The organism is Alphaproteobacteria bacterium, assembly GCA_016699305.1.
Classification (GTDB): Bacteria; Pseudomonadota; Alphaproteobacteria.
Genome location: CP064970.1, coordinates 1495448 through 1553118 on the forward strand (window position 1 = coordinate 1495448; position 57671 = coordinate 1553118).

58 protein-coding genes (1 of these 58 cut by a window edge) are annotated in these 57671 nt (G+C 58.8%); 27 read left to right on the forward strand and 31 right to left on the reverse strand.

All coding sequences use genetic code 11. The annotated features are described in order from the left end of the window. The 4 genes from IPI58_07060 to IPI58_07075 form a co-directional block, all read right to left on the reverse strand. Positions 1-828 carry the 5' end (the start) of an AsmA family protein gene (locus tag IPI58_07060; protein QQR68601.1) on the reverse strand. The gene continues 1083 nt to the left of window position 1, outside the view, so the window shows 828 of its 1911 coding nt (coding positions 1-828); the start codon lies at positions 826-828; its stop codon lies beyond the left edge, outside the window. 82 nt (positions 829-910) lie between these two features. Continuing rightward, positions 911-2230 (reverse strand): HlyC/CorC family transporter, encoded by a 1320-nt coding sequence (locus tag IPI58_07065; protein QQR68602.1) that lies wholly within the window; start codon positions 2228-2230, stop codon positions 911-913. 92 nt (positions 2231-2322) lie between these two features. Then, positions 2323-2649, reverse strand: a complete 327-nt coding sequence (locus IPI58_07070; GenBank protein QQR68603.1) for a hypothetical protein — start codon at positions 2647-2649, stop codon at positions 2323-2325. A 268-nt stretch (positions 2650-2917) separates the two neighbouring features. Next, positions 2918-3382: a hypothetical protein gene (locus tag IPI58_07075; protein ID QQR68604.1), complete on the reverse strand. Its 465-nt coding sequence runs from the start codon at positions 3380-3382 to the stop codon at positions 2918-2920. Between the two features lie 97 nt (positions 3383-3479). Here IPI58_07075 and IPI58_07080 point away from each other — a divergent pair, with 97 nt between their 5' ends. Then, on the forward strand, positions 3480-4091 hold the full coding sequence (locus IPI58_07080) for a hypothetical protein (protein ID QQR68605.1): 612 nt from the start codon (positions 3480-3482) through the stop codon (positions 4089-4091). Next, a complete protein-coding gene (locus IPI58_07085; GenBank protein ID QQR68606.1) occupies positions 4091-4588 on the forward strand; it encodes a hypothetical protein in 498 nt (165 codons plus the stop codon). The genes IPI58_07080 and IPI58_07085 overlap by 1 nt, the downstream gene beginning before the upstream one ends. A gap of 410 nt (positions 4589-4998) precedes the next feature. On the opposite strand, the gene IPI58_07090 is transcribed toward IPI58_07085, so the two are convergent. After that, positions 4999-5970, reverse strand: coding sequence for a hypothetical protein (locus IPI58_07090; protein QQR68607.1), 972 nt, complete (start codon positions 5968-5970; stop codon positions 4999-5001). Between the two features lie 124 nt (positions 5971-6094). Here IPI58_07090 and kdsA point away from each other — a divergent pair, with 124 nt between their 5' ends. Further along, positions 6095-6952 (forward strand): 3-deoxy-8-phosphooctulonate synthase, encoded by an 858-nt coding sequence (gene kdsA, locus IPI58_07095; GenBank protein QQR68608.1) that lies wholly within the window; start codon positions 6095-6097, stop codon positions 6950-6952. Between the two features lie 123 nt (positions 6953-7075). After that, positions 7076-7375, forward strand: a complete 300-nt coding sequence (locus IPI58_07100) for a hypothetical protein (protein ID QQR68609.1) — start codon at positions 7076-7078, stop codon at positions 7373-7375. Positions 7376-7566: 191 nt separating this feature from the next. Here the strand turns inward: IPI58_07100 and gyrA are convergent, their stop codons facing one another. Next, on the reverse strand, positions 7567-10371 hold the full coding sequence (gene gyrA / locus IPI58_07105) for a DNA gyrase subunit A (GenBank protein ID QQR68610.1): 2805 nt from the start codon (positions 10369-10371) through the stop codon (positions 7567-7569). A gap of 325 nt (positions 10372-10696) precedes the next feature. Between gyrA and IPI58_07110 the strand changes: the two genes are divergently transcribed. Continuing rightward, positions 10697-11335, forward strand: a complete 639-nt coding sequence (locus IPI58_07110; GenBank protein ID QQR68611.1) for a hypothetical protein — start codon at positions 10697-10699, stop codon at positions 11333-11335. A 5-nt stretch (positions 11336-11340) separates the two neighbouring features. On the opposite strand, the gene IPI58_07115 is transcribed toward IPI58_07110, so the two are convergent. The 4 genes from IPI58_07115 to IPI58_07130 are packed head-to-tail and all read right to left on the reverse strand — an operon-like array spanning position 11341 to position 14954. Then, the gene (locus IPI58_07115; GenBank protein QQR70071.1) at positions 11341-12105 is read right to left on the reverse strand and encodes a phosphate ABC transporter ATP-binding protein; all 765 of its coding nucleotides are present in this window, start codon (positions 12103-12105) and stop codon (positions 11341-11343) included. Positions 12106-12161: 56 nt separating this feature from the next. After that, positions 12162-13088 carry a phosphate ABC transporter permease PstA gene (pstA, locus tag IPI58_07120; GenBank protein ID QQR68612.1) on the reverse strand — a complete coding sequence of 309 codons (927 nt, stop codon included), beginning with the start codon at positions 13086-13088 and terminating at the stop codon, positions 12162-12164. Beyond that, positions 13088-13984, reverse strand: coding sequence for a phosphate ABC transporter permease subunit PstC (pstC, locus tag IPI58_07125; protein ID QQR68613.1), 897 nt, complete (start codon positions 13982-13984; stop codon positions 13088-13090). The genes pstA and pstC overlap by 1 nt, the downstream gene beginning before the upstream one ends. A 4-nt stretch (positions 13985-13988) precedes the next feature. After that, on the reverse strand, positions 13989-14954 hold the full coding sequence (locus IPI58_07130) for a PstS family phosphate ABC transporter substrate-binding protein (GenBank protein QQR68614.1): 966 nt from the start codon (positions 14952-14954) through the stop codon (positions 13989-13991). Between the two features lie 267 nt (positions 14955-15221). Between IPI58_07130 and IPI58_07135 the strand changes: the two genes are divergently transcribed. The 9 genes from IPI58_07135 to recR all read left to right on the forward strand — a co-directional run bounded on the left by IPI58_07135 (position 15222) and on the right by recR (position 23512). Beyond that, a complete protein-coding gene (locus IPI58_07135; GenBank protein ID QQR68615.1) occupies positions 15222-15710 on the forward strand; it encodes a hypothetical protein in 489 nt (162 codons plus the stop codon). A gap of 23 nt (positions 15711-15733) precedes the next feature. Continuing rightward, the gene (locus IPI58_07140) at positions 15734-15958 is read left to right on the forward strand and encodes a ribbon-helix-helix domain-containing protein (GenBank protein QQR70072.1); all 225 of its coding nucleotides are present in this window, start codon (positions 15734-15736) and stop codon (positions 15956-15958) included. Beyond that, positions 15955-17388: a hypothetical protein gene (locus IPI58_07145; protein QQR68616.1), complete on the forward strand. Its 1434-nt coding sequence runs from the start codon at positions 15955-15957 to the stop codon at positions 17386-17388. Before IPI58_07140 ends, IPI58_07145 begins: the two co-directional genes overlap by 4 nt. Before the next feature lie 19 nt (positions 17389-17407). After that, positions 17408-17983, forward strand: coding sequence for a hypothetical protein (locus IPI58_07150; GenBank protein QQR68617.1), 576 nt, complete (start codon positions 17408-17410; stop codon positions 17981-17983). 48 nt (positions 17984-18031) lie between these two features. Further along, positions 18032-18574 (forward strand): NADH-quinone oxidoreductase subunit B, encoded by a 543-nt coding sequence (locus IPI58_07155; GenBank protein QQR68618.1) that lies wholly within the window; start codon positions 18032-18034, stop codon positions 18572-18574. A gap of 326 nt (positions 18575-18900) precedes the next feature. Continuing rightward, positions 18901-21186: a formate C-acetyltransferase gene (gene pflB, locus IPI58_07160; protein QQR68619.1), complete on the forward strand. Its 2286-nt coding sequence runs from the start codon at positions 18901-18903 to the stop codon at positions 21184-21186. A 73-nt stretch (positions 21187-21259) separates the two neighbouring features. Next, a complete protein-coding gene (gene pflA / locus IPI58_07165; GenBank protein ID QQR70073.1) occupies positions 21260-22003 on the forward strand; it encodes a pyruvate formate lyase-activating protein in 744 nt (247 codons plus the stop codon). 53 nt (positions 22004-22056) lie between these two features. Next, a complete protein-coding gene (locus IPI58_07170; GenBank protein ID QQR68620.1) occupies positions 22057-22782 on the forward strand; it encodes an SDR family oxidoreductase in 726 nt (241 codons plus the stop codon). Between the two features lie 112 nt (positions 22783-22894). Then, complete coding sequence (recR, locus tag IPI58_07175; GenBank protein QQR68621.1) at positions 22895-23512, forward strand: recombination protein RecR; 618 nt, start codon at positions 22895-22897, stop codon at positions 23510-23512. 29 nt (positions 23513-23541) lie between these two features. On the opposite strand, the gene IPI58_07180 is transcribed toward recR, so the two are convergent. Both IPI58_07180 and IPI58_07185 read right to left on the reverse strand, forming a co-directional pair. Beyond that, positions 23542-24216, reverse strand: coding sequence for an ABC transporter ATP-binding protein (locus tag IPI58_07180; GenBank protein QQR68622.1), 675 nt, complete (start codon positions 24214-24216; stop codon positions 23542-23544). Further along, positions 24209-25465 (reverse strand): lipoprotein-releasing ABC transporter permease subunit, encoded by a 1257-nt coding sequence (locus IPI58_07185; GenBank protein QQR68623.1) that lies wholly within the window; start codon positions 25463-25465, stop codon positions 24209-24211. The genes IPI58_07180 and IPI58_07185 overlap by 8 nt, the downstream gene beginning before the upstream one ends. Before the next feature lie 102 nt (positions 25466-25567). On the opposite strand from IPI58_07185, the gene IPI58_07190 reads away from it, so the two are divergent. From IPI58_07190 to IPI58_07200, 3 genes are all read left to right on the forward strand, one after another. After that, positions 25568-25924, forward strand: a complete 357-nt coding sequence (locus tag IPI58_07190) for a carboxymuconolactone decarboxylase family protein (GenBank protein QQR68624.1) — start codon at positions 25568-25570, stop codon at positions 25922-25924. A 119-nt stretch (positions 25925-26043) separates the two neighbouring features. After that, entirely contained in the window at positions 26044-26478 is a 435-nt protein-coding gene (locus IPI58_07195; GenBank protein QQR68625.1) for a hypothetical protein, read from the forward strand. A 243-nt stretch (positions 26479-26721) separates the two neighbouring features. Next, on the forward strand, positions 26722-27171 hold the full coding sequence (locus tag IPI58_07200; protein ID QQR68626.1) for a hypothetical protein: 450 nt from the start codon (positions 26722-26724) through the stop codon (positions 27169-27171). 262 nt (positions 27172-27433) lie between these two features. Here IPI58_07200 and IPI58_07205 read toward each other — a convergent pair whose 3' ends face one another. After that, positions 27434-27919 carry an ABC transporter permease gene (locus IPI58_07205; protein QQR68627.1) on the reverse strand — a complete coding sequence of 162 codons (486 nt, stop codon included), beginning with the start codon at positions 27917-27919 and terminating at the stop codon, positions 27434-27436. 102 nt (positions 27920-28021) lie between these two features. Here IPI58_07205 and IPI58_07210 point away from each other — a divergent pair, with 102 nt between their 5' ends. Both IPI58_07210 and IPI58_07215 read left to right on the forward strand, forming a co-directional pair. After that, complete coding sequence (locus IPI58_07210) at positions 28022-28378, forward strand: carboxymuconolactone decarboxylase family protein (protein QQR68628.1); 357 nt, start codon at positions 28022-28024, stop codon at positions 28376-28378. A 119-nt stretch (positions 28379-28497) separates the two neighbouring features. After that, positions 28498-28953 carry a hypothetical protein gene (locus IPI58_07215; protein QQR68629.1) on the forward strand — a complete coding sequence of 152 codons (456 nt, stop codon included), beginning with the start codon at positions 28498-28500 and terminating at the stop codon, positions 28951-28953. Between the two features lie 1086 nt (positions 28954-30039). Here IPI58_07215 and tgt read toward each other — a convergent pair. Continuing rightward, positions 30040-31272: a tRNA guanosine(34) transglycosylase Tgt gene (gene tgt / locus IPI58_07220; protein QQR68630.1), complete on the reverse strand. Its 1233-nt coding sequence runs from the start codon at positions 31270-31272 to the stop codon at positions 30040-30042. Between the two features lies 1 nt (position 31273). After that, positions 31274-31576, reverse strand: a complete 303-nt coding sequence (gene rpmB, locus IPI58_07225; protein ID QQR68631.1) for a 50S ribosomal protein L28 — start codon at positions 31574-31576, stop codon at positions 31274-31276. Between the two features lie 348 nt (positions 31577-31924). Between rpmB and IPI58_07230 the strand changes: the two genes are divergently transcribed. Both IPI58_07230 and IPI58_07235 read left to right on the forward strand, forming a co-directional pair. After that, positions 31925-33094, forward strand: a complete 1170-nt coding sequence (locus tag IPI58_07230) for a Fic family protein (protein ID QQR68632.1) — start codon at positions 31925-31927, stop codon at positions 33092-33094. Positions 33095-33387: 293 nt separating this feature from the next. After that, the gene (locus IPI58_07235; GenBank protein QQR68633.1) at positions 33388-33846 is read left to right on the forward strand and encodes a hypothetical protein; all 459 of its coding nucleotides are present in this window, start codon (positions 33388-33390) and stop codon (positions 33844-33846) included. 161 nt (positions 33847-34007) lie between these two features. Here the strand turns inward: IPI58_07235 and IPI58_07240 are convergent, their stop codons facing one another. Then, positions 34008-35021, reverse strand: a complete 1014-nt coding sequence (locus IPI58_07240) for an aspartate-semialdehyde dehydrogenase (GenBank protein QQR68634.1) — start codon at positions 35019-35021, stop codon at positions 34008-34010. Between the two features lie 194 nt (positions 35022-35215). Between IPI58_07240 and IPI58_07245 the strand changes: the two genes are divergently transcribed. Then, on the forward strand, positions 35216-36157 hold the full coding sequence (locus IPI58_07245; GenBank protein QQR68635.1) for a hypothetical protein: 942 nt from the start codon (positions 35216-35218) through the stop codon (positions 36155-36157). 174 nt (positions 36158-36331) lie between these two features. Then, complete coding sequence (locus IPI58_07250) at positions 36332-36592, forward strand: hypothetical protein (GenBank protein ID QQR68636.1); 261 nt, start codon at positions 36332-36334, stop codon at positions 36590-36592. Between the two features lie 36 nt (positions 36593-36628). Here the strand turns inward: IPI58_07250 and IPI58_07255 are convergent, their stop codons facing one another. The 6 genes from IPI58_07255 to IPI58_07280 all read right to left on the reverse strand — a co-directional run bounded on the left by IPI58_07255 (position 36629) and on the right by IPI58_07280 (position 44183). Then, positions 36629-37798, reverse strand: a complete 1170-nt coding sequence (locus IPI58_07255; GenBank protein ID QQR68637.1) for a coproporphyrinogen III oxidase — start codon at positions 37796-37798, stop codon at positions 36629-36631. Further along, positions 37795-38421: a non-canonical purine NTP pyrophosphatase gene (locus tag IPI58_07260; GenBank protein ID QQR70074.1), complete on the reverse strand. Its 627-nt coding sequence runs from the start codon at positions 38419-38421 to the stop codon at positions 37795-37797. The genes IPI58_07255 and IPI58_07260 overlap by 4 nt, the downstream gene beginning before the upstream one ends. A 54-nt stretch (positions 38422-38475) precedes the next feature. Further along, complete coding sequence (locus IPI58_07265) at positions 38476-40935, reverse strand: hypothetical protein (GenBank protein QQR68638.1); 2460 nt, start codon at positions 40933-40935, stop codon at positions 38476-38478. Between the two features lie 143 nt (positions 40936-41078). Then, positions 41079-42584, reverse strand: coding sequence for a proline--tRNA ligase (locus IPI58_07270; protein QQR68639.1), 1506 nt, complete (start codon positions 42582-42584; stop codon positions 41079-41081). 207 nt (positions 42585-42791) lie between these two features. Then, a complete protein-coding gene (locus tag IPI58_07275; GenBank protein ID QQR68640.1) occupies positions 42792-43577 on the reverse strand; it encodes a hypothetical protein in 786 nt (261 codons plus the stop codon). A gap of 57 nt (positions 43578-43634) precedes the next feature. After that, positions 43635-44183, reverse strand: a complete 549-nt coding sequence (locus tag IPI58_07280) for a hypothetical protein (protein QQR68641.1) — start codon at positions 44181-44183, stop codon at positions 43635-43637. Positions 44184-44400: 217 nt separating this feature from the next. Here IPI58_07280 and IPI58_07285 point away from each other — a divergent pair, with 217 nt between their 5' ends. From IPI58_07285 to IPI58_07300, 4 genes are all read left to right on the forward strand, one after another. Further along, positions 44401-45051: a helix-turn-helix domain-containing protein gene (locus IPI58_07285; protein ID QQR68642.1), complete on the forward strand. Its 651-nt coding sequence runs from the start codon at positions 44401-44403 to the stop codon at positions 45049-45051. Further along, complete coding sequence (locus IPI58_07290) at positions 45023-45916, forward strand: tRNA-dependent cyclodipeptide synthase (protein QQR68643.1); 894 nt, start codon at positions 45023-45025, stop codon at positions 45914-45916. The genes IPI58_07285 and IPI58_07290 overlap by 29 nt, the downstream gene beginning before the upstream one ends. A 71-nt stretch (positions 45917-45987) precedes the next feature. Further along, positions 45988-47838, forward strand: coding sequence for an excinuclease ABC subunit UvrC (gene uvrC / locus IPI58_07295; GenBank protein QQR68644.1), 1851 nt, complete (start codon positions 45988-45990; stop codon positions 47836-47838). A 97-nt stretch (positions 47839-47935) separates the two neighbouring features. After that, a complete protein-coding gene (locus IPI58_07300; protein ID QQR68645.1) occupies positions 47936-48421 on the forward strand; it encodes a cache domain-containing protein in 486 nt (161 codons plus the stop codon). Positions 48422-48447: 26 nt separating this feature from the next. Here IPI58_07300 and IPI58_07305 read toward each other — a convergent pair whose 3' ends face one another. The 9 genes from IPI58_07305 to IPI58_07345 all read right to left on the reverse strand — a co-directional run bounded on the left by IPI58_07305 (position 48448) and on the right by IPI58_07345 (position 57570). After that, a complete protein-coding gene (locus IPI58_07305) occupies positions 48448-49962 on the reverse strand; it encodes a hypothetical protein (GenBank protein ID QQR68646.1) in 1515 nt (504 codons plus the stop codon). Between the two features lie 7 nt (positions 49963-49969). Then, a complete protein-coding gene (locus IPI58_07310; protein QQR68647.1) occupies positions 49970-52057 on the reverse strand; it encodes an RNA degradosome polyphosphate kinase in 2088 nt (695 codons plus the stop codon). Positions 52058-52092: 35 nt separating this feature from the next. Beyond that, the gene (locus IPI58_07315) at positions 52093-52683 is read right to left on the reverse strand and encodes a hypothetical protein (protein ID QQR68648.1); all 591 of its coding nucleotides are present in this window, start codon (positions 52681-52683) and stop codon (positions 52093-52095) included. A gap of 54 nt (positions 52684-52737) precedes the next feature. Further along, positions 52738-53310: a hypothetical protein gene (locus IPI58_07320; protein QQR68649.1), complete on the reverse strand. Its 573-nt coding sequence runs from the start codon at positions 53308-53310 to the stop codon at positions 52738-52740. Next, positions 53288-54001 carry a flagellar hook assembly protein FlgD gene (locus IPI58_07325; protein ID QQR68650.1) on the reverse strand — a complete coding sequence of 238 codons (714 nt, stop codon included), beginning with the start codon at positions 53999-54001 and terminating at the stop codon, positions 53288-53290. Before IPI58_07325 ends, IPI58_07320 begins: the two co-directional genes overlap by 23 nt. A 17-nt stretch (positions 54002-54018) precedes the next feature. After that, the gene (locus IPI58_07330) at positions 54019-55539 is read right to left on the reverse strand and encodes a flagellar hook-length control protein FliK (protein ID QQR68651.1); all 1521 of its coding nucleotides are present in this window, start codon (positions 55537-55539) and stop codon (positions 54019-54021) included. 68 nt (positions 55540-55607) lie between these two features. Then, complete coding sequence (locus IPI58_07335; protein ID QQR68652.1) at positions 55608-56081, reverse strand: hypothetical protein; 474 nt, start codon at positions 56079-56081, stop codon at positions 55608-55610. A 1-nt stretch (position 56082) separates the two neighbouring features. Then, a complete protein-coding gene (locus IPI58_07340) occupies positions 56083-56424 on the reverse strand; it encodes a rod-binding protein (protein QQR68653.1) in 342 nt (113 codons plus the stop codon). A 15-nt stretch (positions 56425-56439) separates the two neighbouring features. Next, complete coding sequence (locus tag IPI58_07345) at positions 56440-57570, reverse strand: flagellar basal body P-ring protein FlgI (protein ID QQR68654.1); 1131 nt, start codon at positions 57568-57570, stop codon at positions 56440-56442. Positions 57571-57671: the final 101 nt, after the last annotated feature.

A 57671-nucleotide genomic window follows, 5' to 3' on the forward strand; every position in this document is an offset into this window, starting at 1 on the left:
CAGACTGGGTTTCTCGCCGCTCCAGGCTATATCCAAATCGCCTGTCAGCTTATTGCCCTTGCTGTCAATATTCAGGCCGACCAAATTCAGGGTCTGAGCCTTCAGGCTCAGTTTACCGGTTGCGGAAAGCGTGGTATCCGCGCCTACCACCGCGACCTTGGCCGAAATCGGCATGGGATCGGCCAGCGGCCCTTGCGGTATCTGCACCTCTATATCCAGCTTTCCCGTTCCCTCCACGGCCAAGATGGCCGATACCGAAGCGGCAACGCCCTCTTTTTGAATCCAATCGGCGGATTCGATCGTCACGTTGATCGGCTTCGTGCCAGGCTTGCCCTGATAGGTCACCGCGCTATCGCGCACCAAGATACGATGCAGCTGCAATTTGACCGCCTCCCCCGCAGGACCGGACGCGATTGAAGGCTTAGGCGAGGTGGCGGCCGCCGGAGCGGCGGCCAGAATCCCCGCCCCCTTACCGCCCGCCTTCAGATGGATTTGTGCGCCCGTCAGACGAATTTGGTCAATCTGCACCATGCCTTGAAACAACGGGGCAACGGCCATCCGCAACGAGATATCCTGTACGCGGATCAGGTCGTCGCCGCCTTCACCCGCCGTATTGGCGATGCGCGCATCCTGAATTTGCACGGCCAAGCCTTGATCGAAAGCCAAATGCAAAGGACCTGCCAAGGTGACCTTGCGCCCCATGGCCTGGCTGGCATATCGCGCCAATTCCTCGCGGTGGCTGTTGATATCGAAGGTCGCGACGAACAGGACAGCGCCGCCCGCCGCCAGTCCCAGAATTCCAAATGTCCACGCGATGATCTTGCCCATGATCTTGCTTCCCCTCTAACGATGTAACCGTGATGGCCCATTCTTGGCGACAAGGCAAGGTTCGGCCAGTTTTCGGGTTAGGTCAAGATTTGGCGACAGGAATGGGGCCGACCAGAATCTTATCGATGCGGCGACCATCCATATCCACGATCTCGAAGCGATGCTGATTCCATATCAGGCTCTCGCCGGTTTGCGGCACATGGCCTAGACGCGCCAGCATAAATCCCGCCAAAGTATGAAAATCCTCGTCCGGTTCGCGCAGCCCACGCAAAGATAATTGCGCCTCGATCGTCTCGATGGGTGCCAGACCCTCGACCAGCCATGTGCCATCCTCGCGGCGCACCACCATCGGCTCGTCGCCCTGGCCCGGCTCGGGCAGATCGCCGGCGATGGCCGTCAAGATATCTGTGGGCGTGACCAACCCTTCGACGCTGCCATATTCATCCACCAGCACCGCCACATGCTGGCCGGATTGGCGAAAGATATCCAGCAAACGCAAAACCGGCGTGCCGTCAGGAACGATCAAGGGTTCGCGCAAGGCGCGGCGAACCTCTAAGAGCCGGCCTGCGGCCAAATCTTGCATCAGATCGCGCGCATGAACGATGCCCAATATCTCGCGCAAATCTTGGCGTCCCACCGGCAGATGGCTGTGCGGGCTGGCCAGCAGCGCTTGACGTTGCGCTTCGGGGCTGGAATCGACATCGATCCACACCATGTCGGGGCGAGGCGTCATCAGACTTCGCGCGGTGCGATCGGTCAGACGCAACACCCCCTCTAACATCTGATGCTCGACGGGAAGGATCACGCCATGACGCGCGCCTTCGCGGATCAGGGCATGGACCTCTTCTTCCGTCACCGCCGGTCCCTTGCGCGTGCCGGTGCTCAGCAGGCGCAGGATCAACCGGCTGGGGGCCTCCAGCACCATGGCCAAGGGCGCGGCCAGGGTCACCAAAACGGTCATCGGCCAAGCGGCCCACATCGCCAGACGTTCGGGATGGGCCAGGGCGGCTTGTTTGGGGACCAGCTCGCCCAGAACCAGGGTCAGCCATGCAATTCCGCCGCCCACTAGGGCAAAGGCCAGGCCTTGGGCATGCTCGGCCACCCATGGCCACGGATAAGCGGTCAAGGCGTCGGCCACCGGCTGGGCCAGCTCGGCCGCGCCATAGGCCCCTGAAAACACGCTGATGAGGGTAATGCCCACCTGCACGGTGGACAAAAGCCGCGCCGGACGATCCATCAGGCGCAAGGCGGCACGGGCCGCAGCCACACCCGCGCCCTTGCCCGATTGGATCAATGTCTGTAAACGCACGCGCCGCGCCGAAACCAGCGCCAATTCCGCCATCGACAAAAAGCCGTTCAGCAGCGTCAAAACGAGAAGGACGGCGACCTGACCGAATTCCATGGCCTGATCACCGTCCTTATTTGAAAGCTATGTTCATCAAACGCCCCGCCCCCAGGCGGGGCAACCCATGCGTCCCGCCAACATCCGCGCGCTTAGCGCACTTCCATGCTGAGAGCGTTCGCCGTCGGCTTGCTGCCGGGATTGTGGCGGACGGCATGGCCACCGCGCATACCTATGGATCCGCGCGCGGTAGGCGATGTAAGATCGCCCTTATCAGCGAGTTCCACTACTGCTATTCTGCGCACATCGCTAAGGGCTGCAGACATTTCCTTGGCAGCCAACGGGCGGCCATTTCCAAACATCGCCGCATGAGCGCCTTGGCCTCTCAGCGCGGTCACCCGCACACCCCACGCAAACGGATCGCAGGCCGCAGGCAAATTCTCACCCAAGATTTTACGTGGCTGTTCACAGTTTGTCATGACACATGGCTCCTAGTCGTTCCATGCACCTATTTTAACACTAAAAGTTATCTTTTCGTCAACGCTTGATGATTTATTTCATCCATCATCTGGCGCTTTAGCGCCACAGTCGCGCCAGCTCATTAATAATAATGATTTAAATCAATTCGTTATATAAAATTAACTGTCAATGATACAGCCACTCAAATTCCTATCGACTCCGATGTCTTCTTTCGTGTCCTACATGTCAGATGGAGGAGAGGGCGCTGTTCGTCGCGTCCGTCTTTCCTCAACGCCCCTTGGCGGGTGCCGGTTGAGGCGGCGATGCGCCGGGCGTTTCGAAATTCAGGTGTTCGCTGCCGGCTTGGGGCTGTGGAACCTGAATTTTGTTGCTCGCGCCCATGTCACGAATAGCGCTTTGCAGCGCCGAGAGGATGGATTGATCCGTCTCCTCGGGCGAGGGCGCAGGCGGGGCGGGGGACGCCTTGGGCTGACTTGCCGCTATGGGAATGGGCGGCGCGGCCGGGGGCTTGGGCGCGGCCACCTTCACCGGGCGGCGCGCGTTACGATCGTCGCTGGTCGCGAAGCGGATATGTTCGCCTCTTGTACGCTCACCCACAAGGCGAACATATCTATTTATCGCCGTGTGCATGTTGCCGTTTTGACATTGACCAAGATCGGCCTTCAGCATCTCGAAGTATTGACGAAATACTGATAGCGCTTCAACATCTAGCCCATTATCATGCCAAGGCACGAGTGGGTCGCGTGACGCCCCGCGTAGCTCAAGAGAACGAAAGATCGGGTGGGATCAAACCATGGCAAAAGAGCTCGATGAATTTGTGTGCCAAGCCGTGTTGGCAGGGCTGTCCGAGGATAAAATCGCCGAAGCTCTGGCGGCAGCTGGATGGCCGCAGACCGCCATCAAGGAGACGATGGCAAGATACCATTTCCAGCCATCCTTCCCGCTCGCCGTGCCACGCCCCGGAACATTCTCTTCGCCGAGAATAAGCGTCTTGAATGTATTTTCCTTCGCGCTGCTCTACACGATCATCCACGCTTCTGTTAGCATACTGTTCACGATCCTTGACCGTTACCTACCCGATGGGCTTGGCCAATATGGCAGGGGATATTATTATTCGACCGACCTTGCTGCCGCGATACGCGATCAGTTTGCCATCCTCATCGTCGCCTTGCCCTCTTTCTTTGGCATCGAACGCGCGCGCCAAAAGAACGCCAAGCGGCTGCGTCAAGCCATGCCGCGCCTAAGGCTATGGCTCATCAACCTCACATCGCTTCTGGGCTGGAGCGTGCTGTTCTGCATGGCCTGTGGCACGGTATATTACTTTCTGGATGGCGAGTTGGGGGTGCGGTTCTTGCTCAAACTGGCGATACTCGCCATGATCGTCCTAGGTTCCAACCTCTATTATCGGCTTGAAGTTCGTAAAGCCGAGGAATCGGCCTGATGGGAATGGACCCGTCCAAACTGTTAAAAGGAGCGGTCGCTGTGGCACTCGCGTCCATCATTGTCTTCAGCGCAAGTGTGGTGGGATCGCCTTGGGAGCGGCGCAAGCAAATTCAGGATCAAGAAATTCGATACGGTATCGCGTTGATCGCGGAAAAACTCAATGAACACCGAGGCAGCCACCCAACCATCCCTGCGTCGCTGGAGGAACTGGGCTGCAAATCTTCTTCCGCTTGGCATAAACGAAAGACCCATCTAGGCCAAGCAGGATGCGCAACCCGAGAGATTTCATACGAAAGGCTTTCATCTGAAAGCGCGAAGATTTGCGCGACATTCCATAGGCCAGGGCCATCCGACCTTAACAAAGACACTACTGCATTGGGCTATTATGGCTACCAGTCGGATGAAGTCACCAAGACACTCGCCCCGCTCGCCGCTCACCCAGCAGGACGGTTCTGCTTTACGCTTGAGGTAGAGCCGAAACCAGAGAAAAAATAGTGTTCACGTCTCAAGCAGAACCTCGCCCACCATCTCCTTGGGCCGCTCAAGCCCGAGCAGCGCGAGGCGGGATTTGAAAGCCGCGAGGTGTTCCCGGACGATCAGAATCGCGTGTCCTTGCACTTGTTGCGGGCCATCTAGCCGACGGACGCAAAGGCCAAGAGCCGTGCGGGTGCTTATTCTAAACCGAAATGCCTTCGGCTAGGACAGGTGATGGACTCCCGCTTTCGTGTTTTATTCTTGCAGGTTATGTGGATAATGAAGGTGTCGAGAGAGGGATGAAATATCTAAAGGAGAAGGGACATGGCATCCGCTCGTTTACATGCTCGCGCATGCAGGCATCCATCACCCGCCCTTCACGCTGATGCTGAATCGCAGATTCTTCTCTGAAAAACGGATACCGCCTTTTCTCAATGCCTCTTGACGGGGGGCGATTGGAGCGCGGATGCGCCGGGCGTCTCGAAATTCAGATGCTCGCTGCCCGGCTGAGGTTGCGGCACCTGAAGCTGGCCGCCCACGCCCATGTCACGAATGGCTTTTTGCAGTGCCGAGAGGATGGATTGATCCGTCTCTTCAGGCAATGGCGCGGGTGGCGCGGGGGATGCTTTGGGCGGAGGTGCCTTCGTGGGAATAGGGGACGGCGGCGGAACCGGCTTGGCCACCTTCACCGGGCGGCGCGTGGTGGAAGACGGCAACAAAGTAGCCTGGATGTTATAGGAAGACACCGGCGGCTCGCCCGATGCCGCCGCGCTCCCTTCGCCCCAGCGGCCCGGCAACAGAATCGGACCTGGCGCAGCGTTTGTTCCTTGGGATGACTGGGCGGTGGATAGGCCCGATTCCGACTCGGCTTCTTCCGCCTCGGCGGGGGGGGCGGCGGCGCGGCGTACCCATGCGATGGGCGTTGCCACGTCCCGCACCTTTAAGGAAGGTCGGTCCGTCAATTCTCCTAACAAGGCCGCGACGCTCTGGCGCACGCTGTCGCGCACCAAATCGTCAAACCCCCAGGCCAGACAACGCCGCGCCACCACCGCGTTACGGGAAGGGGCCATCTCCTCGCGCGGCGTGACAGGGAGCGGATAGGGCGTCGCCCAGCCCAATCCGGCGGCGTCAAAAGGTTTGCCCGTGCCTTGCGGTGTGTCGTCGGTGGAAGGCTTTGACGTCATGCGCGAACGAGACTGGGCAGGCATCAAAGCGGGGCGCAGGCCCTGAACGACTGGCTCGATCACTTCTTTGGGCTGGGGCGGCGGTTCCGGCAGACCCGCTGGGGCGTCTTTGGCCGCCGCCTCGCCATGGCCAACGGATGATTCCGTATGCTCATTGGCCCAGGCCCTGCCCGTGGCCAGCCCCGTGCTGAGCACAAGGGCCAGCCAAAGCATTGCCATGATCCGGCCAAAATGTCGGTATGGGATCGGGTGCGCGGCTTTCATCACGCTTTCAGTGTACAAAGCCTTACCCTAAGAAAGGGTAACCGTTTCTTCATCATCCCCGTTTAGCAAAGGACGGATCATGACCACGCCTACCCCCCGTAATGTCCGCATCGGCTCACTTGAACTGGGCAATGATCGGCCTTTGACCCTGATCGCGGGGCCTTGCGCCCTGGAAAGCCGTGCGCATGCTCTAGAAATGGCCGAGGCCTTGACAAAATTGGCGGGGCGTTTGGGTATAGGATTGATTTATAAGACATCTTTTGACAAGGCCAATCGCACCTCATTGGGCACGGATCGGGGTCTGGGCATGGATAAGGGCCTGCCCATCCTGGCCGAATTGCGCGAGACATTCGGTTGCCCCGTCATCACCGATGTTCACGAGGCCGAGCAATGCGCTCCCACCGCCGAAGTGGTGGATGTGTTGCAAATCCCCGCTTTTTTGTGCCGTCAGACCGATCTGTTGCTGGCCGCCGGACGCACCGGAAAGGCCATCAACGTGAAAAAGGGCCAGTTTTTGGCTCCGTGGGACATGAAAAACGTGGCCGCCAAGATCGCCAGCACCGGCAATGACAACATCTTGCTGTGCGAGCGCGGCGTGACTTTTGGGTATAACCGTCTGATCAACGACATGCGCGCTTTGCCCATCATGGCCCAGACCGGCTATCCGGTGGTGTTCGACGCCACCCATTCGGTGCAAGAGCCGGGCGGTTTGGACGGGCGTTCGGGCGGTCAGCGCGAATTCGTCCCCGTTCTGGCCCGCGCCGCCGTAGCCGTGGGCGTGGCCGCCGTCTTTATGGAAACCCATCAGGATCCGGACAAAGCCCCCAGCGACGGCCCGAATATGGTGCCTTTGGCCGATATGCCGGCCTTGCTGGAAACCCTGATCGCCTTTGATCGTTTGGCCAAAACACGGCCTGTCATGGCGCAAACGGCATGAGGCCGGGGGAAGACACCGAGAATGAAGCTTGCGGCTTGGGCCTAGCAAGCTTAACCTTAGGCAAGACGGTGCGAATCGTCCTGTGGTCTGTCACGCAGGACAACAACGGGAGCTGCGTTCACGGTGAACATTGATCTGGTCGTCAATGCGCGAGGCAAGGTTTGCCTGATTCACGATGCGCCGTTCGCTGGAACGCCGCTGTGGGTCCGCTATCACACTGATATGCGCCGCATTGAAGTTCTCTTTGATAACGGCACCAGCGACACCATCGAGCATCCGGTGCCCGATGACGTGCATCCCTATCTGATGCGCATCAACAAGATCCTTATCATCCGCATTGACGGCGACGAGCCTGTCGAAGGCTATGACACCGCCTTTATCCGCAAGGACGAAAGCGATCTTGAGACCCACGCCACCGCGTGATGCGGCCTGACCTTTCGCCGAAGAAGTATCGCGCCACTGAACGAACGGACCCCACACCGCAGTAGCAGAGGCTAAGACGGCCGGAATCGCGCCACGAGTAGGCTATGCCCTATTCAGGCACCGATGCTCCCCCCACATATTCGATGGCTCCTGGCATCGCGCGTATACACTTTGAGTTTCGTATACGGTGTTTAAGCGGAAACGACGGGGGGCGGCGTCTGCTCAGAGGATTCGGCTTCGGACTCGGCATCGGGCTCTTGCGCTGGGACGGTGGCGACCGAGGCGACGGACTCGCCCTCTCCCAAACGGAAAAGGATCACGCCCTTGGCTTGTCTGCCGCATTGACGGACGGTGCTGGCCGCCAGGCGGATCACCTGGCCGCTTTGCGTGCCCAAGATCACGTCTTGGTCCTCGGTGACCGGCATGCAGGTGACCACCTCGCCCGCCTGGCCCGAACCGTCGCGGTTCAAGATGCCCTGACCGCCGCGCCGTGTGACGCGGTACTCATAGGCCGAGCTGCGGCGGCCATAGCCGCGCGCGAAGATGGTCAGCACCATTTCCTCTTGCGCGGTCAGAGCGGCCAAGCGTTCGGGCGATAGGGTGACCATCTCGGTCGGTTCGCCGTCTTCCTCGGCGGACTCGACGGAAGACGAATCCGGGATTTCCGCATCCTCCTCGCCTGGCGCGCGACGTCGCGCGATGGCGGCGCGTAAATAGGCGGCGCGTTCGGCCACGCTGGCCTCCACCGCATGCAGCACCGATAGGGTCACCACTTCGTCCCCTTCGGCCAGTCGCACGCCGCGCACGCCCACAGATGATCGTCCCGCAAACAGGCGAATCTCGCCCACAGGAAAGCGGATGCAGCGGCCAAGCCGCGTGGCCAAAAGGATATCGTCATGCTCTTGGCAGGGCTTGACGCCGATCAGGCTGTCGCCTTCCTCCAATTTCATGGCGATCAAGCCATTGGCGCGGATATTGCCAAAATCCGACAGGCGGTTGCGGCGCACCGTGCCTGCTTTCGTTGCGAACAGGACGTGCAGATTGCTCCAGGATTCTTCCTCTTCGGGGGCGGTCATCACGGCGGTGATGGTCTCGCCCTGTTGCAGGGGCAGCAGATTCACCAACGCCTTGCCCCGCGCCTGGGGCGTGGACAGTGGCAGACGATGGACCTTGAGCACATAGGCCATGCCGCGCGACGAGAAGAACAAAAGCGGCGTATGCGTACTGGCCACGAATAGATCGCTGACCCAATCTTCCTCGCGCGTGGCCATGCCGCTGCGGCCTTTGCCGCCGCGCTTTTGGGCACGATAGGCCGCCAGGGGCACACGCTTGGCATAGCCGCCATGGCTAAGGGTGACCACCATATCCTCACGCGTGATGAGGTCTTCATCGGTGAAGGCGTCGTCCTCGGCGTCTTCCAATTGCGTGCGACGGGGCGTGGCGAAACGCTGGCGGATTTCCAGCAATTCGGTGCGCAACACCTCCAACAATTTGCTGCGCGATCCCAAAATGGCCAGCAATTCGCCGATCAGGGTCGTTGTTTCGCGCAGTTCCTGTTCGATCTTGCCGCGCTCAAGGCCGGTCAAGCGGTTCAGCTTCAGGTCCAAGATGGCGCGGGCCTGGTTTTCGCTGAGGCGATAGACGCTGGTCACATGACCCTCGGGCCGCTCGTCCACCAAAGCGATCAGGGGGGATATAGCCTGCGCATCCCATGCCCGTTCCATCAAGGCGGTACGCGCCTCAGCCGGATCGCCAGAGGCGCGGATCAGGGCGATCACTTCGTCCAGATGGCTGACGGCCAAGGCCAGGCCCAGCAACACATGGGCGCGGCCGCGCGCCTCGGCCAAGTCATGCTCGGTGCGGCGCGTTAAGACCTGTTCGCGGAAACGCAAGAAGGCGACCAACACGTCTTTAAGCGACATCAGGCGCGGACGTCCGCCGTCCAAGGCCAGCATATGCACGGGGAAATTGGTTTGCAGCGGCGTTTGACGGTACAGCTGGTTCAGCACCACATCGGCCGAGGCGTCGCGCTTGAGGTCGATGACGATGCGCACGCCTTCGCGGTTGGATTCGTCGCGCAAGTCAGAGATGCCCTCGACCAATTTGGCGTTGGCGCATTCGGCGATGCGCGTCACCAGCTTTTCCTTGCTCAATTGCCAGGGAATCTCGGTGACGATGATGCTTTGGCGTCCGCCCTTACCCTCTTCGATCTCGGTGCGTCCGCGCATGACCATGCTGCCATGGCCCGTGGCAAAGGCCGCGCGGATTCCCGCCCGTCCGCGCACCAGGGCGCCGGTGGGAAAATCGGGGCCGGGAATGACGCGCATCAGCTCTTCCAGCCCCGCTTCGGGGTTGTCCAGCAGCAGACAGCAGGCGTCGATCACCTCGCCCAGATTATGGGTAGGAATATTGGTGGCCATGCCCACGGCGATGCCGCCCGCGCCATTGACCAAAAGATTGGGGAAACGCGCCGGCAGAACCAACGGCTCTTTGGTGGATTCGTCGTAATTGGGCTGGAAATCCACCGTGCTGCGGTCGATATCCTCCAACAAGGCCTCGGCCGAACGCGCCAAGCGCGCCTCGGTGTAACGCATGGCCGCCGGAGGATCGTCATCCAACGAGCCGAAATTTCCCTGGCCGTCCACCAAGGGCAAGCGCAAGGAAAAGTCCTGCGCCATGCGCACCATGGCCCCGTAAATCGCGGAGTCGCCATGGGGATGGTATTTACCCATCACGTCGCCCACGATGCGGGCGGATTTCTTATAGGGCTTGCCCGCGTCGTAGCCGCCTTCGCGCATGGCGTATAAAATGCGCCGATGCACGGGCTTTAACCCGTCGCGCACATCGGGCAAGGCGCGCGAGACGATCACACTCATGGCGTAGTCCAGATAGGACCGGCGCATCTCGGTCTCGATGGCCACCGGCTGAATATCGCCTTGGGGTCCTTGCGGCCCCTGCGGGTCTTGTGGCTTTTCTTCCGTGATCGTTTCGCTCATCGCGATTATCCCTGACTCAAGCAGTTTGTTACCTGGGAACCTAGCAGTTTGGGGCCGGTCAAACAATGCGCTTGGCAGGGAGCCACAGACGGTCCCGAGACCGGGTTTTTGTTGACGCAACTAATATAGATGCGTATCAGGATCGATCTCAACAGTGAAAGATCGATCCATTATGCCCCGTCAACGATACGCCAAGAAATACGTGACTGACCAGGGAAAGATCTGGTACGGAAGTCCCGCTGTCGCTCGTCCAAGCCCAGCGTTTATAAAAACCTTTCCCGCTCTTTACGACCTACGCGGCCAAGACACAGCCGTCGAGGGCATTATGAGCTATTTCGAGTATAGCTGCGGTCGGCGTCCTCATTTGGCTTGGACCCCAGTCGCCCAGGCCAACAAGACTAAGCTGGCAGGGGAAAGAAAAAGGACCCTACGTGACCTTGAGTCCGAATTCGCCCAGTCAGTCGAGTTCAACGGGTCAATAGGGTTTCCGCAAGATATTCTCGATATGCAAGGTGGCCATGGCGGAGATTGCCTCTACAAGGCTTTTCGCGTCTTATTTGTTGAGAATCTGATGGCGCTTTGCTCTCAAGGCGATAAAAGGGCGCGGCAGGTTGTGATCCCTATCGGTAAAATTGTGCCCGCAGTTAGCCCCCAGATCCGGATGCCCAGCGTGGATTTCACCATTACGCCGGAAATGGTTCGTAATGGCCGCGGACTATTTGGAAATGACTTTGCTATGTCGCCGGAAGAAGCCCTGCGGATGGATGGGGATAGTTTGCATGGATGCCTCAAAGGCATGCGAGCCGAGCGGGAGAAATTGGCGAGTAAGCTGATTTGGATGAGATCATGCGCATTGCCCCACGGCCATGTCTATGACAGGCGGGAGGAACCCTCAATCGCACGCCGACCTGAATATTATTCGGTCGGGAATTCCGTAGAAGGCTTGGTCTACAAACCGGCTTGATGCGATTAGCCAAACTGTCCCGCGATATAGCCGCGCGTGCGTTCGTCGCGGGGGGTGGTAAAGATATCGCGGGCGGGGCCGTATTCCACCAATTCGCCTTTGTAAAGAAACGCGGCGTGGTGGCACACGCGCCGCGCCTGATGCATGTTGTGGGTGACGATCAACACGCTGACATGCTGGGCCAGATCGCGGATCAAGGATTCGATGCGCAACGTGGCCTGAGGGTCCAGGGCCGAAGTCGGCTCGTCCAGCAGCAAGACATCGGGTTCGACCGCCAAGGCGCGGGCGATGCACAAACGCTGCTGTTGTCCGCCGGATAGCTCAAGCGCCGAATGGCGCAGGCGGTCGGATACCTCGTCCCATAATGCGGCGCGGCGCAAGGCCGCTTCGACCTTTCCGGCCAGCGAACGCCGTTCGTCGCGCAGTCGTAACCCATAGGCCACGTTGTCAAAGATGGATTGCGGAAAAGGGTTTGGCTTTTGAAACACCATGCCCACGCGCCGGCGCACAGTCAGCGGATCGGTGCCGGGCGCCAGAATGTCCAGATTATCCGGGTGCAAGAGCGCGCGCCCACCGTAACGCGCGCCCGGATGGGTGTCGTTCAGACGATTCAGGCAGCGCAATAAAGTGGACTTGCCGCAGCCCGAAGGCCTGATCAAAGCCGTCACCGCGCGTTCGGCCAGGGGAAAGCTGATATGGCTCAGCACCATCTTGTCGCCATAGGCAAATCCCAGATCGTCGATGGCGATCTTGGCTGCGGGTGCCGGCATATCCTGGGCAGCGGGCGGCTCGGGCAGCGGTAACTCGGCGGTGGCGGATAGTTCGCTCATGATCTCTTCCGACGTAAATGGGCGCGTAGGAAAATCGCGCCCGCGTTTAACAGGACCGTCACGGCCAGCAACACCAGACCCGCCGCTGCGGCGTTGGCGCGAAAGGCCTCGCCCGGGCGCGAGACCCAGTTGAACATCTGCATGGGTAGGACGGTGAAAGGCTCATGCAGCCAGGCCAAGGATAGATAAGGGGCGGCGTTTAAGATCGGCGGGCTGGGCGTAAAGCTGATAAACGCCACCGCCCCGACCAGAATAAGGGGCGCGGTTTCGCCCAAGGCGCGGGCCAGGGCCAGGATCACGCCCGTCAGGATGCCCGGCGCGGCGGCGGGCAGGATCACGCTGGTCACCGCATGGGTGGGCGACGCGCCCAGGGCCAAGGCGGCCTCGCGCAGGTCTTGATGCACGGCGCGCAAGGATTCGCGCGTGGTCAAGGTCACCATCGGCAGCACCAGAAGGGCCAGGGTCAATCCGCCGCTAAGGATGCTGCGGCCCAGATCCAATCCATTCACGAACAAAGCCAAGCCCAACAGGCCGAATACCACCGAAGGCACGCCCGCCAAGGTGGCGATCGTCACGTCCAGAATCCGTGTCAAGCCGCCTTGCGGCGCGTATTCCTCCATATACACGCCAGCCCCCACGCCCAGAGGCACGGCGACCAACATGCACACCGCCGCCAGCATCAGGCTGCCGATCCAGGCCGGCAAGATACCCGCGCGATCGGGTGCGGAGGACGGCAGATTCATCAAGAAATCCATATTCAGGCGGGGTGCTCCGGTCAGCGCCAATTGGACGATCACCGCCAGCAGAAAGCTCAGCACCACCGCGACCGAGCCAAAGCCGATCCAATCGGCCAGACGATCCCGCAGTTTTCGGCGGCGACGGTGCCGGTCGCGCGCATGGGGATGTGGATGCAAGCGCGGCATCAGACACTCCTATGGGCGCGTGTTGCCCGGCGGAGGACCTGGCCGGTGATATTGGTCAGCAAAATCAGCACGAACAAGGCCAGTCCGGCGGCAAATATCGAGCGATAGGCCATGCCGTCATGCGGCACATCGCCTTTCGCGACGCCCACGATATAGGTGGTGATGGTGGCGGCGGGCTGGGTAGGATCGAGCGTCAGATTGGGCTGTTGTCCGCCGGCCATGGCCACGATCATCGTCTCTCCCATGGCTCGGGCGAAAGCCAGCAAAAGGCCCGCGCCCACGCCGCCGATCGCGCTGGGCAATACCACCCTGCGTGCGGTTTCCCACGACGTGGCCCCAAGAGCCAGCGAAGCCGCGCGCGTATCACGCGGCACGGCCGACAAGGCGTCCTCGGACAGGGAAGCCACCAGCGGCACGATCATGATGCCGATGACGATTCCGGCGCTGAGCAGATTGAATCCGGGCAGGTCGGGCAAAAGGGTGGTCTGCAAGGCCGGCGTGACCGCCAAAAGGGCGAATTGACCAAAGATCACCGTGGGTACGCCCGCCAAGATTTCCATGACGGGCTTGATGACCTCGCGCAGGCGCGGCGGCGCGAATTCGCTGAGCCACACCGCTGCCGCGATCCCCAAAGGGGCGGCCACCAGCATGGCCAAAGCGGTGGTAATCATGGTTCCGGCCAGCAACGGCAAGATTCCATAATGCGGGAGATCGAACAAAGGGGCCCAGCGCACCCCGGTCAGGAATTCAAGGATCGGTGCTTCTTTGAAAAAATCCAAGGACTCGACGACCAGCATGGCCAGAATGCCCAACAATGCCGCCACGCCCGCCAAGGCGGCCATATGCACCAGAGCCTCGAAGAGATGTTCGGATAAGGGGCGACGGATCATGGCCATACGATCAGGAACCCATGCGGCGCGGCTTGATCATCTCATTCAGCGGACGAGACGCCGCATGACCGCCTTCATAGATTGAACCCGTCTGCCTCGATTGCATCCGCTCCCGCGCATAAGCGTAAAGGGCTTCTGGTAAAGGCATATACCCCAGTTTTTCGATCGAAAGAGGTGCCTGGTGAAGAAAGAATACGATGAAGTTGCGCACATCATGGCGTGCCGCCGCCTTGGCGTTCACATAGATGAACAAGGGCCGCGATAGGGGATAGCTGGCATCGGACGCCGCCGCGACCGAAGGCATGACGGCATGCGCGGCATCCGGGCCGATGGGCACGGCGCGCAGGCTCTTTTTATGCGCCAGGAAATAGGCGTATGGCACATAGCCCAGAGCCATGCGGTCGCCCGCGATTCCGGCCAGCAGCATGTTATAATCGTCGCTGGCGGTCACGTCGCTGCGGCTGGAACGGGCCTTGCCCATGACAACCTCGGTAAAGAAATCAAACGTCCCCGATTCCATGCCCGCTCCATAGAAATGGATCGGCTTATCCGGCCAGTCGGGGCGCATGTCGCGCCAGAACCGGATGGACGAATCCGGCGACCATAATTTTTTCAAATCGGCTAAAGACAGGCTGCCCACAAAATCATTGTTCGCGCTGACCGCCACCGTCAGGGCGTCGAAGGCCACGGGTAGCTCGATAAACTCGATGCCCGCCGCCGCGCATGCCTTGATTTCATCTTCCAGGATCGGGCGTGAGGCGTTGGCGATATCGATCTCGCCTCGGCAGAATTTCTTGAAGCCGCCGCCCGTGCCCGAAACGCCGATGACGATTCCAGGCTTGGGGGACGGATGCGATTCGCGAAAGGCCTCGGCGAGCATTTCGCTCAAGGGATAGACGGTATTCGACCCGTCCATGCGGATCATCTGGCCGTTTTGCGCCACGGCGCTGCCAACCGGTAAAAAAAGTGAAATCATGAACAAAAACAAAGGAAAGATGCGGAGTAACCGGAGCGCTGCACGACGGGTAAGTGCCGACTGATTCACAGGCCATTCTCCTGAACAAAGGCGCACTTTAAGGACGGTTGTGCTTTTAGCACAACCGCAAAGGGCAGGCAAAGGCTTGTGGCCCGGGCCGCGCAACAAGGCCCTTGCATCGGCGTGCAATCGCCTTATCCTAGACGCGTGCGGTGAGGGAGTGATTCCCGGACCGTGATCGGTGCAGCTATATCGGGACCTTTCTCCATGCCGTTTCTTGCGCGCCTTGCTTCCCTATTTGCCCTTGTCCTTTTGGTCACGGCATGCGAAACCCCGGGCTATCCGACGCAGTTCTGGCGTCCGATCAGCGAGCCGAACATCCAGTTGATCCTGGAAAAGCAGCAGGAAAAGCTGAATTTCGATCTCAGCCAGTGCGTCTGCGGCATCTTTCCGCGCAATATCCCGCGCCAAAACTTGATTCAATACATGCCTGACCAGCAGCGTCTGGCCGAAACCTCACATTTGGCCCCCACGCAAGGCGATGGTTGGTTGTGGTCCGGTGAAGGCTGGCTGACCACGCCTGCTACTTGCGAGATGCGTCCGTCTTGGATCGTCTCGGAATGCATGCGTGGCCGTGGTTGGGAAACCACCGAGTGCAGTGGTCGGATTCCCGTGGGTGCCAAGGGGGCCTCGGTCTGCTCCAACTGGATGCTGACCTCACCTGATGCCGCCGCTTCTGGGGCCGCGCGGCGTTGACCGCGCGGGCCGATGCCTGCGTCATGCGTAAGCGGTCGGTTCGTCTGGATGGTCATGCCACCAGCGTGGCTTTGGAGAATGTGTTCTGGAATGCTTTGGATGATCTGGCCCGCCGCCGTGGCTGTTCCACATCGGCACTCATCGCTCAGATCGACCGCGCACGCACGGCCCCGCTGGCCAGCACGTTGCGCGTGATGATCTTGTCCGAAGCTTTGCACGGCGCTCAAGAAGGAGGGCTTGCCTCATGAATGACATGGCCCCTCCCCCCGCCTCCCGTTCGCGCTTGGCTCAGGCCGGGATATCCCGCTTGTTGCCGGTACCAAATTGGCTGTTGATAGTGCCGGGCGTTTTGTTGCTGCCGCTGGCTTTTTTTGTCTTTTTGGCTCTGCCGCAGGGCGAGGATTTTTGCTTTTATGTCGCGGCGCATGTGCGTGCGCTGCCCCAGGTTCTGGCGCTGCAATATGATCATGTCGGGGCGCGCTTTGCGTCGATGACCTTGGCCCTTATTCCCGATTTGTTGGGACGGGCCATCAAGGTGCCGGTGTCATATCTGTATATCCTTATGTTGCTGGCATGCTTGTCGGCCTTGGCCGGCGCGGCCTGGGTGCTGGCCGATCGCCTGATGCCGCGCATCGCCCTGCGCACGCGGGTATTCCTGACTTTGATGTTGCTGGCGGTGCTGGCCGGTCATGCGCCATCGGTGCGCGGCCTGTTATTTTGGTTGCCGGGCGTGGTCAGCTTTACCTTGCCGGGATTGGCATTGGCGTTGTTCATGGCCACGCTGTATCGCTCTTTGGCCGATCATCGGTGGATCGAGCCGCCCACGGCTTGGGGCCTGGCGGCTCTGTTGGCTGTGGCAGGATTATGCAACGAATCCGCAGGCTTCATGATAGCAGCGCTGGCTGGAATATCTTTTTTCGTGCGTCGCTATTTGCGATTGGACGATCAGCCTTTGATGCATCTGGGTTTTGTGGCTTTGGGCCTGGCTTGCGCTTTGGTCATCGGGCTGGCTCCCGGGACATGGGATCGGTCCGAGGCGACTCGCGCCGTGTCGTCTCTGCTGTGGGGCGGTGCGGATCATGAGGGTATCGGGTGGCGCGCCGCCGCCCGTTGGCTGGGCGTGCTGGGTTGGTTGGGCATGCTGATGGTCCTGGTGGTGCAATTCCCACCTCCGCAGCGACAGCCCGATCCGCGCCATATCGGGGGGCTTGCCGGTTTCGGCTTGGCCGTTACCCTTGTCAGTATGATCGTGACATGGATCGCCGCGCATTGGGGCTTGGGGCATTGGAACCAGCATCATGTGTTGAGCATCGTCGCGCTGAGCCTGCCCGCCGTGCTGTTGGCGCGTTATTACGGACATTTATTGATGGAGCAACTGGCCGTTTGGCGTGTGCCGGCCCCGGCTGTGTTGATCGTGAGTTTGGTGCTGGTTCTGGCCTCGCCCGGTATCCTGGGCGCGATCGTCCAAATGCCGGACGCATGGACCTTCCAGCGTGAAAGCCGCGCCCGTTTTCAAGAGCTTGCCAAAGACCCCGGATCGATTGCCTATCTGCCCATGCTGAGCGTGCAGCCAGGATTGCTGTTCGATAGCGATTTGTCCACCAGCGGCAGAGTCGCCCCGAATGACTGCATGGCCACGCTTTTTGGTAAGCGCGCGGTGATTGGTCAAGAGCCGTGAGCGCCGAAAGAACCGGCTTGTGACGCTTGGTATGCATCCGCTACGCGCATTGACGGCCAAATACGGGGCCAATATCGCCTCTGGCTTTTGGCTCAGCGGCAATGCCCTGTCGGCGTCGATGGTCGGTTGGGGCGGCACTTGGGCCGAGTCCTCGGGCGGGGGCATCATGCTGGCCGCAACGGGTTTTTCCCTGCTGTGCGGTCATATGCGGTTTGGTTTTCCCATTTCGGTTAGCCTGGCTTGGCTGGGGCTGAGCGTGATTCAATCTTCGCAACTGATGGCCTTTGTTCCCTTGACCTGGCTGGGTTGGACGATGACGGCTCTGGCCACCTTGCCCGCCGCGACCGAGCCTTTGACCTCGCCTTGGGCCAAAACCCGCCACGGCAAGTCATGCTTTCTGCGCCTTCTGGCCAATCCCAGGCCGTTTTATGGGATCGTCAGCGGGGCCGGCCTTTTGCCTTTGATCGTGACCGACGCGGTGAACGGTCGATACCGCATGCTGCCGGTTTACGCCTTGCTGGTCATGGGCAGTTTAACCTCCATGCTCTCGATCCCGCCCCAAAAAAAGCCTGTGACGCGCTTGGCGGCTTCATAAGATTTGATCGGTTGGCGCAGGGCTTCCAAGTGATGTAGTCTGCCGATCATGGACATCATCCCATCTCCCGTCGTTCCCATCATTCCCGGCACATTGACGCCGGACGAGGGGGTGCGTCGCCTGGGCGAGGCCGTGGCGGGCGAGGGGTTTTTGCTGACAAAGCTGGATGAGCTGTTGGCCTGGGCGCGTACCGGCTCGATGTGGCCGATGACTTTCGGTTTGGCCTGCTGCGGGGTCGAGATGATCCACGCCTATATGAGCCGCTATGACCTGGATCGCTTTGGCATGTTCCCGCGTCCTTCGCCGCGCCAATCCGATGTCATGATCGTGGCGGGCACTTTGACCAACAAAATGGCCCCTGCCTTGCGCCGCGTCTATGACCAGATGGCCGAGCCGCGCTATGTGATTTCCATGGGTTCCTGCGCCAATGGCGGCGGTTATTATCATTATTCTTATTCGGTCGTGCGCGGTTGCGACCGCATCGTGCCCGTGGATGTCTATGTCCCCGGTTGTCCGCCCACGGCCGAGGCGCTGATTTACGGCATCTTGCATCTGCACCGAAAAATCCGTCGCACCGCCAGCGGTCGATAATCGCTTCCTGTCTCCACAACTCAGGGGGGAGAGGCCCGATCTTTTAGGGCAGATGTTTGTGGCTTAACCAAGGGCAATTCTTGATTAATTTGATAGGCCTCTCATCGTGTTTCAGAGCGTGTTTTGACGAGAGGCGAAGACGGGGGCATGCGTGCTAACGTATTTTGCTGCAATGCAAAATTGATGAATGTTTAGACTTGTTTAATCATTTCGTGGAAGATTAAATATCGCGCGTCCGAGCAAGAGTTTTTTCAGCGCGACCGGATAGAACCGGCCCGGTGATAGAAACAATCCGACGAAGAAAAATAAACGGGGGGAGAAGCATCATGAGCACACCGGCAGCAGTATTGGCATCTGGATCATCCCCTCAACCTCGCGCCGCCCTTGCCGCCAATCGAAGCCCGTTCGTGGGATCCGTCTGGCAGGACGAGATCAATGTGCGAGATTTTATTCAATCGAATGTGAAGCCGTATAGCGGCGATGAATCTTTCCTGGCTCCCGTCACCGATCGCACCGCCAAGCTGTGGGACAAAGTTTTGGATCTGGTGAGGGCCGAGATCGCCAAGGGCGGCACGTTGGATATGGACACGGATGTGGTTTCGTCCATCGTCTCTCACACGCCGGGCTATATCGATGCGGGACTTGAAAAGATCGTGGGGCTGCAGACTGAAGCGCCGCTCAAGCGCGCCTTGATGCCCTATGGCGGCATCCGCATGGCGCAAGATTCCCTCAAGGCCTATGGCTATGAAATCTCGCCGCGAGTCACCGAGATCTTCACCAAATACCGCAAGACCCACAACCAGGGTGTCTTTGACGCCTATACCGACGATATTCGCAAGGCGCGTGGTTCGGGCATCATCACCGGGCTTCCCGACGCCTATGGTCGTGGCCGTATCATCGGCGATTATCGCCGCGTGGCGCTGTACGGCACGGCGCGGTTGATCCGCGACAAGCAGGAACAGCATGCCTCTTTGGCCAAGCCCATCAACGACTACAGCATCCGCCTGCGCGAAGAAATCTCCGAGCAGATCCGCGCGTTGAAAGAGCTGGAGCAGATGGCGTCCGGTTATGGCTTTGACGTTTCTCGTCCCGCCGCGAATGCGCGTGAGGCCGTGCAGTGGCTGTATATGGCCTATTTGGCTGCGGTGAAGGAGCAAAACGGCGCGGCCATGTCGCTGGGCCGTGTGTCAACCTTCCTGGATATCTACTTTGAGCGCGATTTGGCCGATGGCACGTTGTCCGAGTCTGACGCGCAAGAGATCATCGATCACTTCGTGATGAAGCTGCGCATGGTGCGCTTTGCCCGCACGCCTGAATATAACGAATTGTTCTCGGGCGATCCCACATGGGTGACCGAGTCGATCGGCGGCGTGGGCGAAGACGGACGGTCCTTGGTCACCAAGACCAGCTATCGCTTTATGCACACCCTGACCAATATGGGCCCCGCGCCCGAGCCGAATCTGACCGTGCTGTGGTCCGAGGCTCTGCCCCCCGCCTTTAAGCGTTATTGCGCCAAGATGTCGCTGGCCACCAGCGCCATCCAGTACGAGAACGACGATCTGATGCGTCCTTATTGGGGCGATGATTACGGCATCGCTTGCTGCGTATCGGCGATGCGTATCGGCAAGCAGATGCAGTTCTTCGGCGCGCGCGCGAATTTGGCCAAGACGCTGCTTTACGCCTTGAACGGCGGGCGCGACGAGGTCAGCGGCGAGCAGGTGGCTCCCGTCTCCGAGGCCTTTGGCGGCGAGGTGCTGACTTATGACGACGTCATGAGGCGCCTGGACAAGATGATGGATTGGTTGGCCGACACCTATATGGACGCGCTGAACATCATCCACACCATGCATGATAAATATTGTTATGAGCGGCTTGAAATGGCCCTGCATGACCGCGATATTCTGCGCACCATGGCCTGCGGCATCGCGGGCATCTCGGTCACGGCGGATTCGCTCAGCGCCATCAAGCATGCCAAGGTCAAAGTGGTGCGCGACGAGCGCGGTCTGATCACCGATTTCGTCACCGAGGGCGGCTTCCCCTGTTACGGCAACAACGACGACCGCGTGGACGGCATCGCCGTGGCTCTGGTGGAAAGCTTTATGGACAAGCTGCGCCAGCGGCCCACATATCGCGACGCCGTTCCGACGCAATCGGTGCTGACCATCACCTCGAACGTCGTCTATGGCAAGAAGACCGGCAACACGCCCGATGGCCGCAAGGCGGGCGTGCCCTTCGCTCCGGGAGCGAACCCCATGCATGGCCGCGACAAGAAGGGTGCCTTGGCCTCGCTGGCCTCGGTGGCCAAGCTGCCTTATCAGCATTCGCAAGACGGCATCTCGAACACCTTCTCGGTGGTGCCGGGCGCTTTGGGCAAGACCGAGCGCGAGCGGGTCAGCAATCTGGTGGGAATGTTGGACAGCTATTTTGGCCGCAAGGCGCATCACCTGAACGTGAATACGCTGGACCGCGCCATGCTGCTGGACGCCATGGAGCATCCCGAAAACTATCCGCAACTGACCGTGCGGGTGTCGGGCTATGCTGTGCCCTTCATCAAGCTGACGCGCGAACAACAACAAGACGTGGTCAGCCGCACCTTCCACGAGTGTCTATGACGTGTCCACCATCGGATCGCCCGACTCCTCTCCCTCACCGCTGCCGATACTTGCGGCAGAGTGGGAAAAGGGTTTGGTCGTGGCCGAAGGCGCGCAAGGATACATCCACTCGGTAGAAACCGCCGGGGCCGTCGATGGGCCAGGGCTGCGCTTTGTGGTCTTTACCACAGGCTGCCCGTTACAATGCGCCTATTGCCATAACCCCGACTCGCGGCACATGAAGAATGGCTATATGGCGACGACGGCCGAGCTGCTGACCGAAATCGCCCAATACCGTGATTTCCTAACCAGCACCAATGGGGGCGTCACCATCAGCGGCGGCGAGCCTTTATGCCAGCCGCATTTCGTGCGCGCTTTGCTCGGTGGGTGCAAGGCTATGGGTCTGCATACCGCCATTGACACGTCCGGTTATCTGGGCGAGGCCGCCGATGACACGCTGCTGGATATGGCTGATCTGGTGCTTTTATGCGTTAAATCCTTTGATCCGCAAGCTCATGTGGATATCACCGGCGCGCCTTTGCATCCGACCTTGACCTTTGCCCAGCGCTTGGCGCGGCGGGGCCAGGATGTCTGGCTGCGCTATGTGCTGGTGCCGGGTTTGACGGATAACTGGGGCGCGATTGAGGGTTTGGCCGGCTACGCCGCCAAGCTTGGCAATATTCGCCGTGTCGAGATTCTGCCCTTTCATAAAATGGGCGAGTACAAATACGAGGAATTGGGTTTGCCCTATCGGCTCAAGGCCACGCCGCCGCCGCCGCCCGAAGATATCGCCCGCGCGCGCTCCATCTTTGCCCAGTATGGGTTGGACGCTGTTTGAAACTGTGATATACGTCTATCGAGTTACTTTCTTTGTTTTAGGGAGTATCAGACATGCCCAACGTCCTGATCACCGGCAGCAGTCGTGGCATTGGCTTAGAGCTGGTGCGGCAGTATGCGGCAGACGGGTGGGATGTGCAGGCTATGGCGCGTGCGCCTGACAAAGCCGTCGCCTTACAAGAAGCCGCCCGACAAAACGCCCATATTCGGATTCATGCGTTGGATGTTACGGATTTTGCTGCCGTGGACCGCTTGGCCATTGAGTTGCGCGGTCAACCGATTGACGTACTGATTAACTGCGCGGGAGTCTTCGGTGGAGGGGCCTTTATCCCTGACGCGCCCCAACCACATCAGGATTTTGGAGATTTGGACTATGCGGCATGGAGGCAGGTGCTGGAGGTGAACACTTTGGCGCCGACCAAGATGATCGAGGCTTTCACCGACCATATCGCCGCCAGTGACCAAAAGAAGATCGTGATGATCACGTCTTTTATGGGTTCAATTGGGGCTTTAATGGAAGAGGACGGTGGATTCTATCCCTACCGCACCAGCAAGGCTGCATTGAACATGGTGGCAAGACTGCTGTCGATGAGCCTTCGCAAGCATGGCATGACCGTGCTGACCTTGCATCCCGGTTGGGTGCAGACCGACATGGGTGGCCCCTCGGCCACTGTTCCTGTACCAGAAAGCGCCAAAGGACTACGCCGTGTCATTGACATGGCAACGCCTCAGCAATCCGGTAGTTTCTTGACTTATCAAGGCGAAACTCTGCCGTGGTAATAAGGAATTTTCCTGCATCTCGGGCTACGAACGGCCATAAATCTTGATATAGTGACGATGGTGTGGAAAGCGTTCCAGGCCGCAATCGCTGATTTCTCGCTATGGATAGGAAGTGACTGACACACCTGACTCCCCCGACCCCTTGGCCGATTTGATCCGACTGCTGGCGCGTCTGCCTGGCTTGGGGCCGCGTTCGGCGCGGCGGGCGGCTTTGGCCTTGCTGAAGAAGCGCGAAACACTGTTGCGGCCTCTGGGCGATGCGCTGCGCGTGGTGGATGCCCGACTGCGGTCCTGCACCGCCTGCGGCAATCTGGATACGCAAGACCCTTGCGGGTTGTGCCGCGATCCGAGCCGCGATGGCGGGTTGATCTGCGTGGTTGAGGATGTCGCCGATTTATGGGCCGTCGAGCGCAGCGGTGTTTTTCATGGCCATTATCATGTCTTGGGCGGCGCTCTTTCGGCCTTGGACGGCATCGGGCCTGACGACCTGCGCCTTGGATTATTGGAGCAAAGGGCGCATGCGACAGGCACGCGTGAGATTATCTTAGCCCTGAACGCCACGGTCGAGGGACAGACCACCGCGCATTATATCGCCCAGCGTCTGGCCGCCTCCGGAGCGACCTTAACCCTGACGCGGCTGGCCCTGGGCGTGCCGGTCGGCGGCGAGTTGGATTATCTGGACGATGGCACCCTGGCCACCGCCTTGCAGGCGCGCGGCAAATGGGGTTGATCGCCTGACATCAACATTGGGGAGTGGTATTAGACCGTCACGCCTTGTTCTAAACGCCAGGTGCGATCCATGCGGCGGGCCAGGTCGTGGTTATGTGTGGCCATCAAGATAGCCAGACCTCGGACGCGCGCCAGCTCCGTCAACATGTCAAAGACGCGATCGGCGGTTCCCGGATCCAGATTTCCGGTCGGCTCGTCGGCGATCAGCAAGGCGGGGTCGTTGGCCAAGGCGCGCGCGATGGCCACGCGCTGTTGCTCGCCGCCCGAAAGCTGGCCCGGGCGGTGCGTGGCGCGTGCGGCCAGCCCCACCGCGTCCAGCAGATCAAGCGCCCGCGCCTTGGCCTTGGCGGGCGTTGCGCCCGTCATGATGATCGGCAAGGCCACATTCTCCTGCGCCGAGAATTCGGGCAACAGGTGATGATATTGATAGACAAAGCCCAGTTTCAGACGGCGCATGCGGGTGCGCTCGGCCTCGCCTAGGGTTCCGGTGTCGCGGCCCAATAGGCGCACGCGGCCCGCATCGGGGCGCTCCAACAATCCCGCGATATGCAGCAAGGTGGATTTCCCTGCGCCCGAAGGGCCGACCAAAGCGGCGCGTTGGCCGCGATGGACGGCCAGGCATGCGCCGCGCAAGACGGCCACGCCTTGTTCGCCTGCGCCGAAGCGACGCTCGATGGATTCAAGGGCCAGGACCGGCTCATTCATAACGCAGCGCCTCCACCGGATCGAGCGAAGCGGCGCGCCATGCCGGATAGATCGTGGCCAGGAAAGAAAGTCCCAACGCCATCAGGGCGACTTGCGTCACCTCGGCCCAATCCATAACGGCGGGCAGACGCGACAGGAAATAGATCTCGGCGGAGAACAGGTCGTGCCCGATCAGGCTTTGCATGAATTGCCGGATGGATTCGATGTTCAGGGCAAAGGCGACGCCCAAGGCCAGGCCCGAAAGCGTACCAGCCACGCCAATGGCCATGCCGCATAAGAGAAACACGCGCAACACCATGCCGCGCGAGGCGCCCATGGTGCGCAAGATGGCAATGTCGGATCCCTTGTCCTGCACCAGCATCACCAGCCCCGAGATGATGTTAAAGGCGGCGACCAGAATAATAAGGGTCAGAATGACGAACATCACATTGCGCTCCACCTCCAGCGCATTGACGAAACTGGCATGGGCTTGCTTCCAATCCAGAAGGCGGACGGGCTGGGGCAGATCTCGCGCCAACAGGTCCAGGCGCGCGCGCGTTTTTACCAGGTCCTGCGGGTTGTCCACCATGATATCGAGCGAACTGACAGCAGAGCCCAATCCCAAGAACTGCGCGGCCGTCTCGCGCGCGGCGAACAGGAATCCGTTGTCATATTCATACATGCCGACATCAAAGATCGCGGCAATGGTAAAGACCGCTTGGCGCGGCATGGGGCCAAGGGCGGTGGCCAGGCTGTTGGGACTCAGCACGGTGATCTTATCGCCCACGCCCACGCCCAGCCGGTCCGACAACCGGCGGCCAATCAACACCCGCATGCCGGTCAGATCGTCCAACGATCCCGCCACGATGCCGTGGCTAAGGATGGGACGCTGGCGCAGCACATCGGCGGGCAGGCCGCGTATCACCACGCCGGTGGCAAAGCCGCGATAGGTCAGCAAGCCTTGCCCTTCGACCAGGGGATCGACCGAGCGCACGCCCGGCACGGCCTGCAATTTGGGCACCATCGGCTCCCAGCCATTGAGCGTGCCGGTCATGGCGTAGAGATTGATATGGCCGTTCAGGCCCAGAACGCGCTGGAACAGCTCTTGGCGAAAGCCATTCATCACCGACATGACGATAATCAACGTGGCCACGCCCAACGCGATGCCGATCAGCGAGAACCAGGTGATGACCGAGATGAATCCCTCCTGCCGCCGGGAACGCAGATAGCGTCCGGCCACAAGGCATTCAAAATTTCCAAATCCGCTCATGACCCTATCTTCTAGCGTATGGAGGATCGGAAAGGGTGGAAAAAATGTGGCATAATGCGGCTCTGCCCTTGTCGAGGCATAATCTTAGAAGGAGCATGGAACATGCATAAGAACTGGCTGGAAGTGACCGGCACCCTATCCCCCGCGCTGAAAAAGACGCGCGAGGGCATCCCCGATGTGATGAAGGCCTTTGGTCAGATGCATGAGGCGGTGATGAAGCCCGGGGCCCTGGATCCCAAGACCAAGGAATTGATCTCTCTGGCGTTAGGAATCGCCGCGCGCTGCGATGGCTGTATCGGCTATCACGCCGAAGCCGCCGTTAAGCTGGGCGCAAGCCGCGCCGAAGTTCTAGAAGCCATGGGCATGGCCATCTATATGGGAGCGGGCCCCAATGTCATGTACGCCGCCCAGGCCCTGGAGGCTTTCGACCAATTCGCCGAAGCGGACAAAGAAGGCTAATCATCGCTCGCAAGGATGGTTGTGGAGCTTTGCTTTCACATTTTAAGAGATTGTTAAGATGTGAAAGATAGAGCTATGATGAATTGACCTACTTCCTCTCGCAATAAGGAATGGACGCCATGCTGAAAAAGACGATCATCGGTTTTATGCTGGCCCTGTTCGCTGGGCCTCTCTCCGCTCATGCAGAACTGCCCGGACAGCCTTGCACCGCCGCGCAAATCGGCACAACGAAGATGGCCGATGACAAGCAAAATATCATCGCTTGCCTAGAAACGGGTAAAGCCGCCCCGGAGAACGTCCAGGAATGGAAAGCTATGACATCATCAGGTGGTGGAGGGGGAGTAACGGGGGGATGCACGATTGACCATCCTGGTAATTACCGTGTAGTAGGTCTTTGGGGCAAAGGTTGCACAACTAATATAGTACCAATACCGAATAGTGAGTTAAGCCAATCATATTGGTTCCCTGTACCAAAACCAGAACCGGGCTATGCATGTGGCCCAACAGGCCGGATCTCGAACAGTGTTCAGTTTTATCTGTGCAGCAAAAATTAGTCTTCTCTTGGCGTTGCGCCGTTATCCTGCCGAACCGTCTTTTGAATTTTACCTGGCGCGGCGGATACTGAGGGGATAGAGGTTGAGGGCGGTACAGGCTGGGAAGCCGATGACCGCACAGGGTAACACCGGGGCGCGGCTCTCAAGGGGGCCGCGCTTTCGCATTTTAAGAGGTTGTTAGGATGTGAAAGACATGGCTATATTCAATTGACCTGCTTCCTCTCGCAATAAGGAATGGACGCCATGCTGAAAAAGACGATCATCGGTTTTATGCTGGCCCTGTTCGCTGGGCCTCTCTCCGCTCATGCAGAACTGCCCGGACAGCCTTGCACCGCCGCGCAAATCGGCACAACGAAAATGGCCGATGATCAACAAAACATTATTGCTTGCCTCGTAACGGGTAAAGCCAAGCCAGAAAACGTCCAGGAATGGAAGTCTATGTCTTCTGGAGGTGGGGGGGGAATAACAGGGGGATGTTCAATTCTCTATGTAAGCACCGATCACATGCGGGCTAATAGCAGATGGGGAAAGGGGTGTAGACCATTCGACCACAATGCTCCTGGTACGGATAAAGAAGGGATTTATCGCTTCACTAGCGGCTCTAATGGCATTTGTGCCTCCGCTGCGGCCACTGGTTACTCATGTGGTGGGAGTTGGGCTGGCATACAGGGTTGTATTTGCGTGAAAGAATAACGGGGGGCGCGGCTCTCAAGAGGGCCGCGCTTCCGTCGCCGCTAAGGAATGGACGCCATGAGGAATGCCATGATTGCTCTTGCGACGCTGCTGGTCGGTGTCAGTCTCGGTCTGCCTAGCTTTGCCGCAGCATGGGCCACACCGGGAGCGGCTTGTACCCAAGAGGGCGCGAATGCGAACAGCGATGGCTTTCTCACCTGTACGGGCGGGGTCTGGGTATCCAATGCCGTCCTACTGGGCACCACATCCGCCACATGCGATTCTACGAAGGCCGGTTATATCCGCTATGCCGGCGGCCAATCAACACCCGCATGCCGGTCAGATCGTCCAACGATCCCGCCACGATGCCGTGGCTAAGGATGGGACGCTGGCGCAGCACATCGGCGGGCAGGCCGCGTATCACCACGCCGGTGGCAAAGCCGCGATAGGTCAGCAAGCCTTGCCCTTCGACCAGGGGATCGACCGAGCGCACGCCCGGCACGGCCTGTAATTTGGGCACCATCGGCTCCCAGCCATTGAGCGTGCCGGTCATGGCGTAGAGATTGATATGGCCGTTCAGGCCCAGAACGCGCTGGAACAGCTCTTGGCGGAAGCCATTCATCACCGACATGACGATAATCAACGTGGCCACGCCCAACGCGATGCCGATCAGCGAGAACCAGGTGATGACCGAGATGAATCCCTCCTGCCGCCGGGAACGCAGATAGCGTCCGGCCACAAGGCATTCAAAATTTCCAAATCCGCTCATGACCCTATCTTCTAGCGTATGGAGGATCGGAAAGGGTGGAAAAAATGTGGCATAATGCGGCTCTGCCCTTGTCGAGGCATAATCTTAGAAGGAGCATGGAACATGCATAAGAACTGGCTGGAAGTGACCGGCACCCTATCTCCCGCGCTGAAAAAGACGCGCGAGGGCATCCCCGATGTGATGAAGGCCTTTGGTCAGATGCATGAGGCGGTGATGAAGCCCGGCGCGTTGGACCCCAAGACCAAGGAATTGATCTCTCTGGCGTTAGGAATCGCCGCGCGTTGCGATGGCTGCATCGGTTATCACGCCGAGGCCGCTGTGAAATTAGGGGCCAGCCGCGCCGAAGTCTTGGAAGCCATGGGCATGGCCATCTATATGGGGGCGGGCCCCAATGTCATGTACGCCGCCCAGGCCCTGGAGGCTTTCGACCAATTCGCCGAAGCGGACAAAGAAGGCTAATCATCGCTCGCAAGGATGGTTGTGGAGCTTTGCTTTCACATTTTAAGAGATTGTTAAGATGTGAAAGATAGAGCTATGATGAATTGACCTGCTTCCTCTCGCAATAAGGAATGGACGCCATGCTGAAAAAGACGATCATCGGTTTTATGCTGGCCCTGTTCGCTGGGCCTCTCTCCGCTCATGCAGAACTGCCCGGACAGCCTTGCACCGCCGCGCAAATCGGCACAACGAAAATGGCCGATGACAAGCAAAATATCATCGCTTGCCTAGAAACGGGTAAAGCCGCCCCGGAAAATGTTCAGGAATGGAAGGCTATGACCTCATCAGGACCAGGCGGCGGAATTACCGGCGGGTGCCTTCTTACCTCGGTACAAAGGTCAGCTAAACCATATGCAATTACTATAGATAAATGGGGCGCAGGGTGCCAAGCTATTATAAATGGGGCGGGGCAAGCTATTATATATGTCCGTAAACAACGTACCGCTTGTAACTCTGCTGCCGCATCTGGTTATTCCTGTGGGACGATTTTTGTAGAGGAAGGAGGTATTTCAAGTTGTACTTGTGTAAAAGAATAAACGGCAAGGTGAATGCTCTACGGAATGAGGCTGCTCATGAGGAATGCCATGATTGCTCTTGCGACGCTGCTGGTCGGTGTCAGTCTTGGTCTACCTAGCTTTGCCGCAGCATGGGCCACGCCCGGCGCGGCGTGTACCCAAGAAGGAGCGAACGCCAATAGCGATGGCTTTCTCACCTGTACCGGCGGGGTCTGGGTATCCAATGCCGTCCTACTGGGTACGACATCCGCCACATGCGATTCTACGAAGGCCGGATATATCCGTTATACCGGCGGCCAATTTGAGGGCTGCAATGGAACGGGCTGGATTCAGTTGGCGAGTAGTTCAAAGCTGAGGGTTTACAAGTCTGACGGAACAACGGTTGTAGGCAATTATCTTGGGACATTAAATTCAGCGGATATAAGTAGCAATACGTGCCTGCATACGCTTTATGCCAATGAGACCACTGGCGTGGTTAAGACGTTGGACGCTTTCGAATGTGGTGCAAATGGAGTTAATGCTTATGCTTATTTCTCTGGGGCAAATTGCACTGGAACGACGTACATGACAAATGGAGCCAATTTGGCGTATTGCTGCACAGGAAGCGGTTCCTGCACAACAGACAAGTGTACTCTAGCAGAAGGAACCCTTTCCTCACATGCATATAACTCCTATAGACTGACCGGCGGCGGGTGCGCAAACAGCAGCAACACAGCGGCAAATAGCTTACCCACAAAACCTAATACTTGTGGAGATGGCCCCTGCGTCGTGAAATAAGCTGACCTTACCGATTTCATTCAAGGCGCGTTTTTGTGTTCGTCGCGTCTGCCGACATCCTTGTTATCCTGCCGAACCATCTTTTGACTTTTCCGTTTTAACGGGGCGTGGATGGCCTGAAATGGTCTGGATGCTCCTGCCCTAGCTTTTTTCCCTACAGGCCCTTCCTTGCCCCTCCTACGGGCCTGCACGGGTCTGTTTGTGGCGAACGATGGTTCAGCCTTCGCCCTGGAGAACGTCTTTTGACTTTTGGCGGTTTCGATCCCTCTGACTGTTGCTTTGTTTCAAATATCCTGGGGGTGGTATGTCCGGATAAGGCCATCATGATGATCATGCCGATGCCTTATCTTCCTCTTCCCGTCCTTCCAGCCATTCCTTTTCCAATTGAGGCAAGGTGCCGGCGGGGATGGCGGCGCGGATGTCGCGCATCAGGCGCATCATGGTGGCGGCGTTGTGGATGGCCAAGGCTTGCATGCCCAGCAATTCGCCGTGATGCATCAGGTGATGCAGATAGCTGCGCGAAAAATCGCGGCAACTGGGGCAAAGGCAGCTCTCGTCCACCGGTCGCCGGTCATGGCGAAAGGCGGCGTTGCGGATGTTCAGCCGGCCGCGCCGCGTGCCTTTGAACAAAGCCCAGCCATGCCGAGCCAAGCGCGTGGGTTGGACGCAATCGAAGGTATCCGCGCCGTTGGCGCGCACATTGGCCAGAATATCGGGAATCCCGCCGATGCCCAGAATATGCATGGGACGGTCGCGTGTGGCGTGACGCGCGCCCTGGGCCACCTGTTCGACGATCATATCGGCGTGATCGCCCAAAGGCCCGCCGATGGCCACGCCGAAGAAAGGCTGGTCGCTGACCCATTGGGCGCTTTCGCGGCGCAGGTCTTCCCATTTGCCGCCTTGCACGATGCCATAAAGCGCCTGGCGACCGTCATTGCCGCGCTCGAATTCTTGCAATGAGCGCTCTTCCCAGCGATGGCTGCGCCGCATCGAGCTTTCGGTATAACCGCGATCATCGTGATACGAGGTGCATTCGTCCAAAGGCATGATCAAATCCGCGCCCAATTGGCGTTGCAGGGCCACGCTGGATTCGGGCGTCAAGGTCAATGCCGCGCCGTTGCGGTAGGATCGAAACTTGGCCCCTTCCTCGGTCAAGGCCAACAGGCTGGCCGGACGGGCGGTGACGCGTTTGCGCTTGACCTCGTCCGTCACCGTGCCGTGGCCGCCCAGGGAAAAGATTTGAAAGCCGCCTGAGTCGGTCAGCATGGGACGGTCCCAGGCCATAAAGCCGTGCAGGCCGCCGGCTTCCTCGATCACATCGCCGCTGCCCAGGACCAACAGATGATAGGTATTGGCCAGAATGATCTCGCCGCCCACACCCAACAGATCGCGCGGGGCCATGGCCTTAAGCGCCGCCTTGGTGCCGCAAAACACGAAACTGGGCGTCTCTAGCACGCCATGCGGCGTCGTCAGACGCCCGACACGCGCCGAAGAGCCGGGGTCCTGATGGACAACCTCAAACGCGAAATTCGGATAAAGGGAAGAGCGCGAAGCCGCAACCACGTCAGGCGACAGCCGCTTCCTTCTTGGCCTTGGCGCTTTCCAACGACTTTTTCAGCCGCCGCGCGTCGATCGACAATTTGTCCGCCTTCGCACCCAGCAAGAAGGCGTCGATGCCGCCATTATGCTCGATCGTGCGGATGCCGTTGGCCGTCACGCGCAAAGAAACACGCCGTCCCAGAATATCGCTGGGGAACGAGCAAATCTGCAAATTCGGCAACCACCGCCGCGAGGTTTTGTTGTTGGCGTGGCTGACATTATGGCCGAACTGAACCTTCTTGCCGGTAACGGCACAGACGCGTGACATGGTACGTAAACTCCTTCAACACTGACGGGGCTTTTTAGGGGGTTTAGGGGCGGGTTGTCAAGCATCAGGAAGGGAGATGGGTTGCCGCCAACGCACAAGCTCCTCATTGGCATGACTATTCGCCCTATTTTCTACCTTTCCATGACATGGGGGGCGCAAAGTCATTTTAAATTCCAATTTCTATTGTTTTTGGAACTTATGAATTGGCAACTTCCAAAGATGGAACTTAAATTCGGCCTAGTTCCAGAAAATCGTGTTTCTGGAATTTAGAAATTGACAATGCCCAAAAATGGAACTTAGATTTGGCTTAGTTCCAGAAAATCATATTTTTGGAACTAAGGAGGATTCATGACAGAGAATAAACGCATCGGGGAATATGTGACATGCGCAATGGGCAGCCCCGAGCCTTACCGCGCCTATATCCCGCCGCCTCTGCCGCCACAGCCGCCCCTGGACATGGAAAGGCTGTATCCCATGCTGGAAAAGGCCAATCTGGCCTTGGGACGCTTGGAAGGGATCAGCACGTTACTGCCCGATATATCGCTGTTCTTGTATATGTATATTCGTAAAGAGGCGGTGTTATCGTCGCAAATTGAGGGCACGCAATCGACATTGACGGATCTATTGTCGCACGAAGCGAATGAGGCCCCTGGTGTGCCCATCCATGATGTTCAGGAAACATCCTGTTATGTCGCGGCCATGACATATGGGTTGGAGCGCATTCAAGAACTCCCCCTTTCTTTGCGATTATTGCGTGAAATACACGACATCTTGTTGAGCCACAGCCGAGGCAAGGACAAAGACCCCGGTGAATTTCGCCGGTCGCAGAACTGGATCGGTGGGTTTCGACCTGGCCATGCGCGTTATGTGCCGCCCCCGCCCGAAAGATTGATGGAAGTATTGGATGCGTTCGAAAAATTCCTGCATGACCGCAGCGTGCGTCTGCCCATCCTGGTCAAAGCCGCCCTGGCTCATGTGCAATTTGAAAGCATCCATCCTTTCCTGGATGGCAATGGTCGTTTGGGACGGTTGTTGATCACGTTGATGCTGTGCGTTGAAGGGGTGATGAAAGAACCCCTGCTGTATCTAAGCCTTTATCTGAAAACGCATCGGCAGGCTTATTATGATCATCTTCAATCCGTGCGTGAGACGGGGGATTGGGAATCCTGGATCGAATTTTTCCTGACGGGCGTGCGTGAAACCGCCGATCATGCGGTGGAAACGGCACAAGCTGTCCTAAAGCTCTTCGAAAAAGATAGGGGCGCTATTCGCCAAGCAGGAAGCTCCAAAGCCGCGGCCCTGGCCGTTCACGAGCATTTGCAGCGCCATCCCGTGACAAACACGACAATGATCAAGAAATCTTCCGGTCTTTCGGCACAAACCGTGCTTCGCGGCCTGGCCGTGCTTGAAAGCCTGGGAATGGTCCAGGAAATCACCGGCAAAGAGCGGTACAAGAAATACGCCTATACCGCCTATATGGACATCCTGAACAAAGGCACCGAGCCTTTGGAACGATAGAAAACGGGTCGGGGCGCCCGGATTCGAACCGGGGGCCTCCAGTACCCAAAACTGGCGCGCGAACCAGACTGCGCCACGGTCTCGATATGTTCTTGGTGGAAAGGACGAAAATGATCTTGTGATCGTGGATTGCGCTGAATCGGTGGGCAAGATAACCTGATTCCAGGATTTGCGCGGATGGGGATCGGGCATGGAAAAACAATATCCATATCCATCGCCTTAGACGCATCGTAGTATGGCGGTGTCAAAAGAAGTCAATCTGCCTTGGTAGCTTCTGCTCGTGGAGGAACAAGATGTCTTTGATCAAAAATGGCAGGGCGATTCTCGCCCTCGCTTCCGTTTGGCTTGCGGGCTGTGGCGGGGTGGACGATGCCGTGGTCCGCTCAATTTCCGGGACGACAAAATTAGGGCCGGAATGGGCTGTCTTTACCATGGCGCAGCCCCTAGAGGTCCAAAGAGTCGGTCAACGCATCCGAATGAAGCTGCCGGGGGTCAATGATTGGGCAAAACCGGAAGGGCTGATCCTGCCTGATGGGTCGTCGGTGGTGATCCATGTCGAATTGCTGGATCAAAGCGGCCAACGTTTTACTCTTGTCCCGGTCTCCATTGGCGCTTATACGGGTTTTGGCTTGGCCCAGCCCGAGGAAGGCGCTGGATTCTTGAAGAATCGCCGATTCACAGAAGTCCGAATTCGCAGCAGCAAACCCATTCTGGTGCAGGAGATAGATTGGTATTGCTGGACTGGGAAATAGCATAAGGGCACTTCTAAACACGCGTTGGTCATAGTGCCCGACCCTCGAGCGTCCAGAGCCGATTGCTGGGATTTGAGCCTATCCTGCACCCGTGGGTGGCCTTTGGTATGATGCCGCCGCGCAGCAAAACGCCATCGTCTTAATCCTATTCGAATTGGCGCTCACAGATGCTCGGCAGCGAGGACTTCGGCGATCTGAACGGCGTTCAGGGCCGAGCCTTTGCGCATATTGTCGGTGACGATCCATAGACCGATGCCGTGCGGCACGCTGGGGTCCTTGCGGATGCGCGAGACATACACCATATCCTCACCCGCCGTTTCTATCGGCGTCATGTATTCCTCTTCGCGGCGGCGATCCAGCACGACGATTCCGGGCGCTTCCTCGAGAATCTCGCGCGCGGCGCGGGCTTCCATCGGTTGCTCGAACTCCACATGAACGGCCAAGGCATAGCCGATAAAGACCGGCACGCGCACGCAGGTCACGGCGATCTGAATCGGCGCGCCTATGATCTTGCGCGTTTCCTCGATCAAGGCGCGTTCCTCTTCGGCAGAGCCGTCTTCCAACAAGCCGCTGGTTTGCGGGAACAGATTAAAGGCGATCTGGCGCGGCAACACGTCCGGCTTAATGGGATCGAACACATAATGCGCGCGGGTCTGGGTGTACAGCTCGTCCATCGCCTCTTTCCCCGCGCCCGAGACGGACTGATAGGTGGCCAGCACGACGCGGCGGATGGGCACGACATCGTGCAAAGGCTTAAGCGCCATGACCAAGGGAATCGTCGCCGCGCCGGGATTCGAGACCATGTTCACGGCCCCGATCTTGGCCAGACTGTTTGCATTGACCTCGGGCACCACCACAGGCACGCCGGCCTCGCCCGACAACTGTCCGCCCACGTCAATGACCACGCAGCCTTGCGCGGCCGCCTGACGCAGCGTGTCGGGCGAGATGCCCGCTCCAGGGGTCAAGAAACACACATCCCAACCACGAAAATCGAAACGCGCCACATCTTGCAGCTTCAGGATGGTTTCCTCACCAAAGGAGATTTCCTTGCCGGCCATTCTGGCGCTGCCCAAGGCCGCGACCTCATCGGCGGGAAAGTCCCGTTCAGCCAACAGCTTCAGCACCTCGCGTCCCATATTTCCGGCCGCGCCCGTCACCACCACACGATAGCCCATGGCTTTTCCTTTTCTCTGATTGTTCGCAAGGAGGATAGCCTATTTCATCGGCCCAGAGGAGGGGGCAGAGGAAGGCAGGTGTGGGGCGGGAAAGACCGTCAAATGGTCCTCTGTGATCGGGAATCACGGTAGCGTATCCCGAGATTTCGGAATAATACTAACATGTCGGTCGCAAGGTCGTGGGGAGACGGAGAATGCCTCATCTGTTGGGATTGATATTGGGCACGGCGATGCTGATCGCAGGCGGCGAGATATTAACGCGCGGCTTGGCGGCATGGACCGGCAATTGGCGCGGCCGTATCCGTATTCTTGGCACGACATTGGTGGCGCTGAGCCAAATCACCCCCGAATTGGCCCTTGGCGTCGAAGCCAGCCTGACCGGCCAAGCCCAAATCGCGCTGGGCGCCTTGATGGGCAGTTGCATGGTTAATCTGCTCCTGACCCCTGGACTGCTGTTGCTGCTGGTCGGACCAGTTCAAATAGGCCCGCATCATCCCGAACGCTTCGTCATGGGCGGAGTGATAGCGCTGGCGATATTCGATGCCGTTTTGCGACCTACGCATCTTTTGTTGTTCTGGCCGGTTGGATTGATCTATGGGGCCGCGCTGGTCGGCATGAGTTTCCTCGGATGGCAAAGCATGCATCCGAAAAAATCCCATAAACACGCCGCGATGCCGCCAGACTCTGCGCACTATCCGCTGGGTCTTGACATCGTTCTCATTCTGCTGGGCGTGGCGGTGACGGCCTGGGGGGCCGATGGCGTGATGCGCCATGCGGGAGCCTTGGGACAAGGCTGGGGATTGTCGCCGACCATCACGGGAGTCGTCTTGGTGGGATTGGCCATCGCCTTGCCCGAGACTATCGCCGCTCTTATGGCCGCGCGCCATCGCTCCGTGGACGAGATCATCCGTGATCTGGGCATTTCCAGCAGCATCAGCGTGTTGGGCGTTGCGGGGTTGATCGGCATCATGGGTGAGGTTCCTGTGCCGGGCCGGTTGCTGACCCTTAATTTCCTCGTTATCACGGCCAGCTTGATTCTGATCCTGCCCTTAGCGCTCAAGCGCCACCTAACCCGTGGCCACGGCATCGCTCTTTTGGCCACATGCGCCGGATACATCGCGTTTGCGCTGAAATAAGAGGTTTCGTCTTACCCCATCAAGCAGGGAGTTCCATTGTCTAAAATTTTAGGCAAAATATATTCGAATGTAATCTACCAAGTGTTTTCCGTAAAATTCGATCCATTATTCAAGATATGTTGAATGGCTACTTGTAATCTTGCCTTCAGACACACACCAAGGCAGGAGGCACCCATGTTAGACTTATTCTTCGGACCTATCCTCGGCGGCATCATCAATCCAGGCATCATCGCGCCGGCCCTGAAACTGGCCGATGCCGTCTGGAGTGAGAGCCGCGCCGAGGACGAGAGATATGGGGTGCGGCCCCAAGCCCACAAACCCGGACACTATGACGCTTTGAGTTTTCAACGCCAGGCCTATGCGGAGCCTGCCCCGCAGCGGTCTTGTCTACGTCCGGGACGGATCCTGGACGCCCGTCGGTTGGCGTTGGCCTGACGGGAAAATGGGGACGCGCCGCCCTGGCCGGGGGTATCAAGCCAGGGCGGAAAGGACGGCGCCGAGTACGCGCCGTCCTTTTGCCGTGGTTCGTAACCCTTGATGATCCCGCACCACAAATTCCCCGCGTATCAGGCGTTCCAGAGCATGAGAATCAAACGCCCCAAGCAAAGGCGTCCCAAAGCGCTTTTCCCATAACGCCGATGACAGCCCCTCGCCCAGGCGCAAGCCCATCAATAGGGCCTCTTCGCGCTGATCCTGGATATCAAGGAACGTTGAATCCTCGGTCCCGTGACCATCGCGTTCTACCTGATCTAACCATACGGCAGGACTACGACGGCGCAAGGTGGCAGCACGTCCTTGGGGCAGATCAAGGCGGCCATGCGCGCCTGGGCCGATTCCCGCATATTCGCCATAGCGCCAATAAGTCAAATTATGGCGGCATTCTTGACCAGGACGCGCGTGGTTCGAAACCTCATAGGCGGGCATGCCCGCCGCCTCCAACACATCTTGCGTGATATCGTAAAGGACAGCCCCGGTGTCTTCATCGGTCGTCAGCACCGCGCCGCGCTGGGTTTGCGTGGCAAAGGCGGTACCTGGTTCGATGGTCAAAGAATAGGCCGAGATATGCCCGCCTTGCGCCATCTGGGCCGCCTCGGTCAATTGATCGCGCCACCGCGCGGGGTCGTGTCCGGCATAGGCGTAAATCAGATCAAACGAAAAGCGCGGGAATATCCGCGCGGCTTGCGCCATCGCGGCGCGCGCCTGCGCCGCGTCATGACGCCGACCTAAGAATCGCAGTGCCTCGTCGTCCAGGCTTTGCACGCCCAAGGACAGGCGGTTGACCCCGGCGGTACGAAAATCGGCCAAACGCGCGGTCTCGACCGTCGCGGGATTGGCTTCGAGGGTGATTTCCAATTCAGAAGCAGGCGGCCAGAACCCGCAAGCCGCCTCGATCAACCGCGCGATCATGGCGGGCGACATCAAACTGGGTGTGCCCCCGCCCATGAAGATCGAGGTTAAGCGCCGCCCGGGCAGACGCGCGGCTTCAAAGCCCATCTCGGCAAGCAAGGCCTTCGCCCAGCGCGTCTCTTCCACCTCGCCACGCATGGCATGGGAATTAAAGTCGCAATACGGGCATTTGGACAGACAGAACGGCCAATGGATATACAGCGCCAGATCGGCGCTCTCGGTCGCGGCGTTCATAGAGTCTTGGGCGCTTCCAGCCCCTCGGCCAGCAACAGGGAAAAGGCATGGCCGCGATGGCTGATCTGGTTCTTTTCCTCAAGGCTCATTTGCGCGTAACTGCGGGTATCGTCCAAGGGGCGAAAGATGGTGTCATAGGCAAAGCCGTTATCGCCGCAAGGCTGGGGCAACACCACGCCGTCTTTATATCCTTCGAACAGCTCCACATGCCCATCGGGCCAACCCAAAGCCAGGCAACAGACGAAACGTGCCGAGCGGTCGGACGAGTCGCCAATCCCCGCCTGGATACGATCGAAGGATTGCTGATAATCCGTGCTGCCGTCTTCGCGCCTGGCCCAATCGGCCATCAGATGGCCCGGCTGTCCGCCCAGCGCGGCGACAAAGAATCCGGCATCGTCGGCCAGAGCCACGCGCCCCGTCGCCATTGCCGTCGCGCGCGCCTTGATGGCGGCATTTTGCGCGCAGCTTTGCCCGGTTTCATCGGGCACCGGCAGTCCCCATTCGCCCGAGGAAGAAATATCGGTCAGCCAATCCGGCAACCAGGAACGCAATTCGCGCAGCTTGTTGGGATTATGCGTGGCCAGGATAAGCCCAGGCCCAGAATAGCGACGGCGGGTCATCATGGATGGCATGATGACCCGCCGATGGGTATTCGACAAGACGCTTATGCACGCGTGTTAGCTGGCAGGAACAGGAACCGTCTGCGCGGCATAATTCTCGCGCGCGTTGTTCACAGGACGTGGCGGAGAGGCAGTTTTCTCGGCATCTTTCTTCGTCACCACATCCACAATCTGCGCGGGGCTAATCCCGTTGGCTTCCAGATTACCGCGCATAAATGCCCGATCTGCTTCGGAGCCAGTCAGACGCAAGACGCGCCCCTCTTTGGCCCAATTTCCTTCTACGGCCTGACGGACCATCTGGATAAGAGCGTATCTCTTGACGCCTTCGGGATGCTCGGTGCCATCCTTGGACGGCAACAGGCTCACCCTTTGGGTGCCATTCGGGCCAAAACTATGCTCCAACAGATCAATCTGTTCGACCTGGCCCGAGGCATCGACGCGGTTCAGTTTGATGCGAAAAGATGTGTTCTGAGGTGTCGGATTCTGGACATCCTGGGTGTAGAAGCTTTGGCCAAAATTTAAGCCCACCGTATACCCTTCGGGCAGAACGTCCGCAGTACTCCCCCGACTGGCCGCACTCATCCACAAGCCCAGCGCCTCAATATGCGGCTGCCATGCGGCGGCTTGGTCCTGCGGCAGTCCGTGCCACGGCGCTGCACGGAGGTAGCCGGGATCAACAGACTGCTGATCCAAGGCAGATTCAAAGAACAAACCGTTCTCCAGACTGGGCATCTGCGGCGCGGCGTCGGCGGCGATCGGATCAATGATATCTATATCGCCAGGTTGCGCACCGTCTTGCGCTGTCGCGGCAGGAACCGCTGTGACAGGAACCGCTGTGACAGGCACCGCTGGGGCAGGCTGCTGCCCCGACTCTGCCTTTAAGGGTGCGTCCGTGGCGGGTGTCTCTGTCGGAGCGGCAACGGCTTGCGTCTCGGCCTTAGGCATATCACGGCCCATCATGCTCAATTGGTTGAGGATAACTTGATATCCGGTGTTTGTCAGCTCATCGGGGTTTGCAAGCATCGTTGCCAGGCTCATCTTAGCCGTATCGATTCTTTCTACGAACTTACCATAAGGCTGCTTATAGCTCTGCTGGTCAACAGGAATAACCTCTTGGGTCTTTGTGAGGAACCCGATGGCGTGTTGCGCGACCAACAGTTTTTGTTTTGGGTCTTCTTTGGAATATTTGCCCATCAGTTCTTGCATCTCGTCCAATCGTGCGGACATATTCTGCGCAAACGAAACGTCATAAGGAATACCGCTGAAGATTCTATCTATCTCGGAGCTTTTGCGTATCTGGGAATCTAGGATCGATTGTTTGATTTTATGACGGTCAACCTCGTATCCAAAGTCGGATTGAGGCGCTTCATGCATAAACTGAAGCGATAAACCGCCTGCTGATAGGTCTGCTGCGCGGGCATTTGTGGATGTTGGTTCCTCTGACGCCGGTTTTGCTTGTGAGTTGGGAACACGATTTTCTTCAACATCCACCACAACAGGCGCTGCGCTTGGTTCAATCGGAGGCAACTCACGGCCCATCGAGTCCAACTGAAAACGGATAGCGGCGTAACGGTTGTTGATGTGTAGAGTTTCATCTTCCAAGCTCGTTATGTTCATTACATAGACATTGGCTTGGACCACGCCAATGCGACCCACGAAGTTGGAATAGGGACGATCTCTTCCCTGTTCCTCTTCGGGAATCGCATCCTTGAGCCGATAAAGGGCAGGCACCAGGCGTTCCACTAACGCTCTCTTGACCTCAACCTTGTCGGCATCGCACATCTCCAACAAGTCTCTCATCGCGCCGATGCGCGACGCCAAAGTTTTCGGAAAATCCGCATCATATGAAACGTCTTGTTTGATTTGACGAAGCAATACGGCCATCTGCTCAGCTGTATCAGTCCCCGTTGGGCCACTTATTGGCGGCATTTCTTTATTCGGTTCTTGCCCATCCAATATTCTTCTTTTAGTCATTTGAGGCCCGCTATAGGGCAAATTTGCCATTTTGGTTAGAGAAGCGCACACCCAGACATAGTAGTCTTGCACTCTCGTGGGCAAGTCCTCTTTGGAGATGACGCCCAGTGTCTGCTGCACCTGATCTACAAAATGGTAATGGGGCTTTCCTTTCTCACGCTCTGCAAGCGGGATGGAGTCAAGCAAAGTCTGTAGCGGCTTAGACAAATCCTGCAAGATACCCGCCCTGACGGGATCGGCATCCTCGGCACACAAACCCGTCAGCGTGATGGCCTGATTGATGCGCGCCGCGCGCGCATATCCTGTCGCATCTGTCGGCAGGGGCTTATCTAGCTCTGCCATTAGCTTCGTTTCCACACTCGCCTTGACCTGATCCGAAGTTAAGCCAGAAGATAACGATGATTCCATCAATTTCTCGGTGTCACTCAAAGCTTGGCGCGGATTAATCCTGGCTGTCTCAATGACGCCGTCCACTAGAGACGCCATCTTTTCAAGCCCTATCATGGCCGAGGATCTGTAATTCAGGGGCGCATCATCAGGCATTTCTTGTTCTCCTCGTCTTTACTCTGAGCAGGATCCATATGCTGCGTATTTGTTACGGTTCCTATTCTATCAGACAATTAATAGTTACATAAGAGGTGTCCCATGGCCTTGCATGGGGGCGCGTTGCCGTCGAGAGGATGGGGTTAATACGCCTTAGCGAAAATGGCTGTGCGTTTGGCAGGCTTGCCCGTCAAAACGCACACGCCGCCCTGATCCTGACCGTCAAGCGGTAGACAGCGAATGGTGACGTTCATCTCCTCGATCAAGGGCAGGCTGGCCGGATCTTCACACCAAGGCGCGCGGACAAATACGCCGTCCGTGCGATCCTCGCCTGCAAACACCTCGCGGAATTGGTCATAAGTGGTGATATCCGTGCGTGTGCGCGCGGCCAACATGGCGGCGGCGGCATCGAACATGCCTTGTTGAATCTGCCGCAACAATTCGACCGCCTGACCCAGAAACGCATCGATCGGGGCCGTTTGCTTGCCCGCCTCGAATTGATCGCGGCGCAAAAAGGTGACGGCGCGGTTTTGCACGTCGCGCGGGCCGATCTCGCACACCAAAGGCGCACCTTTGCGCACCCATTCCCAGCGTTTATCCACCGAGGCGCGGTCGCGCCTGTCCCAATGCACCCGCACCGGCTCGCCCCATGCCTTTTCGGCGGAAAGGCGCTGGCTTAGCTCTTGGCAGAAAGCCGCCACCGCCGCTTCGTCCTCCTCCGATCGCGTGATGGGGACCAGCACGATCTGATGCGGCGCTAAGCGCGGCGGCACGCGCAAACCGATATCGTCGGCATGCGCCATGATGAGACCGCCGATCATGCGCGTCGAAACGCCCCATGACGTCGTATGCACATATTCCAGCCCGCCTTCTTTGGTCTGATACTGAATACCGGCGGCGCGGGCGAAATTCTGCCCCAGATAATGCGAGGTCCCGGCCTGCAAGGCGCGGCCGTCTTGCATCATCGCCTCGATGCAATAGGTGTCCACCGCCCCCGCAAAGCGTTCATGGGCCGGCTTTTCGCCCATGATGACCGGCAAGGCCACATGTTCTTCAGATATCTCGCGGTAAATCTCCAGCATTTGCATGGTCTCGGCCACGGCGTCCTCGCGCGTGGCATGGGCGGTATGCCCTTCTTGCCACAGGAACTCCGCCGTGCGCAGGAACAGGCGCGTGCGCATTTCCCAGCGCACCACATTCGCCCATTGGTTCAGCAGCATGGGCAGGTCGCGGTAGGAGTGAATCCAATTGGCCATGGCTTCGCCGATGATGGTCTCGGAAGTCGGGCGCACCACCAACGGCTCTTCCAGCTCGCCATCGGGCTTGAGATGGCCGTCTGGCCCCATCACCAAGCGATGATGCGTGACCACCGCCATCTCCTTGGCGAAACCCGCCGCATGCTCGGCTTCTTTTTCTATAAGACGCAAAGGAATGAAGAGCGGGAAATAGCAGTTCTCATGCCCCGTCTCGCGAAAGCGCGTATCCAGACCCTGTTGCAGCCTTTGCCAGATGCCGTAACCCCATGGCTTGATGATCATGCACCCGCGCACCGAGGACGCCTCGGCCATATCGGCGGCCTTGATGACCTGCTGATACCATTCGGGATAATTCTCGGCACGGGTGGGAGATAAAGTGTTTGAGACGGCCATGGATATTCTCGATCGCAAGGGATGGATGGAGGGAAGAATCTTACAAAAGACCCGTCAGGTCAATCTGTGGCCGAAGATTTATGGACAGGCCCGATATGTGGCAAGAGGTTCAAAGGACGTAAAGAGGCATTGTCTCCCCGCACGCAAAAGCATCCTATGGCCCCAGATCTCGCGGCAATCGGAGATTCCAAGCTTTGTAAATAATATCTAGGCGCTGGCCCGGTTGGCTTCGACGGATTCGGGCGAGACGGTGAGGGTGATTTCGGGGGGACGGGGCGGTTGTCCCAGGGCCAGGCGGCGCATTTCCTCGCTGGCTTGGACGCATAGGGGGATCAGGTCTTGTTCGGGCGCGGCCATCAGGGATTCGGCTCCGCCGAATTGGTCCAACAAGGCGCGCACGGATTTGGTCACGCGCAGTTTCGCCATATAGGATTCGTCGCTTTCTCGGGGATCGCCCGGGGTTGCCTGTCCTTGGGGGCTTTGGTCGAAACCGTCCACTTCACCGGCGGGCGCGCTGAATCGGGCCAGCACATACAAGGCGCGGGCCTCCAAATAACGAACACGCAGCCGTCCCACATGCTCGGGCGAGGGCGCGCGCCCGGGATCGGCGCGCAGCTCGGCCAGAATCTCGCCCATCACCTTGGCGCTGTCCTCGATCCGCGCGGTCATGCCCAGGGGCATATTGGGCGGCAAGTCGGTCAAGGGGCCCAGCACGGATTCGGGCGCATCCGCGCCCCGGCTGACCGCGATGGGAGTCTCATGCGCCATCTCGCGCGGGATATGGCCCTTGGCCGCCATCACCTCGATCACCATGCCTTGCATGATGTTTAAAACCGAACGCCGCCAGCGATACTCGGTCGAATCCATCCGCGTCTTCAGATAGGGCAACAGCGTTTCCACGCTCAACGCCGCGATATCTTCCAAAGGCAACTGTATCGCGCACATCTGCGCAAAATCCTCGCCGTAGCGTTCGTGTAATTGAGTGATATCCATATCAAAAACCCTTTCACGGTCAGGTGGTTGCAAAGGGATATGGGGGATGAGAAGAGGTTAGTGACGGGCCGATGCAAAAAAGCGGGGATCTAAGACGGGGTCCTTCGTATCGTCGGACTGGGCGGACCAGGACTGCACCACGCTCAAGACCTCCTCGAACATATGCTGGGCCTCGTTGTAACGCCGTTGCAGCGTTTCGACATAGGCGGGTCGCGCCTCGCCCAATTCACGGTTCACATAGGTGTTGTCCACGCGCAAATGCCATTCGCGCCATGCATGGCATGCCTGATCGCGCAACAGACGCAGCAATTCAGGCACAGAGGCGGGCTCGGCAGTCATCGACCACAAAACCCGATTCAAACGCGACACGGATTCTTGCCCCAACCGATCAGCCACATAGGCATACAGCCGCGCCAGCGCCGCCCCATCATCCCCCGCTTCCGCGCCCGTCAACCCCGCTTGCCGCAAAGTCTGCGCCAGAGCGTTGTCGAATTGGGTTTCGAAATGTGTCGTGCTAGAGAGGGGGGCGGCGCGTTCAGGCTTTTTATCCATCGGCACCGACAGACGGTAACCGTGCGTTTCAGGCTTGTTTGTGAAATCAGGCATGGCAAACTTCCTTATGGCGTTCAGATTGACAAGAAAGGCATCCATATGGCTTTGCAGGTTGTGCTGAGTATGACCATATACACAAATTAGGTTCTAAGACAACCATAAAAAGGTGCGGCGAGGCAAGATTCCTGCTTTGGGCATTCCCTATAGTCGTTGAAACCAATTTTAGGTGTTAGATTGATGCATAAGGACAAATGAAGGGTAACGATTAACAATGCTGGAGCCTGAACAGCTTAGAGCGGCGCGTGCGTTGCTGGATTATTCGCGCGAACAAATGGCGCAAGCTGCCGGTTTGTCCCCTGAGACGATCAAAAGTCTGGAGGGCGGGAATAAGCGTCCGCTGTCCTCAACGGTCGAGGCGATCTATAAGGCGCTTGAAGATAGAAATATCGAATTGCTTTCCGATTGCGGGGTCAGATTCCGTAATGACACGGTCCGCCTGATTGAGGGCAGTCATATTTTTGTGCGTGTCTTGGACGATGTGTATTTGACGTTAAAAGACACTCAAGGGGAGGTTTTGTTTAGTTGTGTTGTCGATAAGATTTCACCGCCCGAAGTCGTCGAGAATTACAGAAGAATACGTCGGGCGAATATCAAAATGCGTTCGCTGATCGATGAAAAAGACACATATCTTATGGGCAATCTGGATGAATACCGATGCATACCATCGGCGTTTTTTCACAATAACCCCCAGGTGATTTATGGCGACAAAGTGGCGACAATGATTCTTGGGAACACCGAGAGCGCCATCATTATTCGGAACCGATCCATCGCCGAGGCGCATAGGAACTTGTTCAACCTCATCTGGCCACAACACAAGAGACCGGAGATGTCCGATGCCACAGAACGCTACGAGATTGACTGATCAATACTCCGTGCGAGTCAAGAACGGCGCCGGCTGGCGTCGTTTTTCGCGCTGCCGACTCATGATTAGCGTGGGACAGCCCTATCACGAGTCGGGGAAATTCGCGGCTTTGGTCGATTGGGTTAATAGAAATGGTTTCTGCGAATGCGAGATAAGCGTCAATGATACATTGCAGCGCTATAATCTGATCGCGCGAGGTGAAGGCTTGGATCAAGCATATGAGGCCGCAGAAAAAGAGGGGCGGGAATGGGTAAAAAGAAATATGAGTAAAATTTCAATGATAAATATCACAACTAAAATTATCAGATGGGATGATATAATAAACCGTTCAGATTATGTGCGTATAAATGACTTGCTGACTGATATGTTCTACAGCGATAAGGGCTTCAATGATTGCGTAACCTATGACGCAACATCGTATGTTTTTAGGCAAATAGATAAAGGAAATTTTCAAAACTGCTCAAGAAGCATTGCCGTGAGACTTTCAACGCAATATATTCTTGAGGAGCTATCGGCATTCTGCTTGTTGTCGATGAACTCTGATACTGTGGATATCTATCCGGGCAGTAATCTAAGAAGCGCGGAATATTTCAATGAAATGCGCGAAGATCAGTGTCCACCAGCACTCATTGGCTTAAAAAACAGATGCTTCACCAGGATTGATTTTGCCAGGCTTGCCACCTATGCGCATGAAAAGGTCCGCGTGGAGAATTCAAAGACATCTGACGATGCAATCGCGAACTATTCTCCCGCGTCTCCCGCGCCCTCGGGGATGACATCCAATCCTGACATATGTCCCAATAACGACGTTCTTTATGGGCATCGCCAAGCTCATCATCGCATGCGAGATGCGCATCCCCATTAAATGCCAGGTTCCCATTAGGGAATGAGGCTTCGGGCATTGCCGCTTTCTCTTAGGCTTGTCATCATGCGCGGATGAGTCTTCCTTCTTATGAGCGCGGGGCGGCCTTGTTGCGGGGCAAGTTGGCGGTGCTGCCGGATGCGCCGGGCGTATATCGCATGCTCGACGCCTCGGGCGCGGCGCTGTATGTGGGCAAGGCGCGCAATATTCGGCGGCGCGTGGCGCAATATGCCCAGGTCGCGCGGCTGCCGATCCGCTTGCGCCGCATGTTGGCGCGGCTGGCGGATGTGGAGATCGTCATCACCCGCTCTGAGGCCGAGGCGTTGTTGCTGGAAGCCAGCCTCATCCGGCGCGAACAGCCGCCCTTTAACATCATGCTGCGCGACGATAAAACTTACCCCAGCCTGCTATTGACCCGCGACCATCCGTTCCCGCGCCTGTTGCGCCATCGCGGCGCGCATACGGTCAAGGGGTGGTATTTCGGGCCTTTCGCCTCGGCGGGGGCGGTGCATGAGACGTTGATGGCGTTGCAGCGCGGCTTTTTGCTGCGCAATTGCACGGACTCGATGTTCGCGCAGCGCACGCGGCCCTGCTTGCAATATCATATCCATCGCTGCACCGCGCCATGCGTGGGCAAGATCAGTCAGACCGAATATGCGGGGCAGGTCGAGGGCGCGCGTCGCTTCCTCACCGGGCGCAGCACGCAGATTCAAGAGCAATTGGCCGCGCGGATGCAAGCGGCCAGCCAGATTCTGGACTATGAAACCGCCGCCCGTTTGCGCGATCGCTTGCGCGCGCTGGCCGCTGTGCAGACGGTGCAAGGGGTCAGTCTGCCGGGATTGGGCGATGCCGATGTCATGGCCGCGCATACCGAAGACCGGCAAAGCGTGGTGCAGGTGCATGTCTTGCGCGGCGGCCACACATTCGGCACGCGCAGCCATCGTTTGCGGCACGAGGCGGGTCAAAGCGCCAGCGAGGTGTTGGCCTCGTTCATCGGCCAGTTCTATGCGGATAAAGACGTGCCGCCTTTGATCTTGCTGACGCCTTTGCCTGCCGATGCGCCTTTCCTGGAGGAGGCCTTGACGCAGAAATCCGGGCGAAGCGTGCGCCTTGAATCGCCGCAACAGGGTCCGCGTCGGCGGTTGGTGGAGGCGGCCTTGCACAATGCCCGCGAAGCCTTGGCGCGACATCTGGCCGAAACCGGCGTGCAGGCCGGATTGCTCCAACAGGTGGCCGAAGCTTTTCATCTACCCGCCCCGCCCCGTCGCATCGAAGTTTACGACAACAGCCACACCGGCGGACGAAGCGCCATGGGCGCCATGATCGTGGCGGGGGCCGAAGGCCTCGACAAGAAATCCTGGCGGCGCTTTGTGATCCGCGACGACATCGCCCCCGGCGACGATCCGGCCATGATGCGCGAGGTGATGCGTCGTCGTCTGCTGCGTCTGCGCGAGGCCTTGGCGGCGGGCGAGGCGACGCAGCGTCCCGATCTGATCATCCTGGATGGCGGCATTACGCAATTGAACGCCGCTTATGGCTTGGCCAGCGAATTGGGCTTTGCCGATCTGGCCTTTGTCGGCATGGCCAAAGGCGAAGACCGCAATGCGGGGCGCGAGCGGTATTTCCTGCCCGGTCAGGCCGAACCCGTCATCTTGCCCGAAGGCAGCGCGGTGGCGTTCTTTCTACAGCGTCTGCGCGACGAGGCGCACCGCTTTGCCATCAACAGCCATCGCGCCAAGCGGGAGGCCGATTTGTTGCGCTCGCCCTTGGACGATATCCCTGGCGTGGGCCCTGCGCGAAGACGCGCCTTGCTGCAGCATTTCGGCTCGGCCCGCGCCATCTCCGCCGCCGCGCCCGAAGACCTGCAGCGCGTCTCGGGAATCAGTCTGCGCCTGGCGCGGGTGATTCTGGACCGGTTGGGATAGCGATCCAGGCCCTTGAATTGACGTATATTAAGTTTTTCTTAATGCGGAGGCCGTCTAAGTGAAAGCCTGGCGACATATCCCTGTGGAGAAGCAAGACATGCGCATGTATTCGGCCCTCCATATTCCGCGCATGATCTGTCGTATTTTGGTGTTGAGCTTCTGCGGCCTGTTGGCGCTGGGGGGCGCGGCTTGGGCTGCACAGCCGAAGGCCGAGGATCGGGCCAAGGCGCTGGCTGAACGCGCGGCGATTTATTTGTTGAAGGCCCACGGTCCCGAAAAGGCTATGGGGATGTTCAGCGACGCGAAAGGGCCGTTCGTCGAGGGGAACTTGTATGTCTTTGCCATCAATGCCGATGGAGTCATTCTGGCTCATGGCACACAGCCCATTTTGATCAAGCGCAGCATCATGGATATGCAAGACACAACAGGCAAGATGTTTGGGCGCGAGATCATGGCCATCCAGGACAGGGGATGGGTGCATTATAAGTGGCTCAATCCCACCACGCATACCTTCGACGATAAGGCGTCTTATATCATTCGCATCGACGGCTATCGGATCGGCGTAGGGGCCTACACCCATTAGACACAGCCAACAAAACTTAGCGGCGCCTAACCTATTTCCGGCCGAATCTGCAGCCGATTCAGTCGTTGCAGCAATTCCGATTCATCCCGCGCGGGGCGGGATTCGCCTGTGACAGCCCATTGGCCACGGTGATAGGCCAAGGCGGTGCCTTTCAGGTTGGCGGGTTGTCCCGCGCCGACTTCGCGCGCCAGGGCTAGGCCCAGCCCAATGGCCTGGGCATAAGTCGGCTCGATGACCTCGTTACGACGACCCTTCAGCCAAATTTCCATGCTTTTGGCATAAGGCGATTTGCAGGGTTTGCCACGCTCGGCGACATACATACCGATGGCTAGAAAGGCCCGTTCTTCATGGGTCAGACTGCCCATGGATTTGCTGGCCACCTCGTGCAGGACCGCCTCGGCCCGCAAATTGGGCCATTCCCGGCGAGGCAGGGTGGCCCATAGCGCCGCCAAGCGTGCCAGGCGCTCGATAGGTTGCCGTCCCGCACCTTTGGGCAGCAGGGGCAACAACCAGCGCGTGAGGGTGTCTGCGCCCGTCATGTCCGGACTCTCGCATTCCAGGACGAACAAGGCCGGATCGCGTTCTATGGGGCCAAAATCGGCCACTTCCTGGCTTAAAAAGCCCTCGCGCAGGCCAAAGGCTGAGAAGGCCACGGCGCAAGGTTCCAGATGTCCCAGCAATTCGGCAAGCAACCAGGCCGAAGCAGGCAGCGCGGCCTGTCTTTCCGTGCTGACCTTGGCCGTCTTCATGTCGCCGTCGCGCCAATTCGTGGCGATCTCGCGGAAGAAGCGCCGCGTGGCCTCGGTGGTCATCTCATGACCTTGTACGAAAGGCAAAGGATGCTCGGTGATATTCAGATGCGCCTCGGCCAAGGCGCGCGGCATGCCGCCGATGAGCACCAAGGGCTTGCCTTGCAAGGGGCGCAACATATCGGCTTGCTGGGCAAAGATATTCTGAACATGGCGTCGGGCGGCGGCGGAGTCGTGACGTATGGCGGTAGCCAAGGAAAGAGCGCCGATGGGCAGGCTGACACCGGGGCTGTCATCAGGGGGCTGGATTTCCAAACTGCCTCCGCCCAAATCGACCACCACGGCGTCTTGCGCGCGCGGCTCGCCATACAGCACTCCGCGCCGCCCTAGCACGGCTTCCTGCAGGTCTTTGATCACGGTGACGTCATGGCCGATGGCCTCGGCCAGTTCTGCTCGGAACGCGGGACCATTGACTGCGTTGCGCGTGGCGGCGGTGGCGATAACAAACACATTTTCGACTGACCGAATATGCGCCGCATAAGTGGTCACGGCCTTAAGGGCCTGTTCCCGATCCTCGTTTCCCAATATGCGCCGTGTTGGGTTTGGCTCCATTAGATGGCGGCCCAGATGGCACAATGATTTCTCGCGATGGATCAGAGGCATCCAGCGGCATGTGCCTTGCGAATCAAACAAGACTTGATAGGTCAGAAAGCGCACCGAGTTCGAGCCGATCTCAATCAGATAGGCGGTGTCGTTCTCACGCGCTGAAAGCGGTGGGCGGCGTGCAGTCATGTTCGTTCTAATCCGTCGTTGCGTCGCCGCCGCCGGTCAGGAAGTGGGCATGCGCGCAAAAGCCTTCGCGCGCTTGCTTACGATACCCGCCATCCGCATGCAGCAACCATGTTTGACGCTGATCGCGCAAATTGGCGGTCAGGATTTCACGAAGAATCCTTTGGTGCAAGTCTGGATGAGTGATCGGGATCAAGGTTTCCACCCTTCGGTCGAAATTGCGTTGCATCCAATCAGCCGATGATAGAAACACCAGGGCGTGGGGCGAGGGTAGGGCGTGGCCGTGGCCGAAAGCAAGGATGCGGCTATGTTCCAGAAAACGGCCGACCATGCTGCTCACTCGGATGGTGGGCGACAGCCCCGGCACGCCGGGCCTTAGGCAACACAAGCCGCGAATCATCAATTCAATAGGCACGCCCGCCTGGCTGGCGCGATACAGGCAATCGATGATGTCGGGATCAACCAGGGCGTTCATTTTTGCCCAGATGCCGCAAGGCTGCCCAGCGCGCGCGGCTTGGGCCTCGGCCTCGATCAACTCGACAAGTCGAGTCCGCAAGGTTAAGGGCGCTAAACTGGCCTTGCGCAAGGGTTGCGGAATGGCGGTGCCGGTCATGTAATTGAACATCTGCATGGCGTCGGCCATCAATTCGGGATCGCAGGTCAAGAAGGATAGATCGGCATAACTGCGCGCGGTGCCGATATGGTAATTGCCCGTGCCGAAATGGGCATAGGAACGCAGCAGGCCTTCCTCGCGCCGCACCACCAGAGTGATTTTGGCGTGGGTCTTCATGCTGACGAAGCCGTACACCACCTGCACCCCGGCGTTTTCCAGACTGCGCGCCCAATGGATATTGGCCTCTTCGTCAAATCGGGCCTTCAGCTCGACCATGGCGGTAACCGATTTGCCGTTTTGGGCAGCGGCGATCAAGGCTTGGACCACGGGCGAGTCGTCGCCCGTGCGATACAGCGTTTGGCGGATGGACAGCACAAAGGGATCTTCGGCCGCTTGGCGCAGGAAATTTATGACCAGATCAAAGCTCTCATAGGGGTGATGCAACAGCAGATCGCCCTGTCGCAACGTGGCGAAGGCGTCCTGGGTAAAGCCTTGAATCACGGCGTTCGAATGCGGTTGGTGCGGACGAAAGACAAGATCGGGCCGTTCATCGGCTACGATCAATTGCCGGGCGTCCGCCAGACCTTGCAACCCGTGCTGCAACAACACGTCCTCATGCGCGGCGTCGAGGCGTTCGATTAGAAAACCGCGCAAGGGTTCGGGCATGCTGGCATTGACGGTCAACAAAACCACACGCCCGCGCGCGCGACGGCGCAAGGCACGTTCAAAGCTTTGAGTCAGGTCCTCGTTGTCCTGGTCCTGGATGTCGTCTTGAACGTCGATCTCGCTGTCGCGCAACACGCGGAAAAAGCCGGATTCGCGCACCGTAAAGCCCGGGAACAAATTCGGCAGGAAATGTTGCACCGTGCGTTCAAGCATCACAAAACCCGCCTCGCCATCGGGGCGGGGTAGGCGCAAGAAGCGGGGCACGCCGCGCGGCATGACCACCATGGCATGAATATCTTTGTTCATGCGCGGATCATGCAGCAATAGCGCCAGCGCCAAATGGCCGTTGGCGACAAAGGGAAAGGGATGAGCAGGGTCCACCGCCACCGGGGTTAGCAGTGGGTAAATCTCGGTCATAAAATGCTCTTCCAGATGCGCCAGGTCGCTGGCGTCCAGCTCGCAGGTTTTAAGCAGAGGAATGCGGTGATCGGCCATCTCCTGGCGCAAGACGCGCCAGGCATTCTGTTGCACGGCGAATAGGCCCGGCGCTTCTTGACGGATGGCCGCCAATTGCCGCGCGGGCGTCAGTCCGTCGTCGCCAGGTCCCGAGCCGCCGGCCTCTTGGGCGTGCAAGCTGGCCACGCGCACGGTGAAGAACTCGTCCAGATTGGCGGCGGCGATGGACAGGAATCTCACCCTCTCCAGCAAAGGATGGCGGGAGTCCTCGGCCTCCTCCACCACACGCCTATTGAAGGCCAGCCAGGATAGCTCGCGGTTTAAGAAGCGCTCGGGGACATTATGTGGTGGCGTGTTGGGCATGGCCCTTAGTCTTAAGCCTGCCGCTTAGCAAAGCGTTAAGGCGCGCAATTGGCGTCGGCCGAGCCGGTGGGCGGGGTGATCCAGATGACAATGCGCTGCGTGGCCCCGCCTGCGGTGTACTGTATGTCCGTTGCGGCGTAACGTGCCACTACCCTCGCCAGTCCGTCCTTCATGGACTGGCTGGCCGTGCTGGTCGGCTGGATGCGGATGCAACGTCCGCCGCTGCTTCCGGCATTCACATAGAGCCACTCGTCAAAGCCTGGCGGCACAGGCCCTAAACTGGCGGCGCGTATTCCTGTCCATAGATTTTGTGCGCCGCCTTGGTCGCCGGGGCAGGTTAAGCTACGCACGGCGGTCCCCGCGCCGGCCGAGGTCGGATAGTTATTGGCGGCGTTGCCCATGTTGAAAGAATAGCATTCATGGATTTTGGCGCGGATCAGTTCGGCCTGGCTATAGACGATATTCGCAATGCGATCCGAACTGACATTGGCGCTGGATGTGCTCGTCGATGCCCCCATGGCGGCGGCAACGACACCCATCAAGGCTAGAATGAACAGGATGGGGCCGATGGCAATGCCCCTTTCACCAGTCGCCGGGCGGGCATCTGTGCAGGAATATGTCGTCACCTGAATCCTCCCTAGGGGAAGGCCAATCATAGTCGGTTAAGACTTAGAGAAAGGTTAAGGCGCGCATTCCGAGCTGGCCGCGCCGGTGGGCCGCGTGATCCACAGGATAAAACGCTGCGACATGCTACCCGAATCGTATTGCGCTTCGCGGGTGGTATAGCGTTTTATCACGCGCGCCAATCCATCCTTAATAGCCTTGCTGGCCGAACCCGTCGGTTGGATGCGGATGCAGCGTCCGCCGCTATCTCCCGCGTTGATGTAAACCCAGGCGTCAAAACCGGGCAAGACGGCCCCAAGGCTGCCGGGGCGCTGGCCCGTCCATAAATTGGAGGCTCCGCCGGTATCGCCTGGACAAGTCAGGCTTGTGACAACGGTTCCGGTGACATTCGAGGCAGGGTAATCATAGCCGGGATTGTCTTTTGTGACCGCATAACATTCGTGGATCTTGGCACGGATGGTCTCGGCTTGGCTAAAAATGCCATACACCACGCGATCGGCGGAGGCATTGGCGGAAGACGCGTCATTGCCCGCGCCCATGGCGATGGCGATCACGCCCATCAAGGCCAGGACGAACAGAATAGGGCCGATGGCGAAGCCATCCCGGTTATGCGGCTGCGTTGGAGTCATGGTTGGTGTTCGTTTTTTCATAAATGCCTTTGACGGTATCGGCAGAAATCTGGAGGCCGCCGATGCTTAGCACGGCTTTGCCGCTGCTATCGGTCTCGACGGCGGTTACCTGTCCGCGAGGGACGGCGCTGACGGTCAGGTCTTTGCCCGAACTGTCTTTGGCGGTGATATTGATCTTATAAAAGCCATCGGCCAATTGAGTGCCAGCGGCGTTCTTGCCGTTCCATTCGATCAGATGCGCGCCTTTGGCCGGATCGCCGTTATCGGCGAAGACGACCTTGCCTGTTGAATCCATCACCGATATCTGCACCGTGCTGGCGGCTTGGGGCAGGGTATAATTGAAGCTGGCCGCGCCCTGTTGCAAGGGCAGCTGCGCCGAGTCGAAAGCCACGGTCTTGCCGATATAATTCAGCAACGGCGTGGTGCCCGATCCGTTTTGTAAAGTGATCAACTGATCCAGCTTGGAATTGGTGCTGATCTGCTGCTCGACGCCGGTGAAGGATACCAATTGTTTGGTCATTTCATTGGCGTCTTGCGGCGCTGTCGGATCTTGATTTTGCATCTGGGCGACCAACAGCTTCAACATCATGTCGAAACTGCCGCTGAGCGAGCCTAGCGCCGAAGTGGTCGAGGCGCTGGTCGCCTTCTGTGTCGAGGCGGATGATGTGCTACTGCCGACGGCGCTGGTCATGGGAATGGCCCTTTCCGTTAGATTCGGATATCGACGCGCTGAGTGGATCCCAACATGTTATAGGCCGAGACGGCCGAAGCCTCGGGAACCAAGGCAAAAACATCCTGTAAGGCGCGCGTGGCACGGCCCGACTGGGATAAATGGGAAGCGTCTTGGTGCGCTTGCCTCTGATTTTGCTGTAAGCCAAAGTCTAGGCATCCGGGATCGGCCTTGAGTCCTGCATCGCTTAAGGCGCGTTCCAATTGGCGTTGGTCGCGTTGCAACATGTCCAAAGTGGCCGGGTTGTCGGCCATGATGCGGGCGCTGACTTTGCCGTCGCTGCCCACATCCAGGCGCACGTCGATCTTTCCTAGTTCTGCGGGATGCAGTTGAAAGCTAATGCTGTCTTTGCCTTCGCCTGCCTGATGCACCAGACGGACGGCGACTTGTTCGGCGGGGGTGGCGCGTGGGGTCAGCGTGGGGTCGGCAACCGCGCCGGGCGTGGCCACAGCCGCGCGGTTGGCCGAGACAGCGCCTTCATGCGTAAGGGCCGAAACGGCTTGGGCACCCATCTCAACCGGTTTGACGGTGATGGGTTGGGCCTTAGCTGCTGTCGCCACAGGGGCCGCGACCGCTTGTTCGGATGTGGGGGTTCTGGCGGCCTTAACCTGTGTTTGATCGGTCACGACTTCTTGGTTTCGTGTATCCGCCATCTCGGCCTTTGCTTGTGACTGACCCAATGTCCCGTTCGGTTGGAAGCGTGTCTGTCCTTTGGATTGCGTCTGGCCGTCATTCGATAATTCGGGACCTTGTTCGGCGGTCGGATTCTCGAAGGACGCATCCGCTTGCTGTTTGCCCTGATCTTCGAAAATGCCTGAATTCTGTGCCTTGGCGTTTTGAGCTTGCGGCGTAGGTCCGGCCAGATTTTGCGCGACCTGACCCGCTTGCCCCTGCGCGGCCAGTGCCTGAGAGGCGGCGTCTGGGGCGGCTTGTCCCGCCTGGGCCGGGGTCGATCCGATTTGGACGGGCCCGACAGCGGAAAGGTTTTGCCCCGCCTGCATGGCGACCGCCTGAGCGGCGGCTTCCTCGTCGTTGATATTCGTGGCGGCGGCGCTGCGTTGTTCCAAAGCCTTAGCGATCATCGCTTCCAGCTCGGCTTTGGCATCCGTCTGTGCGGCTTCCTGGGGCTGTCCGGCTGTAACAGAATTGGCTTGGTTATCGCCGGACGCATCGGCGGCCTGGGCGGTGCGTGCCGTCGGATCATTCGAGTCCGAGGCGGAAGAAGTATCTTCGGTGCGCGCCGATGGAGTCGGCTTGGGTGAGGGCGCGGAGGATCGCTCAATCTCCGATCGGCCACCTGTCTCCCGTTCGGGGGGCGGGGCGGCGGATTTTTCACGCACCGAAGAACTGTCCGAACGCGGCTTAACCTGCGCGCTCGGGGGTAACTGGAAGGCTTCGACCACCGCGTCCCGAGACGCGGCAGCGGACTTGCCCGCGCCGCTCCGTCCGGCTGTCGCCGGCAGGATGTCCAAGGTGATGGTGGTCAGAGAGTCGATCATGGTCTTCTACGCAAGAGGGTCTTCAGAAGGAGTGTTGCAAGGCGCGTGCCAAGTCGGTCGGCGGCGCGTCATATTTTTTTCCGGACCAGCATCGGCTGGGTCGTGTCGTGCGAGTCGATATGGGCGGGGCTTTGTCCGCCATAGCCGCCCGATCCCGGCGCGCGCGGTTGTTGTTGGCGTAAGGTATCGACGACGGTGCGCAGCAGGAAATCGCTGGTGCTGATTTCGCGCTTGAGCAGTTTCATATTGCGCGTGGTGGTCTCTTCAAGACGTTGGCCGATTTGGCGCAGAGCGTTGCGCTGCGAGTCGCTCATCTCGCGCAAACGCTCGGGCTCTTGCGCCAGGGCGCGAATGGTCTGGGTGTAGCGCACCACCAATTGCTGCTTTTGAGCCAAAAGATCTTTGTGCTGGACCTGGTGGCGGCTTTGGGTCAGCAAAGCTTCCTCGGCCCGCAAGACATGATCCAGCTCGGTCATAAGATCCAACAAGCCGTTACCCGTTGGAATCGGCATGGGGGCGGCATCGTGAGTCTGGGTCATCATGTCACCTTGTCGTTAGGGAGGATGAATGGGGCGCCAAAGCGACGGCGGGCTGCGACTTCGCTTCTTGTAGTCGCAATATCTCGGCATGGACCGAGGCGGCGATGCCGACCCCGCCGGATTGGGCCATGGCCTTGCCGTATTCTTGGACCATCACGCTGCGCATGGTCTCTTCGGCATGGCCACCGCCGAAATCGGGGTCCACTTCCACCGTCTCCCACATCGGGGCCAACATTTGGGCCAGCACCATGGCTTCGAAATCTTTTGCCGTGGCATTGGCCTTGGCTAATGCCTTGGGGCTGGGCGGCGCGGTGCCGGACGGGGAAGCTGCGGAAACGGAGGTCATGTCGCCTTGCCCCCCCTAGATCACGTCGATTTCCGCCTGCAACGCGCCGGCGGCTTTGATGGATTGCAAGATGGTGATCATGTCGCGCGGTCCCACGCCCAAGGCGTTCAGGGCCTGGACCAGAGATTGCAAACTGACGCCGCTGCTCAAGACCGCCATGCGGTTCTCGCCGCCCTCTTGGACCTGCACATCGGTGCGTGGCACCACGACGGTCTCGCCGCCACGCGACAAGGGTTCGGGCTGCGAGACCTGGGGAGTCTCGGTGATGCGAATGGTCAAATTACCTTGGGCGATGGCCACGGTGTTGAGGCGCACATTCTCGCCCATCACGATGACGCCCGCTTGTTCGTCGATTACCACGCGTGCCACCTGGTCGGGAGTCACGGTCAATTGTTCCAGCTCGGTCAGCAGCCCCACGATATTCTCGCGCCGCGCGGCGGGCGGGGTTAGGCGCACGGTGCCCGGATCGAGGGCCTCGGCCACCGGCATGCGCAATTTGGCGTTGATGGCCTGCACGATGCGCTGCGCGGTGGTGAAGTCGGGGTTACGCAGAGCCAGGCGGATCGTGGGAAGTTCGGCCAAGCGAAATGCGATCTCGCGCTCGATCAACGCGCCGTTGGCGATGCGTCCGGCGGTGGGCACGCCCTTGGTCACCGAGGCTCCGGCTCCCTGGGCCGAGAATCCGGCTGTGGCCACGGGGCCTTGCGCCACGGCATAGACCTCGCCATCCGCGCCCAAAAGAGGTGTGACCAGCAAGGTGCCGCCCAGCAAGCTTTTGGCGTCGCCCAAAGTCGAGACGGCCACGTCAATGCGCGAGCCTTGCGTGGAGAAAGGCGGCAAAGTGGCGGTGACCATCACGGCGGCGACGTTTTTGGTCTTTAGGCTGTCGCCGCGTGTGTTGATCCCTAGGCGCTCGAGCATGCCGACCAGGCTTTTTTCGGTAAAAGGCGAACTGGTCAGCCCGTCGCCGGTGCCGTTCAGGCCCACGACAAGGCCGTAACCGACCAAAAGATTGTCGCGGATGCCTTCGATATCGACGATATCCTTCAGCCGCGAAGCGGCCAGGCTTTGGCCAGGCACCAGCAATCCGCCCCATAAGGACAGCAGGGCCAACAGACACCCCAATCGGCGGAACAACAGACGCATATTCTCCCCCAAAGAGCGCGAAACTCCGCCATGATCTATGCGAATGGCGTGCCAAACTAGATGTGTTCGGTTCCGCGACGAGATGGAAGGCCCTGAAAATT

Bases quoted from the DNA above. Each gene is read 5' to 3' on its own strand.
- IPI58_07070 (QQR68603.1), bottom strand. From the start codon at position 2,649: ATGACAAACTGTGAACAGCCACGTAAAATCTTGGGTGAGAATTTGCCT.
- IPI58_07240 (QQR68634.1), bottom strand. From the start codon at position 35,021: ATGGGCTATCGTGTGGTGGTGACGGGCGCGGCCGGAAATATGGGACGC.
- IPI58_07170 (QQR68620.1), top strand. From the start codon at position 22,057: ATGCCCAACGTCCTGATCACCGGCAGCAGTCGTGGCATTGGCTTAGAG.
- IPI58_07265 (QQR68638.1), bottom strand. From the start codon at position 40,935: ATGCCTGATGATGCGCCCCTGAATTACAGATCCTCGGCCATGATAGGG.
- IPI58_07335 (QQR68652.1), bottom strand. From the start codon at position 56,081: ATGATGACCCAGACTCACGATGCCGCCCCCATGCCGATTCCAACGGGT.
- IPI58_07280 (QQR68641.1), bottom strand. From the start codon at position 44,183: ATGCCTGATTTCACAAACAAGCCTGAAACGCACGGTTACCGTCTGTCG.
- IPI58_07215 (QQR68629.1), top strand. From the start codon at position 28,498: ATGCTGAAAAAGACGATCATCGGTTTTATGCTGGCCCTGTTCGCTGGG.
- IPI58_07110 (QQR68611.1), top strand. From the start codon at position 10,697: ATGAGCTATTTCGAGTATAGCTGCGGTCGGCGTCCTCATTTGGCTTGG.
- IPI58_07115 (QQR70071.1), bottom strand. From the start codon at position 12,105: ATGCCGGCACCCGCAGCCAAGATCGCCATCGACGATCTGGGATTTGCC.
- IPI58_07250 (QQR68636.1), top strand. From the start codon at position 36,332: ATGTTAGACTTATTCTTCGGACCTATCCTCGGCGGCATCATCAATCCA.
- IPI58_07300 (QQR68645.1), top strand. From the start codon at position 47,936: ATGCGCATGTATTCGGCCCTCCATATTCCGCGCATGATCTGTCGTATT.
- IPI58_07270 (QQR68639.1), bottom strand. From the start codon at position 42,584: ATGGCCGTCTCAAACACTTTATCTCCCACCCGTGCCGAGAATTATCCC.
- IPI58_07285 (QQR68642.1), top strand. From the start codon at position 44,401: ATGCTGGAGCCTGAACAGCTTAGAGCGGCGCGTGCGTTGCTGGATTAT.
- IPI58_07340 (QQR68653.1), bottom strand. From the start codon at position 56,424: ATGACCTCCGTTTCCGCAGCTTCCCCGTCCGGCACCGCGCCGCCCAGC.
- IPI58_07090 (QQR68607.1), bottom strand. From the start codon at position 5,970: ATGGCAATGCTTTGGCTGGCCCTTGTGCTCAGCACGGGGCTGGCCACG.
- IPI58_07345 (QQR68654.1), bottom strand. From the start codon at position 57,570: ATGCGTCTGTTGTTCCGCCGATTGGGGTGTCTGTTGGCCCTGCTGTCC.
- pstC (QQR68613.1), bottom strand. From the start codon at position 13,984: ATGGCCATGATCCGTCGCCCCTTATCCGAACATCTCTTCGAGGCTCTG.
- pflB (QQR68619.1), top strand. From the start codon at position 18,901: ATGAGCACACCGGCAGCAGTATTGGCATCTGGATCATCCCCTCAACCT.
- IPI58_07310 (QQR68647.1), bottom strand. From the start codon at position 52,057: ATGCCCAACACGCCACCACATAATGTCCCCGAGCGCTTCTTAAACCGC.
- IPI58_07320 (QQR68649.1), bottom strand. From the start codon at position 53,310: ATGACTCCAACGCAGCCGCATAACCGGGATGGCTTCGCCATCGGCCCT.
- IPI58_07325 (QQR68650.1), bottom strand. From the start codon at position 54,001: ATGACCAGCGCCGTCGGCAGTAGCACATCATCCGCCTCGACACAGAAG.
- IPI58_07260 (QQR70074.1), bottom strand. From the start codon at position 38,421: ATGATGACCCGCCGTCGCTATTCTGGGCCTGGGCTTATCCTGGCCACG.
- kdsA (QQR68608.1), top strand. From the start codon at position 6,095: ATGACCACGCCTACCCCCCGTAATGTCCGCATCGGCTCACTTGAACTG.
- IPI58_07230 (QQR68632.1), top strand. From the start codon at position 31,925: ATGACAGAGAATAAACGCATCGGGGAATATGTGACATGCGCAATGGGC.
- IPI58_07275 (QQR68640.1), bottom strand. From the start codon at position 43,577: ATGGATATCACTCAATTACACGAACGCTACGGCGAGGATTTTGCGCAG.
- IPI58_07235 (QQR68633.1), top strand. From the start codon at position 33,388: ATGTCTTTGATCAAAAATGGCAGGGCGATTCTCGCCCTCGCTTCCGTT.
- gyrA (QQR68610.1), bottom strand. From the start codon at position 10,371: ATGAGCGAAACGATCACGGAAGAAAAGCCACAAGACCCGCAGGGGCCG.
- IPI58_07180 (QQR68622.1), bottom strand. From the start codon at position 24,216: ATGAATGAGCCGGTCCTGGCCCTTGAATCCATCGAGCGTCGCTTCGGC.
- IPI58_07065 (QQR68602.1), bottom strand. From the start codon at position 2,230: ATGGAATTCGGTCAGGTCGCCGTCCTTCTCGTTTTGACGCTGCTGAAC.
- IPI58_07140 (QQR70072.1), top strand. From the start codon at position 15,734: ATGCGTAAGCGGTCGGTTCGTCTGGATGGTCATGCCACCAGCGTGGCT.
- IPI58_07305 (QQR68646.1), bottom strand. From the start codon at position 49,962: ATGACTGCACGCCGCCCACCGCTTTCAGCGCGTGAGAACGACACCGCC.
- IPI58_07205 (QQR68627.1), bottom strand. From the start codon at position 27,919: ATGAGCGGATTTGGAAATTTTGAATGCCTTGTGGCCGGACGCTATCTG.
- uvrC (QQR68644.1), top strand. From the start codon at position 45,988: ATGAGTCTTCCTTCTTATGAGCGCGGGGCGGCCTTGTTGCGGGGCAAG.
- pstA (QQR68612.1), bottom strand. From the start codon at position 13,088: ATGCCGCGCTTGCATCCACATCCCCATGCGCGCGACCGGCACCGTCGC.
- IPI58_07195 (QQR68625.1), top strand. From the start codon at position 26,044: ATGCTGAAAAAGACGATCATCGGTTTTATGCTGGCCCTGTTCGCTGGG.
- IPI58_07190 (QQR68624.1), top strand. From the start codon at position 25,568: ATGCATAAGAACTGGCTGGAAGTGACCGGCACCCTATCCCCCGCGCTG.
- IPI58_07130 (QQR68614.1), bottom strand. From the start codon at position 14,954: ATGATTTCACTTTTTTTACCGGTTGGCAGCGCCGTGGCGCAAAACGGC.
- IPI58_07330 (QQR68651.1), bottom strand. From the start codon at position 55,539: ATGATCGACTCTCTGACCACCATCACCTTGGACATCCTGCCGGCGACA.
- IPI58_07085 (QQR68606.1), top strand. From the start codon at position 4,091: ATGGGAATGGACCCGTCCAAACTGTTAAAAGGAGCGGTCGCTGTGGCA.
- IPI58_07185 (QQR68623.1), bottom strand. From the start codon at position 25,465: ATGAGCGGATTTGGAAATTTTGAATGCCTTGTGGCCGGACGCTATCTG.
- IPI58_07245 (QQR68635.1), top strand. From the start codon at position 35,216: ATGCCTCATCTGTTGGGATTGATATTGGGCACGGCGATGCTGATCGCA.
- IPI58_07155 (QQR68618.1), top strand. From the start codon at position 18,032: ATGGACATCATCCCATCTCCCGTCGTTCCCATCATTCCCGGCACATTG.
- IPI58_07290 (QQR68643.1), top strand. From the start codon at position 45,023: ATGCCACAGAACGCTACGAGATTGACTGATCAATACTCCGTGCGAGTC.
- IPI58_07145 (QQR68616.1), top strand. From the start codon at position 15,955: ATGAATGACATGGCCCCTCCCCCCGCCTCCCGTTCGCGCTTGGCTCAG.
- rpmB (QQR68631.1), bottom strand. From the start codon at position 31,576: ATGTCACGCGTCTGTGCCGTTACCGGCAAGAAGGTTCAGTTCGGCCAT.
- IPI58_07255 (QQR68637.1), bottom strand. From the start codon at position 37,798: ATGAACGCCGCGACCGAGAGCGCCGATCTGGCGCTGTATATCCATTGG.
- IPI58_07210 (QQR68628.1), top strand. From the start codon at position 28,022: ATGCATAAGAACTGGCTGGAAGTGACCGGCACCCTATCTCCCGCGCTG.
- IPI58_07135 (QQR68615.1), top strand. From the start codon at position 15,222: ATGCCGTTTCTTGCGCGCCTTGCTTCCCTATTTGCCCTTGTCCTTTTG.
- IPI58_07200 (QQR68626.1), top strand. From the start codon at position 26,722: ATGCTGAAAAAGACGATCATCGGTTTTATGCTGGCCCTGTTCGCTGGG.